General features: G+C 36.7%; 46 protein-coding genes and 1 riboswitch (1 of these 47 only partly in view). Of the genes, 11 read left to right on the top strand and 35 right to left on the bottom strand.

Annotated elements, in window-relative coordinates; genetic code table 11:
• The 15 genes from ACVBAX_RS20030 to ACVBAX_RS20100 all read right to left on the bottom strand — a co-directional run.
• On the bottom strand, nucleotides 1-287 hold the 5' portion of the coding sequence (locus ACVBAX_RS20030; RefSeq protein ID WP_447118558.1) for a zinc-dependent dehydrogenase. It extends 793 nt beyond the left edge of the window; the window shows 287 of its 1,080 coding nt (coding positions 1-287); its start codon is at nucleotides 285-287; its stop codon lies off the left edge, out of view.
• Entirely contained in the window at nucleotides 256-714 is a 459-nt protein-coding gene (locus ACVBAX_RS20035; RefSeq protein ID WP_447118559.1) for a hypothetical protein, read from the bottom strand. Before ACVBAX_RS20035 ends, ACVBAX_RS20030 begins: the two co-directional genes overlap by 32 nt.
• 75 nt (nucleotides 715-789) lie before the next feature.
• Complete coding sequence (locus ACVBAX_RS20040) at nucleotides 790-1,068, bottom strand: PTS sugar transporter subunit IIB (protein ID WP_447118560.1); 279 nt, start codon at nucleotides 1,066-1,068, stop codon at nucleotides 790-792.
• A gap of 37 nt (nucleotides 1,069-1,105) precedes the next feature.
• Nucleotides 1,106-2,524 carry a PTS galactitol transporter subunit IIC gene (locus ACVBAX_RS20045; RefSeq protein WP_447118561.1) on the bottom strand — a complete coding sequence of 473 codons (1,419 nt, stop codon included), beginning with the start codon at nucleotides 2,522-2,524 and terminating at the stop codon, nucleotides 1,106-1,108.
• A gap of 53 nt (nucleotides 2,525-2,577) precedes the next feature.
• Nucleotides 2,578-3,054 carry a PTS sugar transporter subunit IIA gene (locus ACVBAX_RS20050; RefSeq protein WP_447118562.1) on the bottom strand — a complete coding sequence of 159 codons (477 nt, stop codon included), beginning with the start codon at nucleotides 3,052-3,054 and terminating at the stop codon, nucleotides 2,578-2,580.
• 211 nt (nucleotides 3,055-3,265) lie between these two features.
• Nucleotides 3,266-4,675, bottom strand: coding sequence for a dihydrolipoyl dehydrogenase (lpdA, locus tag ACVBAX_RS20055; RefSeq protein ID WP_447118563.1), 1,410 nt, complete (start codon nucleotides 4,673-4,675; stop codon nucleotides 3,266-3,268).
• A 14-nt stretch (nucleotides 4,676-4,689) separates the two neighbouring features.
• Entirely contained in the window at nucleotides 4,690-6,039 is a 1,350-nt protein-coding gene (locus ACVBAX_RS20060; RefSeq protein WP_430776489.1) for a 2-oxo acid dehydrogenase subunit E2, read from the bottom strand.
• Between the two features lie 14 nt (nucleotides 6,040-6,053).
• Complete coding sequence (locus ACVBAX_RS20065; RefSeq protein WP_119709613.1) at nucleotides 6,054-7,043, bottom strand: alpha-ketoacid dehydrogenase subunit beta; 990 nt, start codon at nucleotides 7,041-7,043, stop codon at nucleotides 6,054-6,056.
• Nucleotides 7,044-7,060: 17 nt separating this feature from the next.
• Nucleotides 7,061-8,044 carry a pyruvate dehydrogenase (acetyl-transferring) E1 component subunit alpha gene (gene pdhA, locus ACVBAX_RS20070; RefSeq protein WP_447118595.1) on the bottom strand — a complete coding sequence of 328 codons (984 nt, stop codon included), beginning with the start codon at nucleotides 8,042-8,044 and terminating at the stop codon, nucleotides 7,061-7,063.
• A 224-nt stretch (nucleotides 8,045-8,268) separates the two neighbouring features.
• Nucleotides 8,269-8,625, bottom strand: a complete 357-nt coding sequence (locus tag ACVBAX_RS20075; protein WP_119709614.1) for a PTS glucitol/sorbitol transporter subunit IIA — start codon at nucleotides 8,623-8,625, stop codon at nucleotides 8,269-8,271.
• A gap of 30 nt (nucleotides 8,626-8,655) precedes the next feature.
• Nucleotides 8,656-9,933, bottom strand: coding sequence for an NAD(P)H-dependent oxidoreductase (locus tag ACVBAX_RS20080; RefSeq protein ID WP_447118564.1), 1,278 nt, complete (start codon nucleotides 9,931-9,933; stop codon nucleotides 8,656-8,658).
• A gap of 309 nt (nucleotides 9,934-10,242) precedes the next feature.
• Nucleotides 10,243-11,181, bottom strand: a complete 939-nt coding sequence (locus ACVBAX_RS20085; RefSeq protein WP_430776487.1) for a sugar-binding transcriptional regulator — start codon at nucleotides 11,179-11,181, stop codon at nucleotides 10,243-10,245.
• A gap of 49 nt (nucleotides 11,182-11,230) precedes the next feature.
• Nucleotides 11,231-12,250, bottom strand: coding sequence for a PTS glucitol/sorbitol transporter subunit IIB (srlE, locus tag ACVBAX_RS20090; protein WP_430776486.1), 1,020 nt, complete (start codon nucleotides 12,248-12,250; stop codon nucleotides 11,231-11,233).
• 16 nt (nucleotides 12,251-12,266) lie between these two features.
• Complete coding sequence (srlA, locus tag ACVBAX_RS20095) at nucleotides 12,267-12,797, bottom strand: PTS glucitol/sorbitol transporter subunit IIC (protein WP_430776485.1); 531 nt, start codon at nucleotides 12,795-12,797, stop codon at nucleotides 12,267-12,269.
• Nucleotides 12,798-12,813: 16 nt separating this feature from the next.
• Nucleotides 12,814-13,239 (bottom strand): transcriptional regulator GutM, encoded by a 426-nt coding sequence (locus ACVBAX_RS20100; RefSeq protein WP_430776484.1) that lies wholly within the window; start codon nucleotides 13,237-13,239, stop codon nucleotides 12,814-12,816.
• 363 nt (nucleotides 13,240-13,602) lie between these two features.
• On the opposite strand from ACVBAX_RS20100, the gene ACVBAX_RS20105 reads away from it, so the two are divergent.
• Nucleotides 13,603-14,283, top strand: coding sequence for a winged helix-turn-helix domain-containing protein (locus ACVBAX_RS20105; protein WP_430776483.1), 681 nt, complete (start codon nucleotides 13,603-13,605; stop codon nucleotides 14,281-14,283).
• A gap of 232 nt (nucleotides 14,284-14,515) precedes the next feature.
• Here ACVBAX_RS20105 and ACVBAX_RS20110 read toward each other — a convergent pair whose 3' ends face one another.
• A complete protein-coding gene (locus ACVBAX_RS20110) occupies nucleotides 14,516-15,091 on the bottom strand; it encodes a GNAT family N-acetyltransferase (protein ID WP_447118565.1) in 576 nt (191 codons plus the stop codon).
• Nucleotides 15,092-15,293: 202 nt separating this feature from the next.
• Between ACVBAX_RS20110 and ACVBAX_RS20115 the strand changes: the two genes are divergently transcribed.
• From ACVBAX_RS20115 to ACVBAX_RS20155, 9 genes are all read left to right on the top strand, one after another.
• A complete protein-coding gene (locus ACVBAX_RS20115) occupies nucleotides 15,294-16,514 on the top strand; it encodes an ATP-grasp domain-containing protein (RefSeq protein WP_447118566.1) in 1,221 nt (406 codons plus the stop codon).
• Between the two features lie 15 nt (nucleotides 16,515-16,529).
• Nucleotides 16,530-18,518, top strand: a complete 1,989-nt coding sequence (locus ACVBAX_RS20120) for a hypothetical protein (RefSeq protein WP_447118567.1) — start codon at nucleotides 16,530-16,532, stop codon at nucleotides 18,516-18,518.
• A 30-nt stretch (nucleotides 18,519-18,548) separates the two neighbouring features.
• Nucleotides 18,549-19,583 carry an N-acetyl-gamma-glutamyl-phosphate reductase gene (gene argC / locus ACVBAX_RS20125; protein WP_447118568.1) on the top strand — a complete coding sequence of 345 codons (1,035 nt, stop codon included), beginning with the start codon at nucleotides 18,549-18,551 and terminating at the stop codon, nucleotides 19,581-19,583.
• A 12-nt stretch (nucleotides 19,584-19,595) separates the two neighbouring features.
• Nucleotides 19,596-20,825, top strand: a complete 1,230-nt coding sequence (gene argJ / locus ACVBAX_RS20130) for a bifunctional glutamate N-acetyltransferase/amino-acid acetyltransferase ArgJ (RefSeq protein ID WP_447118569.1) — start codon at nucleotides 19,596-19,598, stop codon at nucleotides 20,823-20,825.
• A gap of 14 nt (nucleotides 20,826-20,839) precedes the next feature.
• Nucleotides 20,840-21,613 (top strand): acetylglutamate kinase, encoded by a 774-nt coding sequence (gene argB, locus ACVBAX_RS20135; protein WP_447118570.1) that lies wholly within the window; start codon nucleotides 20,840-20,842, stop codon nucleotides 21,611-21,613.
• 152 nt (nucleotides 21,614-21,765) lie between these two features.
• Nucleotides 21,766-21,837, top strand: a complete 72-nt coding sequence (locus ACVBAX_RS20140; RefSeq protein WP_447118596.1) for a hypothetical protein — start codon at nucleotides 21,766-21,768, stop codon at nucleotides 21,835-21,837.
• A gap of 86 nt (nucleotides 21,838-21,923) precedes the next feature.
• A complete protein-coding gene (locus ACVBAX_RS20145; protein WP_447118597.1) occupies nucleotides 21,924-22,133 on the top strand; it encodes an aminotransferase class III-fold pyridoxal phosphate-dependent enzyme in 210 nt (69 codons plus the stop codon).
• 162 nt (nucleotides 22,134-22,295) lie between these two features.
• Nucleotides 22,296-24,128: a hypothetical protein gene (locus ACVBAX_RS20150; RefSeq protein ID WP_447118571.1), complete on the top strand. Its 1,833-nt coding sequence runs from the start codon at nucleotides 22,296-22,298 to the stop codon at nucleotides 24,126-24,128.
• A gap of 24 nt (nucleotides 24,129-24,152) precedes the next feature.
• Nucleotides 24,153-25,757 (top strand): amidohydrolase, encoded by a 1,605-nt coding sequence (locus ACVBAX_RS20155; RefSeq protein WP_447118572.1) that lies wholly within the window; start codon nucleotides 24,153-24,155, stop codon nucleotides 25,755-25,757.
• 163 nt (nucleotides 25,758-25,920) lie between these two features.
• Here the strand turns inward: ACVBAX_RS20155 and ACVBAX_RS20160 are convergent, their stop codons facing one another.
• From ACVBAX_RS20160 to ACVBAX_RS20210, 11 genes are all read right to left on the bottom strand, one after another.
• A complete protein-coding gene (locus tag ACVBAX_RS20160; RefSeq protein ID WP_447118598.1) occupies nucleotides 25,921-27,633 on the bottom strand; it encodes a SulP family inorganic anion transporter in 1,713 nt (570 codons plus the stop codon).
• 361 nt (nucleotides 27,634-27,994) lie between these two features.
• Nucleotides 27,995-28,738 (bottom strand): DeoR/GlpR family DNA-binding transcription regulator, encoded by a 744-nt coding sequence (locus ACVBAX_RS20165; protein WP_447118573.1) that lies wholly within the window; start codon nucleotides 28,736-28,738, stop codon nucleotides 27,995-27,997.
• Between the two features lie 77 nt (nucleotides 28,739-28,815).
• On the bottom strand, nucleotides 28,816-29,727 hold the full coding sequence (locus ACVBAX_RS20170) for a ribokinase (protein WP_447118574.1): 912 nt from the start codon (nucleotides 29,725-29,727) through the stop codon (nucleotides 28,816-28,818).
• Nucleotides 29,728-29,729: 2 nt separating this feature from the next.
• Nucleotides 29,730-30,716, bottom strand: coding sequence for an ABC transporter permease (locus ACVBAX_RS20175; RefSeq protein ID WP_447118575.1), 987 nt, complete (start codon nucleotides 30,714-30,716; stop codon nucleotides 29,730-29,732).
• Nucleotides 30,703-32,220: a sugar ABC transporter ATP-binding protein gene (locus ACVBAX_RS20180; RefSeq protein WP_447118576.1), complete on the bottom strand. Its 1,518-nt coding sequence runs from the start codon at nucleotides 32,218-32,220 to the stop codon at nucleotides 30,703-30,705. Before ACVBAX_RS20180 ends, ACVBAX_RS20175 begins: the two co-directional genes overlap by 14 nt.
• A 70-nt stretch (nucleotides 32,221-32,290) precedes the next feature.
• A complete protein-coding gene (locus ACVBAX_RS20185; protein WP_447118577.1) occupies nucleotides 32,291-33,382 on the bottom strand; it encodes a sugar ABC transporter substrate-binding protein in 1,092 nt (363 codons plus the stop codon).
• Between the two features lie 76 nt (nucleotides 33,383-33,458).
• Nucleotides 33,459-34,373 (bottom strand): sugar phosphate isomerase/epimerase family protein, encoded by a 915-nt coding sequence (locus tag ACVBAX_RS20190; protein WP_447118578.1) that lies wholly within the window; start codon nucleotides 34,371-34,373, stop codon nucleotides 33,459-33,461.
• A gap of 268 nt (nucleotides 34,374-34,641) precedes the next feature.
• Entirely contained in the window at nucleotides 34,642-34,992 is a 351-nt protein-coding gene (locus tag ACVBAX_RS20195) for a hypothetical protein (protein ID WP_447118579.1), read from the bottom strand.
• Between the two features lie 547 nt (nucleotides 34,993-35,539).
• Complete coding sequence (locus ACVBAX_RS20200) at nucleotides 35,540-36,016, bottom strand: hypothetical protein (protein WP_447118580.1); 477 nt, start codon at nucleotides 36,014-36,016, stop codon at nucleotides 35,540-35,542.
• 206 nt (nucleotides 36,017-36,222) lie between these two features.
• Nucleotides 36,223-37,074, bottom strand: a complete 852-nt coding sequence (locus ACVBAX_RS20205) for an AraC family transcriptional regulator (protein WP_447118581.1) — start codon at nucleotides 37,072-37,074, stop codon at nucleotides 36,223-36,225.
• 439 nt (nucleotides 37,075-37,513) lie between these two features.
• Nucleotides 37,514-38,377 (bottom strand): SDR family oxidoreductase, encoded by an 864-nt coding sequence (locus tag ACVBAX_RS20210; RefSeq protein WP_447118582.1) that lies wholly within the window; start codon nucleotides 38,375-38,377, stop codon nucleotides 37,514-37,516.
• A gap of 174 nt (nucleotides 38,378-38,551) precedes the next feature.
• Here ACVBAX_RS20210 and ACVBAX_RS20215 point away from each other — a divergent pair, with 174 nt between their 5' ends.
• Entirely contained in the window at nucleotides 38,552-38,986 is a 435-nt protein-coding gene (locus ACVBAX_RS20215; RefSeq protein ID WP_447118583.1) for an Rrf2 family transcriptional regulator, read from the top strand.
• Between the two features lie 66 nt (nucleotides 38,987-39,052).
• Here ACVBAX_RS20215 and ACVBAX_RS20220 read toward each other — a convergent pair whose 3' ends face one another.
• The 8 genes from ACVBAX_RS20220 to ACVBAX_RS20255 all read right to left on the bottom strand — a co-directional run bounded on the left by ACVBAX_RS20220 (nucleotide 39,053) and on the right by ACVBAX_RS20255 (nucleotide 46,751).
• Nucleotides 39,053-41,083, bottom strand: a complete 2,031-nt coding sequence (locus tag ACVBAX_RS20220; protein WP_447118584.1) for an HD domain-containing phosphohydrolase — start codon at nucleotides 41,081-41,083, stop codon at nucleotides 39,053-39,055.
• Entirely contained in the window at nucleotides 41,070-41,606 is a 537-nt protein-coding gene (locus ACVBAX_RS20225) for a DUF5317 family protein (RefSeq protein ID WP_447118585.1), read from the bottom strand. The genes ACVBAX_RS20220 and ACVBAX_RS20225 overlap by 14 nt, the downstream gene beginning before the upstream one ends.
• Nucleotides 41,607-41,830: 224 nt before the next feature.
• Nucleotides 41,831-42,142 carry an STAS domain-containing protein gene (locus ACVBAX_RS20230; RefSeq protein WP_447118586.1) on the bottom strand — a complete coding sequence of 104 codons (312 nt, stop codon included), beginning with the start codon at nucleotides 42,140-42,142 and terminating at the stop codon, nucleotides 41,831-41,833.
• A gap of 21 nt (nucleotides 42,143-42,163) precedes the next feature.
• Nucleotides 42,164-44,212, bottom strand: a complete 2,049-nt coding sequence (locus ACVBAX_RS20235) for a flagellar assembly protein A (RefSeq protein ID WP_447118587.1) — start codon at nucleotides 44,210-44,212, stop codon at nucleotides 42,164-42,166.
• Nucleotides 44,213-44,225: 13 nt separating this feature from the next.
• Nucleotides 44,226-45,074, bottom strand: coding sequence for a PP2C family protein-serine/threonine phosphatase (locus ACVBAX_RS20240; RefSeq protein ID WP_447118588.1), 849 nt, complete (start codon nucleotides 45,072-45,074; stop codon nucleotides 44,226-44,228).
• Nucleotides 45,074-45,391, bottom strand: coding sequence for an STAS domain-containing protein (locus tag ACVBAX_RS20245; protein WP_447118589.1), 318 nt, complete (start codon nucleotides 45,389-45,391; stop codon nucleotides 45,074-45,076). Before ACVBAX_RS20245 ends, ACVBAX_RS20240 begins: the two co-directional genes overlap by 1 nt.
• A 150-nt stretch (nucleotides 45,392-45,541) precedes the next feature.
• A riboswitch (cyclic di-GMP riboswitch) is annotated at nucleotides 45,542-45,628 on the bottom strand.
• Nucleotides 45,629-45,687: 59 nt separating this feature from the next.
• Complete coding sequence (locus tag ACVBAX_RS20250; protein ID WP_447118590.1) at nucleotides 45,688-46,527, bottom strand: putative bifunctional diguanylate cyclase/phosphodiesterase; 840 nt, start codon at nucleotides 46,525-46,527, stop codon at nucleotides 45,688-45,690.
• A 20-nt stretch (nucleotides 46,528-46,547) separates the two neighbouring features.
• Entirely contained in the window at nucleotides 46,548-46,751 is a 204-nt protein-coding gene (locus ACVBAX_RS20255; RefSeq protein WP_447118591.1) for a Spo0E family sporulation regulatory protein-aspartic acid phosphatase, read from the bottom strand.
• Between the last annotated feature and the right edge of the window lie 561 nt (nucleotides 46,752-47,312).

Raw genomic sequence — 47,312 nt, forward strand, 5'->3', positions numbered from 1 at the left:
CTGTCACCCATTTGGTAATCTTTTACCTCTGCTCCTACTTTTACTATTTCTCCTGAGACCTCATGACCGAGTACCGTTTGTGGGGGAACCTTTTGATCAAGTACTTTATGAATATCTGTACCGCAAAGTCCACAAGCATGCATTTTTATTAATACTTCATCCTCCCCAATGCTAGGAATTGGACGGTCTTCACACTTTATGTTTTCTTTGTCATAAAAGGCCGCTACTTTCATTCGTAATTCTTTGTCCTTAGACTCATTTTGACTGTACTGAGTCACAACGTTCACGAATACCACATCCTTCTAATTTACTTTCAATAACTTCTAATAATTCCTTATATCCTTCGAGATTACTAGATACCCAGTATCTACCGCCTAATAGACGATATTTCCCAATCCTTATAAAAGCCTTTCCTACATAACCGTAGTCTTTAAGTGTCAGTTCCTCAACGTCTTGCCATTTATATTCATGCTTTCTCCAAAACCCTTCAAAAACAATGGATTCAGGTGTTAGCGTAATACTGGATGGATTATTTAAACCTATTAGAGAAGATATTAATAATAGAGGCATTGCAAATAAGATTAGTTGATATATACCCAATGGGCCATTCATTATTACTCCATGTACTGCCCATATAAACAAACCAATCATTAATACCACCGGAAAAATAATAGAAAGCCAAAGTACATGGGTACTGTATCGATAGTGCTTCATAATCCTTCCCCCATTTGTAGAAAAAGCAAAAAAACACTAAATTAGTTTTTTTGCTTTTTCTTTTCTTTTTATTATTTATTCAATATAGCTAATAATTTTTTGAATATCAGCATCAATTCCAACTCCTGTTAGGAAAGAAATCGTTTGAATAACTGGTGTGTCTCCAGTACCACTAACCGGCGTAGTCGTAACAATTAAATCTGCGCCTGTGGCCTTTGAAGGTACCTCAGATGCTTTACATTGTTCAACAATAACATTTATGCCTTTATTCTTTAGAGTTTCCTCTATCTTTTTCGCTACTACAGTTGATGTTGCAACCGCTGTTCCACAAGATACTAAGATTTTCTTTGCCATATTAAATTCCCCCTATGTTTATTTTATTAGTTATTGTTTAAGCCTTGAATGAATTTCCATTTTCCCCTGTTGTAATAACAGGCTTTAAAGTCTTTGGATCTAATCCCATTTCATTTGCATATTGTTTTTTAATGTCATTTCGTACCCAGTACCAAAGTAAAGCATAGGCAGCCGCTGCAACAATCGCTCCAATAAAGTATGGGTTACTTGGATCTAATAAGCGAACAATAATCCATGGAATAACGTGGGATCCTAAATCAATTCCAGAGATTTGGGTTGCTCCCTCAGGGAAATCAAAACCGACTGCTCTTCCCATGGTTGTTGCTAAATCTGCAAGATTAGTAGCAATAAAGAATACAATCATTAAAGTTACGATACTATTAATAATCCCTCGAATAATATTTCCTCTTGCTGCTGCAACTGCCCAAACCACAGTGAATGGAAGAACCGCAAAATCTGCAAAAGGTAACATTCCGTTATACGGAAGAATTACAGCTAACAATAGAGTGATAGGAACCATGATTAACGCAACAGCCATATTAGATGCGGTTCCAATTACGATTGCTGTATCAAGGCCAATATAAACATTTTTCCCTGGGAACTTTTTGTTAATTAGGTCTCGAGCTCCTTCAGAAATAGGAATAAGTCCTTCCATCAAAAGCGCTACCATTCTTGGCATTAGGATTAATACTGCCGACATTTGTATACCCAATGTTAGAATCCCTTTTGCATCGTACCCCCCTAGAAATCCGATAAGAAGACCTAGTACTAACCCCATTACAAGTGGTTCACCGAATATACCAAATTTCTTTTTTAACGTTTCAGGGTCTGCCTCAATTTTATTAATTCCTGGTATCTTGTCTAAGATTCTGTTACTTGCGTAGGTGATAGGAGCAAAGTTAACTGTCTCGGAATGAGCCATTGAAACTCCCTTCAGACCAAAGTGGTGTTCAACCGCTGGAGCAGTCCAGTCTGCCAACTTTAGTGTAATAGCTGAAACAATTAATCCCACCGCAATCGCTAGAATCATATTGTCATAAGCATAATAAGTTACAGAAGCAGCAAAGATTAGATGCCAAAAGTTCCAAATATCTACGTTAAGCGTCTTAGTTAAATTCGTTGATAGCATGATTACGTTTAAAACTAAGACTAACGGAATCATTAATGGGGCAACTGGTGTTCCAAATGAAATGGCCGCTCCTATTGGCCAACCAACATCGAGAATATCAAGGTTTAGTCCTAATTTTTCTACCATCGCTTGTGCTGCAGGTCCAATTGCTCCGGATAAAAGGCCAATAACAAGATTTACCCCTATAAATCCAATCCCGATAGTAATACCAGCAGTAAATGACCTTTTGAAGCCTTGCTTTAGAAACAAACCAAAAACCGTCATAATGATTGGAAGCATGATCGAAGGACCTAAATCTAATACAAAATCAACAGCTTGCTTAATCATCGAAAGACCCCCTAATTTTTAGTTAGCGCTTACATTTCAGTTGAAATAACATGTTAAACACTAATTTGGTTTAACTCTCTGTCTAAAACAGCAACAACTTCTTTAGCAGATTGGGCACCCCTTAATTGGGACATCACTGTTTCATTTTGAAAAACATCCATTAATCTCTCTAGCATAACCAATTGCTTTGAGGGTTCTGTAATGGCTAACATTAGTACAATTTCAACGCTTACTGGTGTTTCAGCACTACCCATCACTTTAAATTCTACAGGATCTTCTAATATGGCAATCGAAATCATAGGGCTAACCACATGCTCTGGATCTGTATGAGGAATTGCCACTCCCATATTCGCTAGTGGTAATCCAGTTGGAAAAACCTTTTCCCTTTCTAATATAGACGGTAGAAAGGAGTCTTTTACATAATTCAGTTTTTTCAATTCTTCAAACAGTACAGTAATGACCTCATTACTATTTTTTGCTTTTAGATTCAACCGAACTACCTTTTCATCAAGATTTATTAATTTTCCCATAAAGTTACCCTCCTTCTTTATGTAATGCTGGAACAAACCTTTACTTTTGTTCACCTTTGTTACATTTGTAATTATCATAAAATATCTAAACCGAACAGTCAAGTTGTTTTTAGATAATTCTAACTATTAACTTTTTCGACATTTATATAATAGAATGCAGTATTACACGAAAAAGCCTACTACAAGTAAGCTTTTTACGTGCAAAAATCTACTATACCGCTGATTGGACTGCTTTTTGTTGTTTTCTTAGCTTATTAACCGCATTCACTGCGGCTTCGTAGAAAGTCTCCGATAATGACGGATGCGGATGAATCATTTTGGCAGCCTCATCTATCGTCCCTTCTAAATACATGAAAGCGGAAGCTTCTGAGATCATTTCCGTTACATGTGACCCAGCCATAACCACACCGATGATTTCACCGTATTTTGCCTCATAGATAATCTTTGTAAATCCTTCCGGTTCTCCAGCACTCAGTGCTTTCCCACTACCAGCAAAGTCAAATTTTTCTACACAAATATCAATCCCTTGTTTTTTCGCTTCCTCCTCCGACAGACCAACGGAGGCGATTTCAGGGAGCGTATAAATACAACGGGGCATGACTTTATAGTCGATAACATCCATCTCTCCAGCAGCATTATTCGCGGCAACAATTCCTTCTGCACTTGCCGCGTGTGCGAGCTGCCAACCGCCGATCACATCCCCAACTGCATAAACATGATTGTGAGTTGTTTCCATCTTTTTATTAACTTTAATGAATGGGCCGTTCTGTTCTAGATTAAGTTCTGTGACTGCGGATAAATTTGGGCGGCGTCCAGTGCTTACGAGTAATGTATCTGCTTGCAATGAAAGCTCTTTTCCCTTTGAATCCTGGCAAATGACCTTTTTCAAACCCTCTGTTTCTTGAACTCTTTGCACTTTTGCACCTGTATGGATGTTGATTCCCTTTTTCTTTAACATCTTTGTTAAAAATTTTGAAGCTTCCACATCTTCTGTGGGGATGATCCGGTCAGCAGCCTCGACAATACTTACTTGTGCTTTAAGAGATGCAAAAATAGTCGCAAATTCAACTCCAATCACTCCGCCACCAATAATAATTACTGATTTAGGAATCTCTGGAATATCAAAGATCGTATCACTTGTATCAAAATGAACGGTATCCAGCCCAGCAATTGGCGGCACAGCAGGGGTCGACCCCGTTGCGACAATCACTTTTGCAGCCTTAACAGTCTCTTCCCCATCAGATGTTTTTACCTTTACTTCTCCGCCGGGTAGAACCGATCCATATCCGTTATAAACATCAATCTTCCCCTGTTTTAGTAGAAAGGCGATGCCTCCACGTAGACGCTGAATCACATCATCTTTTCGCCTTTTCATTTTGCTAAAAGAAAAGCTAAGGTCACCAGTTTCAATGCCCCAATCCTTCGCCTTTTCAATTTGCTCAATGACTTCAGAATGTTTCAAATAGGTCTTTGATGGGATACAGCCGCGGTTTAGACATGTTCCACCGAGGAAGTCTGCCTCGATGAGAGCAGTTTTTTTACCAAGCTCCGCAGCATGCAAGGCAGCTACATAGCCTCCGGGTCCTCCTCCAACCACAACTATATCGTAGGATTCCACCATGTATTATTCACCCCCTATACCAATAACTCGTATGGACTTTCCAGTATTTGCTTTAACTCTGTTAAGAACGCAGCAGCCGGTGCTCCATCCATCGCTCGGTGGTCGAAGGATAGACTAAGCGTCATCATAGGACGTATTTCAAGAGCACCATTTATAGCCACAGGCTTATCTTGAATTCGACCAACACCAAGAATGGCACTTTCAGGCTGATTAATAATTGGAGTAAATGCATCAACTGCATACATACCCAGGTTACTAATGGTAAATGTAGATCCCTTCATTTGATCTGGAAGTAATTTATTTTCGCGAGCACGTTTACCAATTTCTTTTGCGTCACTTGTTAACTCTGCAAGTCCCTTACTCAAAACATCTTTAATTACTGGAACCATTAATCCATCCTGGACAGCAACAGCTAGTCCGATATGAACCTGGCTATGCTGAATAATTTCGTCCCCGTCAATTGATACATTTACCTGTGGGTGACGAGCCAGTGCTACACCTACAGCTTTTACGAGGATATCAGTAAACGACAACCGGAAGCCTGTTTGCTTTTCAATTACAGGTAGAAGTGTTTGACGAAGTTCCTTTACCTTCAACATTTCCACTTCTGTCGTTAATGTTACATGTGGTGCTGTGTAAGCACTTTGTGCCATTCTGTCAGCAATTACTTTTCTCATACCCGTCATTTTTCTTCGCTGTGCAGCTGGTATAGAAGCGGCTGCTGGTGGTGCTGGCTTAGAAGAGTTTGCGGTTACCACATCAGCTTTAACGATTTTCCCGTTCGCACCGCTACCAGTTACGGCAGATAAGTCTACTTGTTCGGCTAAGGCAATTTTCCTTGCAAGAGGAGTAGCTTTTGATGCTGATGCAGTAGCTTCTAGATGACTAAGCACATCTTTTTTATGCACACGACCATTTGGGCCGCTGCCTTTAATGAATACCAATTCAAGTTTATTCGAGCGTGCCATTTGGCGTGCTGCCGGGGTTGCACGTGGTTTCTCACCTTTTTGAATATTACTTACTAGTACAGGTTCCTCTTGACGTTCGGAAATCACCTCTTCTATTTGTTCCTCTGCTGTTGGTTCTTCCCCAGCAATCCCTGGTGAACTGTCAGGTACTTTTTCTCCTACTTCGCCAATGTAACCAATAATTTGGTTGACCGGAACTTCAGCGTCGACATCAAAGTATTTTTTTAATAATACACCTTCATCGTAAGCCTCTACTTCAATATTGATTTTGTCTGTCATTATTTCAAAAAGTGGTTCACCTATTTCAACGGTTTCCCCTTCTTCTTTAAGCCACTGAAGGAGGGTACCCACTGCCATCGTGCTGCTTAGCTTCGGCATAAATATTTCTTTTGCCATATTGCCCCTCCTCCTTACTTATTCTTAACAGTTTCTTTAACAGCTTCGATAATATCTGGAACTTGCGGAATGGCCGCTCTTTCTAATTTAGGATTATAAGGAATCGGAACCTCTTTACCGCCGAGTCGCTTGATTGGAGCATCTAAATAGTCAAATGCTTCGCTTTCAGCAACCACACTAACGATTTCTCCACCGAATCCTCCCCGTTGCACAGCTTCATGAACAACAATTAAACGTCCTGTCTTCTTTACAGAATTAATAATCGTTTCTTTATCGAGTGGAACAATGGTACGAGGATCCACTACTTCTACACTGATTCCTTCTTTTTCAAGTTCCACTGCTGCTTCCATCGCTTTATGAACCATGATAGCAGTAGCAACAATTGTGACATCTGTTCCTTCACGCTTGATATCTGCTTTACCTAATTCAATTTTGTAGGATTCCTCAGGAACATCACCCGTCGTTTTATACAATAGTTTGTGTTCGTAGAAAATAACTGGGTTATCATCGTCAATGGCTGCTTTTAACAAACCTTTTACATCATAAGCTGTGGACGGCTGAACAACTTTTAATCCTGGAATATGAGCCATCCATGCTTCAAGACTTTGTGAATGTTGGGCAGCAGCACCGGTTCCCGAACCAGCTGGTGTCCGTAATACCATTGGTACTTTTCCCTTGCCTCCAAACATATAACGGGTCTTCGCAGCTTGGTTCACCATTTGATCCATAGCGATCGTAATAAAATCAGAAAATTGGAGTTCTAATATAGGACGCATTCCTGTTAATGCCGATCCTATTGCCGCACCAGCAATCGCCGCTTCTGAGATGGGTGTATTACGGACACGTTCAGGTCCAAACTCTTCAATCATTCCACGTGTTACACCAAAAGCTCCTCCATAAACACCGATATCTTCACCAAGAATAAATACATCATTGTTTTCCCGCATTTCTAAGCTCATTGCTTCCCTTACTGCTTCTAAATAGGTTATTTGTCTAGTAGCCATAATTTCTACTCCTCTCTTTACGCGTAAACGTCCTCTAGTAAACTATCAAGGGATGGTTCCGGGCTGCTTTCAGCAAATTTCACAGCATTCTCGACTTCCTGGTTTGCCGCCTCCTGAAGTTGTTTTGCGGTTTCTTCTGTTAATACACCAGCATCGATTAACGTTTCTTTAAAACGCTTGATTCCGTCTTTTTCTCTCCATTCTTTTTCTTCCTCACGGGTACGATATTTTTTCGCATCGCTCTTGGAATGTCCTTTCCAGCGATACGTTTTCATTTCGATTAATGTTGGGCCGTTGCCACCACGTGCATGTTCAACTGCTTCATGAACGGTATTCATGATTTCTATCATGTCAAGACCGTCAACCACATGACCAGGGATTCCGTAACCACTAGCCCGATCAGCAATATTTTCCACACGAGTCATTTCCTTAACTGGACCTGACATCCCGTATTGATTGTTTTCACATATAAAGACAACGGGAAGGTCCCAGATGGCTGCTAGATTCACAGATTCATGGAAACTTCCTTCATTAGAAGCACCATCACCGAAGAAACAAAGAACCACATAATCTTCTTTTTTCATTTTCGACGTTAGAGCTGCTCCTACAGCAAGAGGAAGACCTCCACCGACAATTCCATTTGCCCCTAAATTCCCTTTTTCTACATCGGCAATATGCATGGATCCGCCTTTTCCTTTACAATACCCTGTTTCTCTGCCGAAGAGTTCTGCCATCATCTTGTTAACATCGCCTTCTTTTGAAATACAGTGTCCATGTCCTCGGTGTGTGCTTATGATCTTATCTTTTCTGCCAATCACCGCTATAGAACCTGCCGCAGATGCCTCTTGGCCAACACATAAATGTGTTGTACCGTGGATTAACCCCTTCGCAAAGAACTGGTCAACCTTCTCATCAAAATATCGGATTAACCACATTTCTTTATATAAATCTTTTAATTTCTGCTCAGTAATCATCTCAGGAAGCTTTAATGTTTTAACCATCATTATCTGTTCCTCCTTTTACATTTGTTCTATACTGTTACCTTTGTAAACATCATATAATCTATCCACATTTTAGTCAAGAAAAAAACGTTATTTTTTCGATACTTTTTATTGGACAAATATTGATATACCAACGATGGTAACGGTTCCAAAAATGCCATGGATTTAAAAAAGGGAAAAAGAGATCAAGTTTCATTAAACTAGATCCACCTTTCCCCTTTTGTTTATTTTACTGAAATTACTGTTCCTTCATTAATAGTATTTGGGAAGGAATATGGTGATGCAAACACCGCTCCAGGCAGAACTTCTTCCATTGGCTCCTGGAAGTAAATGGATACATGCCCTAATTCCTTAAAATTCTTGTTTGCAAGGTCACCTAATGCGGTAATGGTGAAACTCTCTTCACCGAACTGAATCGTTCCTCCCTGCTTTAATGGCTCCTCTTCTAGATTCTCAAATTCATGAATAACAGCCATTTCTCTTAATTCCTTCGGTGCTTGTGGACCAAATAAAATTAATATTTTATCTTCTTTAAACGTTGGTACTAATACTCCAATTTCTTTTACCACTGATTTTGTCATGTTGATCCTCCCATTTGTTCGCTTGTCTCTTTATAGTGTCACAAGTGGACGTTGTTCTGTGCTTGTTGGAAAAAGCTGATCTTGAAGTGATCGTAACTTCCATACAGTTGTATTTGTATCTAATTCCACATCATCTTGAGTTAGGAATTGACCTGTCTTGATATCCTTTTTAGCAACTACTTTTCCACTGATTAAACCAATTGGTATATGTCCGTTTACCTTCATGTCCCGGTGCGTTTCAAGGACACCACGCACACTATAGCCACCAATTCCATCTAATGTTTCACCTGCTTTAATGTCCCGTTTTGCCACAGCAACGGTTTCAGAAATCGGTGCTCCAAGTGGATGAATAGAAGAATCATGTTCTAATACTGCTTTTGCGATTGTAATTGGAGTTTCTAAACTGGCTAAGTGGTATGGACGATAAAACACATAGTGTGGTCCATTACCCACTTTTAAGTAGCGAAGTTCTTCGTCAACTGGTTCAAGATCACTTTTTACAATGACGAATACTCCCGGTGCTAAACCGTTTACATATTCTACAACGCCGAAGTTATCTAGTACTCCTCCATTTTCCTTTAGGTCTAATTTATCAGCAACATCTTGAACAGTTGCAGATACACCGTGCATTCCGACTTTATCTGGTACTAAGCCAATCGCGTTACTTAAAAGATTCATTTCCGCCATTGTTTTTGTTCCATCTTGGAATGCAGCTAGCATATGTGCACTCATATGTTTTGCCTTGGCTTCAGCTGCAGCTACGTCTGGGTTTGATAGCGGGTTGAATGGATTATTTTTGCCTTTCCCAGCAACCAACACTTCTAAGCCCATTGTTTTAGCAAATTCATATAATTCTAGAGTGGCAGCTGGCTCATCCCCTGCAGAGCCTGTGTATACCAACCCAGCATTCGTAAACATTTGGTACATAATTGAACCGATTGTGATATCAACCTCTACGTTAAGAAGGACAATGTGTTTTTTCGAACGCAAAGCCTCCAGTGACACGTTTGCTCCCACTTCTGGAACACCCGTTGCATCAACAATCACTTCTACATGATTTGACTGGATAACATCTCGATAGTCGTTCGATACAACCATTGGATCTTTTCTTGTAGATTGTGAGGAATAATAATCAGCTGCTTTTTGTGCCGCCTGAACATTTACATCACAAACACCTGTTACGATCATACCAGGGATTTTTGAGATTTGTGCAATCATTCCAAAACCCATTTGCCCTGCACCGATAACCCCTACTTTAATTGGTGCATTTTCACGTTCTCGTTGTAAAAGCTTAGTGTAAATTGACATAATAATTCCTCCCAAAGGTTAATTAATACGCTTACAATTTTCTTTGTAGAATAGTATTCTTTTAATTGGTTTTTTAGATTAATACAAATGTTATTAATTGTAACAATCGATCCTTTTATATAACATTTGTTACAATACATATCATTTGTTCCATATCCTTAGTGTAAGTCCTTATGTAAGCCCTGTCAAGTCGTAATATTCGAATATATCTGATAAAAAGGAGATTTTAGTAGAGTGAAGATTGAAAAGATTGTTAATGGATCAAAGCCAAACAAGAAAAAGCTGCACAATAGAAGTGCAGCTCGACTATTATCCTTCAACCAGCGCAGTTCCTGTTGCTTCATCCGTAATCAATACATGTATCAAGCCACCTTCTAATGCCGCTTTGATGGACTGAACTTTTTCTAAACCAGAAGCAACCCCAATGACTAAAGGAATTGCTTTCAATTTTTCCAGTTCAATAGCTATCACTCTTTCATTCCATGAATTGTCTACAGGCTTCCCAAACTTATTAATGAAGTTGTAGCAGATATCACCTACAATTTCGTGATCATTAGTAATCTGTTGATGGTCCGGACCCATGTAGGATTTTACCATGGTAGAGTCTTCAGGACGGCCACCAATACCGACCACTGCAATATTGGATTGTTCTGCTAGATTTAAAGTACAGCGGATAGAAGGCTGGCGAATCAATACTTCCTTCGCTTCCTTTGTATCAACCATTACCGGGACATGTAGGAATTCATACTTGGATTGAAGGGCACTTCCTACTTTGGAAACAATACTATTAGAGTGAATGTCCACCCGCTCGTTACCCATTCCACCTACTAATGGTACTACCGTTGCAGAAGGAAATGCCTGTACTGAGTTCATTGCCTTAGCAACTTCGTTTAAAGTCGTGCCTGAAGACATACCGATGATTTGACCATCTTTAATGACTCGCTGCAAATAATCACTAGTTGCTTCGCCTAATTGCTTTTTCGAAGACTCGCGTCCCACACTCTCAATACAAACTACTTCTCGTAAATTATACAAACGCTCCAATTTCCGTTCTAGATTTCTAAACTGATGAATTTTATCATCATGAATGATGATTTCAACAATCCCTTCCTCTCTTGCCTTTGTTAACACCTTTGAAACAAGAGAGCGGCTGATTCCTATCTTTTCTGCTATTTCCGACTGTGTTGCTCCTTCGTCATAATACATTTGTGCGACTTTAACTAGAATTCTTCTATCTTGAATGACCACAGTGATCCTCTTCTTTCATATCTTACTGCCCTTACAAAAACCTTAAATTTTAGTACATTCCAAAACTAGCAAAATAGGCAATTACAACGGATACAATACCTGTAACTAAGCGGCTGTATAATACGGCTGGGACTCCGTAACGGACTGTTTCCGGTTTCGCTTCTCCAAGGGATAAACCTACAGGAATGAAATCACAACCTACTTGACCGTTGATGGCAAAGAGTGCAGGTAATGCGTATTGCGGTGGAATATTCCCTAAGGCAATTTGTGTACCAATTAAGACCCCAATCACCTGCGCAATAACGGCCCCTGGTCCTAACACTGGAGATAAGAATGGCAGAGTACAGACGATAACGATTACTAGAAGTCCCCACAGAGAACCAGCGAGTGGCGTTAGTGCCTGGGCAATCCAATCACCGACACCAGTGTAGTTGATAATCCCCATTAACATACTAACGAAAGCCATGAACGGAAGAATATTTTTAATAAGGATATCCATTGTGTCACGGCCAGCCTGATAGAAAGTTCCGGTTACATTACCGATTCCTTTCGAAAAACGCAGCAAGAGATTATCTTTTTGCTGGCTAGCTACTTCTTTTTTCAACTCTGTATAACTTTCTTTAAACTTCTCTTTATCTTTTGTATCGAATTTTGGCTCATCCGTTACTTCTTGTGCACCTGCGGATTGACTATAGCCTTCAGCAACCGCAACCTCCTTTGGAGTAACACCTGATACAAAGATATCATCCGTAATATATTTTGAAAGGGGACCTGAAGGAGAAGATGGAAGAACATCAACTGTCAAGATACGTTTCATTGGATAAACACCAATCCGAGCTGTCCCACCACAGTCAATAACCACACATACCATTTCGTCTTCTGGATAAGAGCCCTTAAATCCATCAACAGCCTCAGCACCAGTTAATTCTGCAATTCTAGCTGCAACTGGATGAATTCCGCCTCCTGTAATTGATACAACCTTATTCTTTTTGGAATTGGGTTCAATATAAAGACCCACACCCCATCCGCCTGATCCTTTTGATACGAACACTCCACGATAAGTCGTCATTTACAGTCTCCCCTTTCTACGCTAAATCCGCGCCCTCTTTTTTCGCTAGATATTTTGTAATTAATTCTGTCACGATACCACGAATTAATATAACCACCACACCGACGATAAAGTAACGAACAGCTAAGTCAGCTACTGGTAGCCCTAATTCCTGAATACCGTTTGCTATACCTAAGTATACGAATAGTTCACCTGCGTTAGCGTAAGGAAACAACCCTGTTACCGGATGAACGAAAGATACCGCTGAATCATAAAAAGCTGGTTTTTGCTTTTCAGGTAAGAAACGACCGAAAGTATAGGCCATCGGGTTGGTTAACATGAGAACTGAAAGGACTGGCATTAGTGTATATCGAAGGATTGTATATTTTGCAGCAAACTGAATGATTCTTGTTACTCTGTCTTCCCCGACGAACTTCATCATTGCATAAGTAAATGTTAATAGGACAACCAGCGTTGGAACAATTCCCGTTACTAATCCCATAAACGTTTCGCCACCAGCCTGAAACATCCCGATAAAATGTTCCCCTAACCATTTAATCCATTCCATTTGTTTGACCCCCTTTTTATACTCCCATTGAAACTTTGTTCTTAGATATAGTTAACAATGCATTTTCACTCGCTTGTAATAATGCCTTACGATAAGCAGGAAGTTTATTTTTCCCTTTTTCAGGAATCATATCATTCACATCACTAACAATTTCGCCCACATGTTTGCCCTTATAGTTATCTAACGGCTTGAACTTAGTTAGAACGGACATCCCCTTTAACATGTGACACTCATGTATGATGTAGTTGCTATCAACAACCAAAATGGCAATTGCTCCCGGCTTAAACTTTCCTCGTTCCATCCCTGAGAACATAAAATAACCGTCATCACCCTTGTAAACGCTAACAATTTTATCGATATTTTTCTTGTATTGCTTAATTTGAAAGAACGATAAAAGATACTGTACAATGAGAATCGTACAAAGTATGAAAGCAAGTTGCATAAAACCTCTCCTTTCCCCATTTCATAGATTAGAAGATTCCTAGTCCCCCTCTCTTTTAACAGCGCTTTCATTTTATTTTAATTCATGAACCAGGAACAAATGCTACAACTTATAACTTCAGAAGAATAAATTTTACATTTGTTACACTAGTTAACATTTGTTATATACTAAGAATATAAAAAGGCCTTATATTTGTCAATAATCTATTGGAAAAATTCTAATAATTCAGTGAGTTAGTTATATTAGTTTTTTGATTATATCGATTGGTAACTTCTATGTTTAAAAATAACCCCTTATTGTGATTAAAAGGAAGATGGTTGGAAATAAATACACTAAGACATTTTTTACCAAGGGGTAAATTGGATGAATAAAACTATTTTGATCTTAGATAATTACTACGAAGAGTACTTTATCCTAATAAAAAGACTGGAACAACTCAGGTTTAGAGTTCATACTAAAGACTTTCAAGAAGGACTTACGAATCTTGTTCAGATAAAACCTGATCTAATTTTTAGTAATTTTTCATTATTTCTACAGTATGAAAAAGATTTTAAACAATTAAGACTTAAACTCAATCTCCCTATAATCTTTGTTAACTCCCTTTCCAGTGAGGAAGCCATACTCCATGCCTTTGAAAAGGGGGCTACTGACTACATTACAGTTCCCTTTAGCCCAAGAGAAGTTGAAGCGAGAGTAAAAGCAATCTTTAGAAGAATTGAAATGACAAAATCAAAACTAACTCATGAAATTATTATAGGAGGCTTAGTTATAAAACCTGAACAATTTGAAATTGTTTTAAAGACAAATAAAGTTTATTTATCTAGAAGAGAGTTTCAAGTACTTATGCTGTTGATCGAAAGAAGAGTTATATCAAGAGAAGAAATGATAAGATATATTTGGGGATTTGATTATTATGGTGGTTTTAGAATCGTTGATATAAACATTAGTAATCTAAGGAAAAAAATTGAGAAAGATCCAAAAAAACCTCAATACATCACAACCATAAAAGGGTATGGATACCGTTTTAATGACTGTGTAATGTAAGTTCGATAGATAACAATCCAAATTAAGCCTCACACACATTTGTGAGAGGCTTAAAAAAACTGTATTTTCCATTTTTCCATTGACCTTTAGAGAACCAACTTCTGGCTTTTGTGTTATTGCCTTGTAATTGCAACCACTGATGGTCTTGGAATATCACCAAAAATCCTCATCCTGGTGTTTTTACATATTTAGTCACTAAAAAAGCGAGTCCTTTCCCCCTCTTAAATAACTCTTAATTATTAAAACTTTCATTAGCTAAAGTCAATTCTCTCAATCTCAGAACGTCTGTGACAAGCTGAGGTTGACGGTTATATAGTTCCTTTGCTTTAAAAGCATGTACCTCATTAAATACTGTTTTCATTTGGTCGTATACCCATTGCTCTGTTCTATGTATTGGGGACCAACAGAGAATGTCCATTTTATTTAACTCATCTGTTACCATATGAATTCTCTCGTAACTTATGGATTCCATTTTTCGAAACCCATTTTTCTCATAAAATCGTACTCTTTTTTTAGAGTCAGGGTCTATTTGAGTTACAGGTTCAACCTCTAGAATAATAGCCTTTCCTTTATGTTTTAGCTCTTCAAGGATCTTGCTACCTTTTCCATTTCCACGTTTATTCTGAGTCACCAGAATATAATCTATGAAAATATATTCATCTTTTTCAAGATAAACTATTACATGGCTTGGGCTTTCTTCTACTTGATAGATACCTCGCTTTTCGTGAAAAAGTATTTCAAAATGCTTTTTTGATTTCATTTCTTTTTCTGGAAAATAATCAGTCAATCTACTATACCAATCACTCATTGCCATACCCCTTTGCCCGAAATTTTGTATTAAAAACTGTCTCTGATTCCTCCCCTATTTTAGTTAATCAATGTAAATTTTTTAATTAGTTACTTTTAATTGTTTGTACTATTTGTGTAAATCCGAATTTTCAAATTATTATTTTTGCTAAAATGATACCGTTGTGATCTTGTCCATAATCAAAATAGGGAGAGTTATGCAGATGAAAGAGAACAAGGGTAGAGTAACAGCATTACTAGGATGGAGCCTTCATGCCATCGAAGCAATTGACAAAATGAATCGGCCATTTGTGGTGGTCGGTCCACCTGAATTTCAAAGCTTTGCTGATAGTCATGGTATCCAATTAGTACCATGGGTATTCGACCAGCTAGAAGAACGGTCGGATGAACTATATGAGATTTTAAAAGGTCTCCATACAAAAGTAGCTGTACCTATTTATGAGGAAACGGTTGAATGGGCAGGTGCCTTGAATGCAAAGTTCAGAAATAACCCGCGTATTTTCCAAAAGTCCCTACTATTGAGAGATAAAGGATTGATGAAGCGAAAAGCACAAATGGCTGGAATCCGTGTAGGAGTATTTGCGGAAGCAGAAAACAAACATGACATCTACCGATTCATCGATAGAGTAAACGAAGCATTAATTAAACTCGATGGTGATCCTAACGACCCTATTCATGTAAAACCATTTAATAAAGCGGGAACAGTTGGGCATCGAATGATCCGGGACCGTAAAGAGATTGAAGAAATTTGTGATTCAGAATTCCCCCTTCTTATGGAAAGCCATCTCGATGGTCAGGAATTCTCGTGTGAGGCCTTTATCCATAACGGCAAGGTTAGATTCTTAAATATTACAGAATATGTCAAGCTTGGTCACTCCAACTTTGTACCGGCTTCCCCATCACTTGAAGAATGGCGGCCACAGATAAAAGAACAAATTGAAAAACTTGTTGAAGCTTTTGAAGTCGACTATGGTCTCATTCATCCTGAATATTTCATTGCACCAGATGGAACCTTAAATTTCGGTGAAGTGGCAGCACGTGTTCCCGGAGGTCATATTTTTGAATTGATTGAAAAGGCATATGGCTTCAGTGCGTTTCAAGCGCAGATTCTATGCAGTGACCCAGATACAACCGAAAAAGAACTAGAGGCCTTTTTCCCTGAGGAAGTCACTTCTTCAAAGAGTTATGCAGGCAGCTTAATGGTTTATCCAAATGTAAAACGTATTGAAAAACTCAATATTCCTGAGGAACTCAAAAACCATCCTTATTTTGAAAGGCATGATATGTTCATTCCTGTAACCTCGAAAGTGGCTGATAGAGTGGGCTTTGGAAATCATTATGGAACCATTTTCTTTTCAGGGGATGACAGTGAGGTCATGAGGACGCTCATGAAAAAATATGAAAAATATGATTTTTATCTTTAGGAGGGCCTTGCAAGGATGACGAACCTAACGAAGAGAAAAAGATTAAATAAGCTAACAACTGTCTTAAAAAACAGATTCGAATCGGCCCTTAAGAGACTTGAGGAAGCAAAGCCTTTCGCGAAAAGCATGTACCAAACAGACGTCTTTCAATTGGCGGTTGAACTAGCCCGCTCAGATGACGGTATGTCCGTCCTCTATGCAAATGCGTCTCAGTTTGACCAAGCGGGTGTTTTTTATGGCGGTCCATGGGAGGACCCAGGGAAAATGCAGCCCTCCCTCGTTGGTGGTTCTCTTAAGCTTAAAGGCGTCCAATCGATTATCGAATTGTTAAGTGAGATGAGGATGCTTTCCATCGCGAAGGGCGAATACATACACGAGGCCATTTCAGCGGAAGAAGCAGAAATATTCTTAAATGAAATTCTCGCACTTAATCTGGACCTTTTATTCCCGCCGGAAACGGAAGAAAACCGAATTCACTTAGATGAGCATACGGTCCGAGCACAACATTTATTTCAATTCCTTGGTAAAGAACTGTCGTTTAAGGCAATCGCTGATAAAATCGCCCAAGAAATCGATCGTCTCACCGTTCAGCGACCTATTTTGACCGGGCGGGTTTTAAAGATGATCTCGATGTTTGAACCAATCATTGAAAGTATAAAAGAAGAACATACGGCTGAAGCTCTACGAAAGTTCTCACGTGCTGCCAATGCACCAACACCTCTTAGCAAAGAAGCGGAAAATCAACGTGAGTACAGATTAAGATTAGCAGAAGCGTATACGGATGAACTGGAAGCTGAGGCTAAGATTTTTGCCGGATCAATGAAAGATACAGGCCTTGTGTCGCCTTATCATGCGGTACTGTTACGATTCCTTAACCGAAAACATCCTGAATTCATTCCAGGTGCGCTTGATTTATCAGAAACAGGGACAGCTAGCTTTAACTCCAATAGAACTCTTATTTACGATATCATTCAGCTTTCTATTTTTCCTGAAACGCGGCAAGCCATATATGGATTAGCGAGTGTGCTTGATCGCGGGGTCCTTTCACAGGATCATGTACCACCTGCCATTCGACGCCTTTTTGAGCTCCCGATTCATTCTCAGGTGAAACAAATCCTTTCAAAGCCTGAATATGAACAAGGTGGCATTAGCATAAATGGTGTGCTTATTGCTGGAGTAATTAGTGTACTCGGTCAACCCCTCGGTGTTGGTCAGGGTCTTAATCCAACTTGCCAGTCAGCAAGAGCGATCTCTCTCTGGTCTCAGCATGGAATCGGACAGCTCTTGGAATATATTGCTCGTGCGGCACGTGATCATGACATTGACATGACCTTCGAAGGTGAGGCAATCCACTCAAGCCTACTGACAGGCGGAGTCGCAGAAGAAATTCATCAGGATTTAGATCCAGTATCCATTGTTCTTGTACCGCACCTGGATAAAATTTATAACGAAATGATGAAACGGACACTCCTTCGTGGAGAGGATGGTCACAAATGGGTCAATCCTGAATTTTACGGAGAATGGATCCCGAAAGGATTTATTAATGTCATTGATCCAATCTCTCTAAGAGTCACTAACTATTCCACCTTCATCAGACTGTTTTATGCGACCCATCATCCGGACTATAACGAGGGCTACGAGCTCATCTATCCAAATCCAGTTGGAATTTTTATAACGAATGTCCATGGTACCCTATTAGGATTGCACGCAGTCTCCATTCAAAGGATCAAGAAAGACCAGAATGGTGAATACAGAATATATTTCTACAATCCGAACAATGATAGCGGACAAAATTGGGGGCAAGGCATTGAACCAAGTGTATCAGGTTTCGGTGAATGGGAAGGTGAATCCTCCCTGCTCTTCCATCAGTTTTTATCAAGAATGTACGCATTTCATTATAACCCCTATGAACAGGGGGATATCTTCATGGTGGAAGACAGCTTAGTTGAAGAAGTAGAAACCTTGGCAAGTCACAGTTGGGGTAAAAGTTATTCGTGGGAATAAAAATAAATGGTCATCTCGGGGAGAATTGTTATGAATGTATCAATCATAGGAACGACTGGCTATGGCGGCGGTGAGCTTTTTCGTATATTACATCATCATCCTGTATTCAGGATACAATCCGTGCATACGACAAGGGAAGAAATTCTATTATATGAAGAGTTTCCACATTTATATGGAATGACAAGCTTAAGACTTACACATATCGACCCCGAAGAAATAGCTAAACATTCAGATATTGTATTTATAGCTGCTCCATCAGGAGTATCTAGTAAACTTGTTCCATCTTTCTTAAAGACAGGTGTTCAAATTATCGACTTATCTGGTGACCTACGTCTTAGAGATGCTTCTTTGTATAAGAAATGGTATAAGCACGAGCCAGTTGAAAGTGATATTTTAGAAACCTCGATATATGGGTTAAGTGAGTGGAATAAAGAAAAAATAATTGATTCTAGATTAATCGCTAATCCTGGTTGTTACCCCACAGCAACTCTATTGGGTCTTGCACCAGTAATTAAAGAAAAACTTATTGACCCGAATTTTATTATTATTGATGCAAAATCAGGTGTTTCCGGAGCAGGAAGATCTGTATCTAAAAACCTTCTATTCTCAGAGATTAATGAAAATTTCAAAATATATAAAGTAAACGAACATCAGCATATTCCTGAAATTCAACAGCAGCTGAACCTTTGGGATAAAGATATAACACCTATTACTTTTAATACACATTTGCTTCCAATCACAAGAGGAATTTTGGCAACCATCTACGTCAAACTCAAAGCATCTATGAGTATTGAACAACTTATTCATTTATATAAAGATCAGTATTCACACAATCCGTTTGTCCGGATTAGACCACAAGGATCTTTCCCTGCTGTTAAGGAAGTATCCGGCTCAAATTATTGTGATATCGGGTTACATCTTGATGAGCGAACTGGAAGGTTAACGATTGTTTCTGTCATTGATAACCTTATGAAGGGTGCAGCTGGTCAAGCCGTTCAAAATGCCAATGTAATGAATGGATTAAATGAGAAAACGGGATTAGAATTTATTCCCATGTACCCTTAAGGAGGATTTGGAATGCAGGTAAAGTTTATGGATAAAATTGTTGAAATTGAAAATGGGAATATATTATCACCACAAGGATTTCGAACAACTGGAGTTCATGCTGGCCTCCGCCATTCAAAAAAGGACTTAGGGGTCATTCTTAGTGATATTCCAGCTTCATCTGCAGCCGTTTATACCACAAACCAATTCCAAGCAGCACCTTTAAAAGTGACTCAACAAAGCATTTTGTGTGAGGGGCTTTTACAGGCGGTAGTGGTTAACAGTGCGTGTGCCAATGCATGCACGGGAGAAAGAGGATACAAGGATGCACTAGAAATGCGTTCCTTAACATCTAGGAAATTCAACGTAAAGGACAATTATGTCGCCGTCGCCTCGACTGGAGTGATCGGTGAATATTTAAATATGGATAAAATTTCATCTGGTATTGAGTTATTATCACCTGGAAATTCAGACAGTGATGCGGTTGATTTTCAAACGGCAATTTTGACCACTGATATTGTGATGAAGAGCTGTGGTTTTTCAGCTATCATCAATGACAAAATCATCACGATTGGTGGAGCAGCAAAAGGCTCAGGAATGATTCATCCAAACATGGCTACCATGCTAGGCTTCTTAACAACGGATGCAGTCATCTCTTCTGAGAATCTGTCCGTTGCATTAAGAAGTGTAACTAACCATACATTTAATCAAATTACCGTTGATGGTGACACCTCAACGAACGATATGGTACTTGTGATGGCCAATGGCTTGGCAGGTAATCGTCCTTTATCTCCTCTGCATCCGGAATGGGAGACATTTATTGAACTTTTAACAAAGGCTTGTGAAAAGTTAGCAAAGCAAATTGCAATGGATGGAGAGGGAGCTACCAAACTAGTTGAAGTTGAGGTATTAGGAGCAATTAAAGATGAGGAAGCAAGATTTATTGCAAAGCAAATTATCGGTTCAAATTTAGTAAAAACCGCCATCTTTGGTGCAGATGCTAACTGGGGACGAATCATCGGGGCGGTCGGCCAAACAAATGCTGCCATCAATCCTGATACAGTTGATATTTCTATAGGCACTATTAAAATGCTTGAAAAAAGTGTACCTTGTACATTCTCCGAGGATGAGGCACGTAATTATTTAAATCAGCCATCTATTAAGATTTCAGTTGATCTCCATGTAGGTAATGGAGTAGGGAAAGCATGGGGCTGTGACCTATCTTATGAGTATGTCAAAATTAATGCCAGTTATCGTTCGTAAGGTTGGTGAAAAAGATGAAATATATTGTGATCAAATGTGGTGGCAGCGTATTAGACGAGTTATCAACCTCTTTTTTTACCAGTCTATCTGAATTGAAAAAGCAAGGCTACAAACTAGTTTTTGTACATGGTGGCGGACCCGATATTAATGACATGCTTGAATTATGTAATATTACACCCCAATTTGTGAATGGACTTCGTAAAACGGATGAGCAATCCCTACTGATTACTGAAATGATACTATCAGGGCAAACAAACAGAAAACTAGTAGCGCTGCTTCAAGAACACCATTTTTCTGCCATCGGTATTAATGGAAGTGATGCATATTGCTTACAAGCCGATTACTTAAACCGTGAAGAGCTCGGTTTTGTTGGAGAAATAAAAAAGGTAAATTTAGAATACGTAGAGCTTGTCGTTAACGGAAATTACATTCCGGTTATTACACCAATAGGGATTACTCAAAACGGTGAAAAACTGAATATAAATGCTGATTATGTATCAGCAGAGATAGCTAAAGCTCTTTCTGCTGAGCAGTGCTTATTTGTTACAAATGTTGATGGAGTATTCATTAATGGCTCCCTTACTAGTAAGCTATCTAAGCAAGAGATTGACTCCTTCATTGCAAATGGTGAAATTAATGGCGGAATGATTCCGAAAGTTACCTCAGCACTAAATGCTTTGGAAAGAGGCGTTAAAAGTGTCATGATTGTTTCCGGTAAAAAGCCATTTTTTGAAAGTGGAAAATGGAACGGTACGAGAATTTATCATAAGGAGCCGATCACAAATTGAGCCACTTATTTCAAACCTATGCACGCTGGGACATTGAACCTGTAACACCCTCAGGAAGTACGATTACATTCCAATAGCGGTGCAGAAGCCAACGAAGCTGCGATAAAGTTAGCACGTAAAGCAACGCAATTGACAATGATGTTGCTGCTGTTATGATTGAAACCGTCCAAGGGGAAGGTGGAATACATTTAGGTAGTAAGGACTTCTTACAAGGTATTCAGTAACTTTGTAAACAGCATGATATACTTTTCAGCAACTAAATATTCTAAAACAGTATAAGGTTGTCCAAGATATAAGAGGGATAGGATTGATGGCCGGAATCGAATGTAAGATTCCAGTATCCTCACTGATACCTCAACTACAAAATATAGGACTTATTGTATTACCAGCAGGAGAACGAGTCATAAGACTATTGCCTCCACTAACCGTCTCATTTGAAGAATTAAAAATCGGAGTAAATATAATAAAAGAGATGCTAGAAAAAACATGTATGGCCACGGGAATGCAAGAGATTGGTTAGGAATTTTTAACCAAAAAAATCAAAGGACCAACTATTTTTTTGTGGTCCTTTTTTTCACTATCTTAAAAAACTTCTTAGCAATAGTTTTTTTGAATAGGTAACTATACGATAGTTTTCCAATAACATATGGTAAAGGCAATATGCAGGAAAGGGATTGGATAAATGGGACTTTTTCTATTTACATCTGAGGATTCATTTCAAAAGGCCTTGAACCAATTAATTAAAACGCCATTTTTAATAAAGAATTTATTTCAAGAGGCTTTTTTTGAAGAAGCAGCATTACTTCTGAAAGAACCTAATGGATTGGCAAAGATTTATAAATATGCCCATCTCTTTGACCAGGCAGGGGTTTTTCAGGGGAAGCCATGGGAGAATGTCCGAAAACTCAATCCTGTACTTGTTAGAGGCACTTTACATGCGGGTGGCAATATGGCAGCAGCAGAGACATTGAGTAACCTTCGAATTCTCGCTATTTCTAAAGGCCATTACATTCACCCAGCCATGTCGGCATTGGAAGCAACTGAGTTTTTGACGAAGGTTTTAGCTTTGAATTTGGATTTGTTATTAATGAAAGAAACGGAAGAAAATCGTGTCACTCATTTATACAAAGACAAACAAGCATCGGAGATTTTATTGTTTATTTCGGACCTCTGTTTTTCACCATTTGTTTTTCAAAGCGTGTATCAGGAAATCCATAATCTAGCTGTACAGAGACCGATTGTAACCAACAAAATCCTTAAATTAATTTCCACTGCCAAAAAGTTAGTTAGTAGTATGGATGAGAAAGATTCAAACTTGATGCGTTACGTGAATGCGGTGTATTCCCCATCTGATATCGCCTCTAAAGCAACCGTTGAAAATTATGAAAATAAACTGCATGAAAGTAATGATTTATTACTCATTCGGGAAGCACTTCAGCTAAATGCATCCGTAAGATCTACCGGACTTGTTTCACCATTCCATGCAATTTTTTTACAGTATATCAATAAAGATAAGCCCAAACTAATTACTAATTTACTTGTAGTGAACGATGCAGCTGGCAAGAACTTAAGGTTGAATCTTCCTTTTGTTTCTTCCCTAATTGAATTTGCCATCACGATCAAAACCAGAAGAAGTATATATGGTTTCATACGTCTGTTGGAGCGCGATATTTTTTCAAAAGAATTCGTTGAAGAGTTTAAACAGCTTTTAGTCGTTCCCCTACATCAACACATTAAAGACAGACTTTCAAGCGTTTATCACATGAGTGATGAAGCAGGACTTCGAGCTCTACTAGTCTCAGAAATGGTGAACGTTTTAGGGCAGCCACTTGGGATAGGTCAAGGCTTTAACCCTACTTGTCAATCAACTAGAGCTCTCTCCTATTGGTCACAGAAGGAACCTGTCCTCCTTCTTAAAATGTTTAATGATTTTGTTGAAAATGGGAAAATCACTATTGATTTTGAGGGAAGTTCTCTTTCTTCTGACCTCCTTCCGCATGTGTTACTAGAGGATGAGGACAATATAGATACGATATCATTACTCTTAATTCCTCACCTCAATTCAATATATGGGGAAATGTTAGAGACTGCCAAAGGACGTGGGCTAGATCCGCATAAATGGATCAATCCCTCTTTTCATTTGAAAGGAATTTGGACCGAATTTTCAGATGCATTCAGTGATTTTGAATTTAAAGCGAAGTTCCATAGATATTATCACCCTTCTTTAAATATAAATATTAATAAAGGGCTCCCACAGCCAGCTGGTATTACGATATACAACCATTCTGGTCAAGCGCTTGGGGCCCATGCTGTTCTTATTCAGAGAGTAGCCCCTGACCCACTTGGCTGTATGAGAGTTTATTTTTACAACCCAAATAACGACAGCCTGCAAGAATGGGGAAATTCCATTCGAACGAGTGTGTGGGGTAACGGTGAGCAGGAGGGCGAGTCGTCCCTTCCTTTTGACGATTTCCTATACTGCTTATATGCGTTCCATTTTCCAAAACAGGATTGATATCTTTATTCAGAGGTGAAACCAATGAATATTCACAAGCAATCAACTCAAACTTTTATGAACGGGAAAATTTTCACCTCTAATCCGGAACAGCCAGATGCAAACACCATGATTGTACAGAATGGGAGAATTGTTTGGATCGGTGAACAATCTAATTTAGAAATTATTGAAGGAGAATGTATAGACCTTAAAGGTCAGAGGGTACTACCTGGCATTATTGATGCCCATTTACACCCATTATGGCTTGCTACCGCAACAACCCAAATTGCTTGCACCCCACCGCTTATTCACTCAATAAGCTTTTTAATTGAACAAATTAAGAAAATAAGTCGCACCATTGAAAAAGGAAAATGGATTGAAGGCTGGGGTTATGATGAAGCAAAATTCGCTGAAGGAAGGGAGCCTTCACGCTGGGATTTAGATAAAGCTACAAGTGAGATTCCTATTTTCATCACGCGAACCTGTACCCATATTGCTGTAGTAAATAGTAAAGCGTTAGAATTAGCAGGAATCACGAAAGACACACCAGATCCTCCAGACGGAAAGATTGATCGAGATTCGAATGGTGAACCAACAGGAATATTACGTGAAAATGCGAAGGATCTGGTCCAATCATTGATTCCGTCAAAATCCCTTGAGGAAAACGCAGACTTATTAGCAGGGTTAAGTACAAAATTACTTGCACATGGTATTACTGCGATTACAGATCTTATGAGCCGAACAAAACCGATAGATTATTTTAAAATGTATGATGAAGCTAGAAAAAAAGGACTGAAACAGCGGACAGTTCTATACTATCTGTGGGAAGATTTGAAGGAAAAACCCATTATACCGTTAGAAAAAATGAATAAAGAAGATCAGATTCATATCGGCGGAATCAAATTATTCTCTGACGGAAGTATTTCTGGAAAAACAGCTTGGGTTAATCCCGCCTTTTTAGGTGAGGAAGGTAATTATGGTATTCAAATGACTACTAAGGAAGAGTTATTAGCAGCAGCACAAGCAGCCGAAAAAAATCAGATTCAATTAGTTGTTCATGCGATGGGTGAACAAGCAATCGACTTAATTATTGATACATTTTATCGAAAAAATGGATGGCTAACTACCGGCCCTTCCATTAGGATTGAGCATGCAGCTATGCCTACCCAGCGAGCGATTCAACGTGCTGCGGATGCCGGTATTGCCGTTGTTACCCAACTCATTTTTGTGTTTGCAGAAATCGAGAGCTATCATAATAACCTCGGTCCAGAGAGGACAAAGCAAACCTATCCTATTCAATCCATGCTGCAATCTGGGATACAAGTTGCTATCTCTTCTGACGCACCGGCAACTGCCTGGGCTGATCCAGTTAATCCATTTGTTGGAATCATGTCCGCTGTTACACGTCTTGCACACAATGGTTTGGATACTGGACAATCACAAAGAATCGATTTAAGAACTGCTATTATGCTTTACACAAAAGCCGCGCAAGAAATTACACAGATACCGCATATCGGACAGCTTACTGTCGGGAATCACGCAGACTTTATTATTCTTGAAGAAGATATATTTGAAATGCGTATGGAAAAGATTCATACCGTTAAAGTGAACCAAACTTATATGGGTGGGAAATTAGTTTTTCAAGGATAATGTAGGTTTTTTCTAAAAGTTTTTAAAAAACTGTAGACGGACTTGTATTTCTTCGAGTATGTCTACAGCCTGAACCCTTGCGACAGCAAGAAAGCATAACATACCTTGTTTGCATAAGAAACCCTTCAATCCAAGGGTTTCTTTACACTACAAGCATGACATTTTAAATCATATAGATAAAAGGTGTTTCTGTTCCATTAGAAGAGAATGTTATCTTCTTCTCTTCAAGTAATTTTTCTATTGATACATAACCTATTTCCTTTTTATATTTTGTATCCCAGCCAGCTCTATAGGCAGTGTCTCTTACTGAGCCTTTCATTGCAACAAAATATAATTCTATATTGCTTTGTTGTTTTAGTTGGTCTTTGAACTCCTCAAGGGATTTACATGCAGATGTATCCATATCATTAACACCTGAAAAATCTAATATTACCAAATTCACCTTTGACCTTTGGAATAGTAAATGTCCTATTTTCTCTTCAAGGTAAAATACATTCGCAAAATGTAGGGAAGAATCTATTCTTAAAAAAATTACATCGTCAAGTGTCTTAGCCTGAGGAAATCTTTTTAAATCCCGAAACGTTTTTTCCCTTTCAAGATATCCAATTTCTATAATACTTGATTTAAACATTCTACTTAATAATTGGTAGAAACTAAAAGTAGCACCAATTAAGATTCCCCATTGAATCCCTACAAGAAGCGTAGCTAGAAATGTAACTAACCAACTCCAACCATCGACGGGTTTAATTTTAATTAATTTTTTAAATTGTTTTAAATCAATTAGCTTATAAACCGCAACCATAATGATTGCAGCTAATACTGCGTTAGGTAGGTAATAAAAAAAAGATGTAAAAAATAGCAGTGTAATCAGGATCAGCATTCCTGTAAAAATGGAAACCATTTGAGTAGCCCCGCCACTTTGGTGGTTGACAGCACTTCTAGAAAAGCTTCCATTTATCGGTAATATTTGAAAAAAAGAACCAAAGATATTTGCTAGCCCTAAAGCTTTTAATTCCCGGTTAGGATTTATTTTATACTTTTCTTTATCAGCAATAGATTTACCTATTGCAAGAGATTCCATAAATCCAAGTAACGAGATAGTTAGTGCAGGTAGAATAATTTGTTTAACAGCTGCTAATGTAATAGTAGGAAAAAGAAGTGACGGAAAACCACTTGGAACCATTCCAACAATCTTTACCCCTTCTTTATATAAACCCAAAGAATAAACAATAACTATAGAAAGAAGTATCAGTAATAACGCTGCCGGAACTCGTGGACTTACTTTTTTTAGTAAGACTAAAAAAGCAATGCTAGTTACCCCAATTAATAAAGTAACCCCATGTATACCGCCTATTTTATTTATGACATCGTAAATTAATAGATGAACTTGAAAAAAATTCCCTAATTCAATACCTAGCAAATGCTTTAATTGACTCAATGCAATGATAATGGCAGCTGCGGACGTGTAACCTCCTAGTACAGAGGGGGAAATAAATCTAACAATAAAGCCTAATTTTAAAACACCAAACAAAAATTGAAAAATACCTACCATTAATGCTAATAAAATAACTAATGTAACATATTCAGTTGTTCCTGGTTGCCCAACCGCAGAGATACCAGAAAACACTAATAACGATGTGATGGCGGTTGGGCCAACTGAAAGATGTCGGGAAGAGGCAAAAAGCGCATATATGAGTAATGGAAGTGTCGAGGCATATAGCCCCATAACAGGTGGGAGACCTGCCAGCATGGCATAGGCCATACCTTGAGGAACAAGCATGACAAAAAGTGTAAACCCAGCCAAAAGGTCGTTCATCATTAAATTACGATTGTAAGGTTCCTGCAAATTTATTGGGTTAAATTTTTTAAATACCATTTCCACCTTTCCTTCTTGTATCATTTTTTTGAAAACAAAAAATTAAAGAAAAGAATTCCCTTCCAATGAAGAGTGGGTTTATTTATATTTCAATCTTATACATACACTTGATTTAATACTAAATCAGTTCTCTATATGACTCAATAGCTTTTATATACCAGCCAACGTTCTACTTCTTTGAACATCATTCAAAAGAATAAATTAACTTTTATTGTTCAACAAATTCCCTCTGGTAAATAGAGGTCAGGATTTCGAGCGTACTACCACCAAATACGAAAAGAAAACCCTTGCGAAATAAAAAGCAAGGGTTTTTCCTATTTTCTTCTGAGTTGTATTTTAGCCAAATTTAATTTGGTAGATGTTATTCAACAACATAATATTCAGTAGTTCCATCAAGTTCAGGAATCTGCTTATTTGTTATGAGCAAACAATCTTGAATATCAAACGCCTTACATAATGTGTTTTTATTAAACTTTGAACTGTCCGCTAGTACATAGCATTTATTTGAGTTCATTTTGACAATACTTTTCTTACTAGCTTCTCGAAAGTCTGGAGTATTTATACCCACATTTAAACCAAAACCACTAGCACCAAGAAAAGATTTATCAAAGTTTAAATTTCTTAAAGAAGAGTCTGTTAGAGGTCCTGAAATAGAATCCAAATTTCTATTAACCTCTCCTCCTACAATTGTAATGTTTTCTATATGAGTTCCATTTATCTCACTCAACACCTGGATATTGGAAGTAACTACTCTAATCCCTTTTGATACAATGTATTTTACAATCGCTGAGCATGTTGTTCCTGAATCAATGTATATCACATCATCGTCTTCTACTAAAGAAGCAGCAAATTTTGCAATTCTTTCTTTACTTTCTTTATTTAGTAATTTCTTTGTGCCTACAGGAATTTCATGAGAATCCAGCTTTAATTTAACTGCTCCACCTCGTAAAAGGACAATAAAATTTTCATCCTCCAGAATTTTCAAATCCCTACGAATGGTAGATTCAGAGACCCCATCAAAAATTTTCAACAGATCTTCAATATAAAGGATTTGTTTATTTTCTAATTCATCCATTATTTTTTCTCTTCTGACATAAGGGATCATGATTTAATACCTCGATACATATTTAGTAAATTTCGTTAAGTTTCATAGGTGAACTAAAGATTGTACTTTATAATTCATCACACATATTCGTTTAACTCTAATAGTGTTGGCATTGCATCTTGAGCGCCAATTTTGGTAACCGTTCTTGAACTAACTATTGAAGCAAATTCCCCTATTTTTTCAATTGGCCACTCATTCGTAAGTCCGTAAGCTAATGCCCCAGTATAAGAATCTCCTGCTCCTGTTGTTTCGACTACATCTACTGTTCTGCAAGGAATGTGAATGGTCTTCTTTCCATCATATAAAATACTTCCTTTTTCACCAAGAGTGATAATTAACAGATTATTAGTATATTGATAAAGCTTTTCACAAACCTTTTCAGCCTCTCTTATCGATGAAACTCTCTCTCCAGCATAAAAACTAGCTTCCGTTTCGTTAACCACTAGACAATCCACCAGTTTTAAACAATCAACATCTATTTCACTTGCAGGAGCAGAATTTAATATCACATAGCAATTATACTCTTTCACCTTTTTAATGGTATATTCCACTACTTCTTTAGGAATTTCTAATTGCAATATAACGATTTTGCTTTTCTTAAATAAGCCTTCCGCCTGATCGATATCTTCAATCGTCAGACTGTAATTAGCACCTTTTGCTATGGTAGCAACCACACTTCCATCTGAAATTGCGTTCACAATACCAAGTCCAGTGTTTGTATCAGCCTTTGAAACATAGTCCGTATTCAAGCCATACTTTTTCATAGATGCAATTAATTCAGAGCCAAATTGATCATTGCCAACCTTACCTACCATATAACTTTCCAGTCCTAGCTTGGCACACTGTACTGCTTGATTGGCTCCTTTCCCACCTCCACAGAAAGTGACACTATCTGCTGTAAAAGTCTCACCAATTTCCGGAAGTCGTTTTTGCTTAAGGATAATGTCATAATTGATACTACCGACTATTGTAACCGCATTCTTCCCCATGGCTATTTACCTACCTCGATAGTTTTGGTATTACTTCTACCAACTCTCATACCTTTTAGTTTCCCTTGAATTACTTCAAAATAAGCTGCTACTACAATTATAGCTCCGGTTGCAATATATTGCCAAAAACTATCTACACCTACAACAACTAATCCAACTTTTAGAGTTGATAATAAAATGGCTCCAAGTAATGTACCGATCATATTCCCTCTTCCACCAGCTAGGCTAGCTCCACCAATCGCAGCTGCAGCAATGGCATTTAATTCATAAGTTTGACCTGCTGCTGGCTCTCCTGATCCTAAGCGTGCTAACAATACCATACCAGCTAAAGCAGCACCAGCTCCAGAAATGGCATAAGCAAGCATTTTGCTTTTGTTAACATTTACTCCTGATAAGAGAGTAGCTTCTTCATTACCTCCAATTGCATATATATAAGTCCCTAGTTTGGTATATTTTAAGATGATATGTCCAACAACAGCAAATGCAAGAAGTACCAGAATTGACACAGGAAATGCTCCAAAAATATCTGAGTTAAAGATTGATCTGAAATTTTCAGGTATATCTAGAACTGGCCAGCCTCCAGTTATAACATAAGCAATCCCTCTGTATGCACTCATTGTTCCTAAAGTAGCAATGAATGGCTGAAGATGTAATTTTGTAATTAATAGACCATTAAATACACCCAAAACAAAACCTATTCCCACTCCACATATAATAGCTAAGACAGGATTTAAACCACTTACAAGTAAATCACCTACAACTACAATTACAATTGCAAAGATGGATCCTACAGAAAGGTCGATTCCACCTGTGATGATTGCATAAGTGATACCTAAAGCTAATAATCCATTAATAACACTTTGGTCCATAATATCAAGTAAATTACTTCCACTTAAGTAGACTGGTTCAATAATGGAAAATACAATAACCATAATAAAGATCGCTGCTACTAGACTAAGTTCTCTACTATATTCCTTAGTTTTTAACATCTTTGTTTACCCCCATAGCATATTGAAGGATATCTTCCTCAGTTAGATTTTGATTTTCAAATTCTTTCACTTTTTTTCCCTCACGCATGACAATGATCCGATCACTTAGACCTAACACTTCAGGTAGCTCGGAGGAAACAACAATTATAGATTTTCCCTTTTCAAGTAATTCTTCTAGGACTCTATAAATCTCTGCTTTCGCTCCAACGTCGACTCCTTTTGTCGGCTCATCTAAAATTAAAATTTCTGCATCGGAGGATAGCCACTTAGAAATCACTACTTTTTGCTGATTTCCTCCGCTCAAATTAGTCGTCATATAATGAGGATTACTAGGTTTTAAGTTGATTTCATCGATATAATAATTACAGTTCTCCGTTTTCTTTCTATGATTCACGAAGCCGTACTTAGAGAATTTCTCCATCTTAGTAAGACCTACATTGTTTGCATTATTAAAAAATTTGATAAACCCTTGAGTTTTTCTATTTTCTGGAATAAGCCCGATCCCCTTTTGAACACCTTGACGAGGATTTTTAATATTCACAGTGACTCCTTTTATTTTAATACTGCCACCTGATTTTTCCTCTGCACCAAAAATGGTTCTAACTACATCCGTCCTTTTAGAGCCAACTAAACCTGCAAAGCCTAAAATTTCACCTTTATGGAGGTGGAAATTAATATTTTCAAATACTCCATTCACACATAGGTTTTCTACTTCCAATACCTTTTCATCAGTCTTTGGAGACGGTTTGGTTCTTACCGCATAAGCTGAAACATCCCTACCTACCATTTTCTTTATTAATTGCTCTCTTGTAACATCCTTTAATTGAAACGTATCTATATGTCTGCCATCACGAAGGACTGTCGCGCTATCACAAATCTCGAAGACTTCATCTAGTCGGTGACTAACGTATAAAATCGTTATTCCATTTTCTCTTAGGTCGTTAATAATAGAAAAAAGTGTTTGTACTTCTTGATTTGTTAGAGAAGCTGATGGCTCATCAAATGATATAAGTTTCGCGTTATGATACAATCCTTTGGCGATGGCTACCATTTGCATTTCTCCAGTACTTAGCGTACTCGCTAAATCTTCGCTTTTAAAGTTACACTTCATTTTAGTGAGGATCTTATTCGCATCATGATGAAGTTTTTTGTAATCAATAAACATTCCTTTTCTTGGTTCATGACCTAAAGTAATATTTTGACCTACAGTTAAATCAGGAATTAGACTAACTTCTTGATGAATTTTTACAATTCCATCCTGAATGGCTTCATTAGCATTTTTATACGAGACTGTTCTTCCTTGAATTTCTACCGTTCCTACATATTCATTGTTGACTCCATGAAGTGTATTCAACAATGTTGATTTTCCTGCTCCATTCTCTCCTAAAAGAGCATGTATCTCTCCTTTTTTAATATCAAAACTCACCCCATCCAGGGCCTTTACTCCAGGAAAAACTTTTGAAATATTCTGAAATCTAACCATACTCTCTGTTTGCTTTTCCATTTTGATTCCCCTTTTTCATACCTATAGTCGAACCCAATTCATTCGACTATAGGTATAAACTAGTATATTATTACTCTGCTATTGTTGGGTCTTCCCAATTAATAATCTCTTCAGCAAGTGTGTCTACATTCGTTTCATCAATTAATGCCTGTGGAGTCCAAATAACTCTAGGAACTTCCTGTCCACCCATTTGACGAATGATCATTTCAACTGCTATTTGCCCTTTATATTTTGGGAAAGAATCGATAGTTGCATCCAACTCACCTTTACGAATAGAGTCATAGGCTTCACCAATTCCATCTACTCCGACTACTAATATATCTTTTCCTGATTCATTTACCGCCTCTTGCGCACCTAAAGCCATTGTGTCATTATTTGCAAAAATAGCAGCTAGATCTCCATGCTTTTTAATCCATGTTGCAGCAATATCCTTTGCCTTTGCGCGATCCCAATCCGCATTTTGTTTTTCAGCGATATCAATGTTTGGAGCATTGTCCTTCATCCAATTCTCAAATCCTAACGTCCGTTGTCTAGCAGCGAATGCTTTTGGCATTCCTACTATAATCGCAACCTTTCCTTCTCCATTTAATTTTTCTGAGATCCATTCTGCAGCTGATTCCCCGTTTAAATCTGCTTTTGGTCCGACAAAATTAGGAGCCTCCTTGATAATTCCATCATTAACGTTTATTACTGGGATATCCTTTTCGAGGGCACTTTCAACCCCAGGAACAAGATTGCTATCTGAAATCGGAGAAAGTAACAAAGCACTATACTTTTTGTTGATCATATCTTTTACAATGGCCAGCTGTCCTTCTTCATCCGCTTCACCTTGTGGGGATTTAACATCAATGGTAAGGTTCATCCCTTTATCACTAAACTTTTGAGCCCCTGTTTCCATTCCTTCTTTCAATGTTCTCCAATATTCATTTTCAAACGCTTTTGCTACAGCACCTAATTTTATGTCTTCAGTTAATTTAGGTACTTCTCCTAAGCTTGATCTTACCTCTTCATAAGTTTGACCATCAGCATTATCTGGGTTAAAAGCCCCTGTTTCTTTATCGGGAGATGCACTTCCACTACTGCTATTGCTACTACATGCTGTCAATCCTAAAGAAATTGCTAAAACACCCGTTACGAATAAATTTTTCTTTGACCTTTTCATTTTTTTAGCCCCCTAGAATTTGTTAGTAATCGCTTTCAATTCTTATGAAAAAAAATTGTGTTTAGTAGGTTAGTAATTATTTATTTACTTTTATTTCAAACATTGAAAAGAACATGTTATTTACTGAGATTGCATCATTTTTCTCAATTGTTTTTTCAATTTCTTCTAATCCAAGCTGATCTATTAAGTTACTAATAATATGAATCGCTTTTACATTTTGTCTAATTTCTGCAAGTGGTTCCTCTCTAATCGGAAATGTATCAAAATAGATAGCTCCATCATAGTTATATTTTTTCAAATAATACATGAATTCTAGTGTCTGCATTAATGATACGGTCCCAACCATTAGACCATCATCGTGAGTTCCGTATCCATCATTAATATGAACACCGAATAATTTCCCTTTATCTGCTGCAAGACTTAATCCATATGCAGGATTTTCTCGTTTCATAAGCATATGACAGTAATCGACTGTAACTCCAACATTTTCACGATTAATTTCACTTACCATTAGCAACGTTAGTCCAATACTATCAATTAATGCATATGATCTTTCTTGGTATGGTTTATATTCAATACTAATTTGTAAGTCTGGTGCATAGTCAGCAAGTGCTGTTACATATTCCCTAACTTGACTCCAGGCTTTTTGATAATCAACTTGAAATGGATAGTCAAATCCGTCAAAGCCTAACCATAAAGTTAAAACTTTTCCACCTAATACTCTACAGGTATCTGCAGCCTCCTTACACAAAGTAAACGCGTCTTCAGCAATCAGCTTATTGTTGTTTCCAAATTCACCATTTATAAAATGATTTCTAAACCTTAAAGCTAATCCATTTGTACTCATGTTTAAATCTTTTAGCGTTTTATTGATTTCATCTACAGAGTAATTTGAAAAATGTTCTGGATAATTTAAATCAACACATGTAATTCCATCAATCTCTGAAACTTTTTCTAATGCTTTGATAATATCTCCATCGACCTTAGGCATAATTGAATTTATCCTCGTAGCTAATTTCATTGTGAGCCTCCAATTTTTTGTTGAATCTTCTTGTAACTGATTTCTTGAATTAAATTTAACACCATAATAAAGCGATTTCAATAACTTTTTTCATATTTTTTCATATTTTTTAACTTTATTTCATGTTTTTTAATATTTTTTCACATCTGATATACACAGTTTTTACCTATCAACACATAGAATACATATAATTCCCCTCTGCTTTTAACAGAAAAAACAACTAAAAAGAGGTCTTAGCTTAAACAGCCAAGACAGCAAAATAGCATAAAAAAGGAGAGACTAGGTTGGTTCTTATCTTTTTCATTATAGTCGCAATCTCTCTTTTCATTTTAATTATAAAAAGTGGTGTGCATCCTGTTGAAATTGCACTATGTTGGATGATTAATGCAATGATCAATGAATTATTTATTCTAGTAACCGTTGCTAACCTAAAAGTAATTAATATATCAGAAAAGCTTACATCTGCCTTAACAATTATAGTAGGGATGACATTTTTAATTCCCATGTTAACTCTTTTCTCCGTAATATATTTTCTAAAGATTCGATCCATTTTAGGGAAAACAGTTATTTTTATTCTTTCGCTTTTCACTCACAGTACTATTCCCTATGTGTTTGAAAGGTTCAGATTAGTAAATATCAGCCATCTGTCATTGAGTTTTACATATAGTTACTGGGGAGCGGCTTTGATTGTAAATATAATCTTACTCATGGGATATAGAAAAGTATTAACGAGAGCAGGAGTAATGTATGAAAGTTTTACCTCTTCCAAAAAACTTTGATGAGAGAATAAGTAACCGTATAGGGAATAAACAATTGTATATGTAATCTCATCAAACAACTCATGTTTATTGTTTTATTTTTATCATAAATTTCACAAGATTCCCTCTTGGGTAGTTGTTATTCTCTTTGCCTTATTTAGCACTGTATCCGAACGGATTTCGACCTTTTTTAATGTGTTTCAATATAATCATTGGAATTTACTTTTCTCATTCCTAGTTTATCTTTTTGTATTTATCCTCCATGTTCTGTTTTTTTATTGGACAACGAAACAATTGAAATATACATCTGAACGAGTTAACACTTAGTTTAAAAGCAAAAAGAAGCATCCCTTCTTATGGAATGCCCCTGCTAGTTCATTACCTTGATTTAACTAATGGCTTTGTTAATAAATTAAAATACCAAGGAAAAAAGAATTTAAAAATGATAAAGTATACCGGTATTCCATACCATGTGTTCCAACCGTTATTTTTCATGTATCCAAACTGAACTAATCCTAACTCTAAGACAAAGCATAGCAATGTAAATGATAATACAAAAACCCATTCCTTTTGAGGCTTATAAAAATTAACATAGATGGTCGCTATGCTCGCAGGGACAATGCCAATTAATAACGCATCACTTAGCTCAATGGATATTTTTTTAGCTAGATCAAATAAGTTAAATGTGGACATTGATATCGTATCAAAAGTCCAGGTCAAACCTGCTGAAAAAACAAAAGTAATAAAAATGCCTACCCATGTTAAATTTTTTTTAGGCATGATTAATACAAATATTATCGATATGATCACTAAGGTCCAGACATACCATTCACCTTCATACTTCATTAACTCCATTTAAATCACCTTATCAGTAGTATTCTAAACAAAATAATCTTATGAAAGTCTTCTTAGTTTATCTTAACTTATTTAATAGGAAAATATACCAAGCCTATTCAATGAAAAAGCTTGTAGGTATTTAACTACCTGCAAGCCTTAGCCTATAAGTTTATACAGTTCCTGGTAATCTTCTTCCTCAGTAAATTCATACCCTCTAATCTCACTTAATTCAACAGGACGGATCGATGTGTTATTTTGTATTTGTTTTTTCGGTATTGGTGAGGTGTTGTGTGAAACGTGTCTTTAAAAAGTTTATGAAAGGAATTTAAATTTGGAAAGCCACATTCTAACGCGATTTGAATGATGGGTTGATCGGTTTCTAGCAAAAATCGAACCGCATGTTCTAATCGTATCCCATTTATATATTTAATAAATGACTGTCCCATATGATGTTGGAAATACCTTGATAGATAGGGAGCCGTAAGTTCTTCTGTATCAGCCAACTCTTGAAGTGTTATAGGATTCATATAGTGCTGCTGTATGTAATTGGTTAACCGGTTCATCCGTTCAATATCTTTTTCTGTGTTGATTATGATATTCTTCTTTTCCACCTTAAAATGCGTAACCAGTTGATACACCACATCTAATAATAGAGAGTGCACCTTAATTTCATAATTGTCTTCTTTCCTTTTTACAGCTAACATTAGTTCAGCAATCAGAGACCTAATTTTGTTATAGGATTGCTGGTCAATACTCTGAAAGGACTGACATTGGAAGGATTCGTTTTCGATATTACTGTAAAATCTTTTAATAAATCTTATTGGAATTTGAATAAGTAATAGTTTATTCTCTTGATCTGATTCAACACCATGTACTTCATTACTGTTAATGAGCAAAAGGTCATTTTCCTCAAGCACATACTCTTCTCTTCCCACATACACATGGATTTTCCCTTTTAACACTAATAATAATTCAATTCTGTCATGCCAATGCATGGCCACATACTTTACACTCGTCATTAATGCGAAAACAGGAACCTCTTCTTTAATTACAGCGCTTTCATATGGATATTTCATAAAAGGCAAGGCCTCCTACTTTTCTTGATATCTATTTATATACTAAGTTTTTCGGAGAAATCCTTTAATAATTAATTATCTTTTGCCTAAACAATATACTAACGCTTATCTGCTATGGAATTGTTTTGATGAATTACTTTCGAAATTCGCTCAACTGTTCCTTTAATTCTTTCGTTTGTTGGTACGAGTAACCAGCAAAAGAAATTAGCGGAGAATTTCCGGGTAGATGCAGAATGGAGCTCATATCGGGGTAAATAAGGGAAGGTTTTCCGCTTATGCAAAGCAAAATCTCTCATTTTCGAATTTTTCGAGCCAATAGGCGGAATTTCTCCGCCTAATTAAGCTTTTTTTCATAAAAATTACTAATTAAGCGGAATTTCTCCGTCTATCTATCAGCTCGGGTGCTTAACCAAATGCCTCAACCAAAAAATAATGGGTACTAAGAGATACTTTTAACAATTAGATCTAATCCCTCAGTAATCGGTGTAGCTGGACGCCCAAGCAGTTTTTCGAAATCACTGTTCTCGACTTCTAGTGTTCCTTCGCGAATATCTTTTTGGATGTTCACTAGGAAAGGGATAAGGAAATCTGGTACCCCAGCACCCTTCATGATATCCGCATAAGTAGCATCATCCACTTGTTGTACAGGTACTTCCTTGTTTAATACTGTACCAAGAGCAGATGCCATTTCTTCTTGAGTTAATAGTTTACCGGATAATTCGTATGTTGTGTTTTCGTGACCATTGCCAGATAATACGGTTGCTGCTGCCTCTGCATAGTCTTGTTGCAATGCCCAGCCTACTCTTCCCTGTCCTGCTGAAGTTACCCAAGGAGCGCCTGCAAGTACACCTTGAATACTTGAGCTTTCGTTCTCTAAATACCAATTATTACGTAAGAAAGAATATGGAATTCCCGTTTTAATAATTGCTTCTTCTGTTGCCTTATGCGTTGGAGCTAGGAAGTTTTGACTTTCCATTGCGTTCGCTATGCTAGTGTAAGCGATAAATTTCACCCCAGCACGCTCAGCAGCAGCAACCGCATTCGAATGCTGTCTAATTCTTGTGTCATTATCTCCATCAGCAGAGATGAGTAAAAGTCTATCAATACCTGCAAAAGCAGAATCTAATGTCTCCGGACGATCAAAATCTCCCTGGCGAACTTCCACTCCACGAGATTGAAACCCTTCCGCTTTCTCGGGGTTACGAACACTAACAGCCAGTTGATTGGCTGGTACAGTTTTTAATAAAGTTTCTACCACTTTTGTTCCTAATTTACCTGTTGCACCTGTTACTAATATTTTCATTTTCCTATTCCTCCACTCTTATTTTCTCTAAACCTGTATTCATCTTGATTACATGTATTCATAATAGATACTTCTAACTGTTTTGTCAACAAAACCTTTTTTATTTTTTACGAATGATAAGGTATAATACGTTGTATTCAAATTAAATACATGATAATGAAGTAGGTGCATAAAATGTCCATTAGTAGCCGCTTTACTGTTGGGGTTCATATATTAACTCTTATTGAATTAAATAAAGACGGAATTAGCTCATCAGAATTCATAGCTGGGAGCGTCAACACAAACCCGTCTTTGATCAGAAAAATTATGGGGATGCTCAAAAAAGCTGGACTAATAGAAGTACAACCAGGAATTGCTGGGGCAAAACTAGCGAAGGAACCAACTACGATAACGTTACTTGACGTTTATAAGGCAGTTGATGTGGTTAAGGAAAAAGAACTATTCAGTTTACATGATAATCCACACCCAGATTGTCCTGTAGGTAGAAATATTCAAGATTCGATTACTCCTATATTATCATCGGCTCAATTTGCTTTAGAAAAGGTATTAGGCAATGTGACTATTGAAGAGGTTGTTAGTGATATTATTGAGAAAGAGAAATATATTTGAATAGGTTAATAAAAGACATTCTTACAGTGAATGTCTTTTATTGTTAGTCTTATGCTTTTAAAACACCTAGATGTCATACCCTATTAGGATTTGGGTTCCGTGAGAAGAAGTATGAACTTGTACCACATCACAAAATTTTGCAATCATTTTAAATCCTTGACCTAGAGATCTTTTACTTGAATAACCCGAAACTAGAATTGTTTTTGGAATTTCATGTAGTGGGATACCTGACCCTTTATCGGATACAAAAAATTGCAATTGATTTTCTTTGAGATAAATACATAATCCACCATCAGTTGCATGCTTCAGTACATTTGTCACAGCCTCTGTTACTGCAACTTGTACTTTCATAGAATCCAAATGTGGCGCATATTTTTCAAGAACTCTTTTTATTAATTCTCTACTTTTTGGTACATCAGAGTTTTTTGATACTTGAATATCGTCTACAAATTCACCGAGTTGATTCATGAGCTCTTCCGACGAGGTATGCAGATTTATTTTACCTTCCGACAATATATTAACTAAAACTACATAAGACTCTAAAATGCTTTTCTCTAACTGCTTTCTATACCCTAAGTATGGGGTAATATCGTGCGCAAATATTGTTACATCACCATTACCGAGAGAATGTGCATGTATATCCCAAGTTCTTTTTTGATCTGAAAAGGTATCATGTACAATTTCCTGCCGTTCTATTGCGATTTCAGCGAGTTTTTGGTAAAAAGTACTTGGAATTATATGATTTGTAGAATGAACTTTTCCATCTCTCATCTGAGTGAAAATGGATTCTCCATTACCAATACTAATATATGAACTCCCCATCATATTTTGATTTTCAGACAATTCAACTGAAATAGAAACGTCTTCGTGACTCGATGGGTCACATATAGTTTCAACCAACATTTCAATATGATCTATATCTAACTTTGCTACTAAATGCGGATCCAACATTTTACCCGATCTTTCATGTAGTAATTTGAATATGGTTTCCGGATCCTTATGACGGGATAAAATATGATCCAACTCATTTGCTAAAGCAATAATTCTTGACTCTAAAGGGATATCCTCTCCTTTTAAACCAGTAGGAAACCCCTTACCATCCCAACGTTCATGATGATGCAATATCCATTTAGCAAAAGACTCATCGGGATATATATTTTTTATTATTTCAACTGCCTTTTCAGTATGGCTTTTGTATTCACGCTCTTCTGATAAAGTTAAATCCCCACGTTTTCTAAAAACAAAGGTTGGAATTAATGCTTTACCTATATCATGGATCGCAGCAATTTGTACCAGGCTGTTGCGTTTTCTCTTCGGATATCCTAAATCCTCAAGAAGAATATCACAAATTTTACCCACTCGGTTTCCATGACCTTTTAAACTAGGATTTATTCTATCCTCTAATATTTGCATGAAGGCATTGGAAGTTGATTTTCGGAGCATAAATTGTTTAGTGAATTCATGTGAAAAGAAGATAACAATTAATAGGAAGAAAAGAGTATAGAGTATGGAAAGAATTAATTGTGTCTCTGTTTTAATTATAATAAGTCGAGAAATGACAAGAATACTCACTATAATAGGTATAATTAACTCGATTAACTTTTCCCTGAGGTTAGAAAACATCTTTTTTCGAAATACAGTTGCTTCAATTCCTTCCATTACAACAAAATTCACCAGCTCAAAAATGATTGCAACCAAACTAACTCCTAAAAATACATTTATTTGATATGAGAATTCCCATGAAATATACGCTGCCAAAATAGAAATTACATACATTCCAATCGTAACTAATAATCGTATGATTGGAATTTCCTTTTTTCTTAAACTAATAAAATAGTAGGTACCTGTTGAAATAAATATGGCAAGAACTGCATAAGAAAAACCAATGTATATTAATAAAAATAGAAATCCAATACTTCCTGCGGCATATTTATACCCACTAGGTAATTTAACAGGGAAAATTTCCAACATAATAACTATAAATGTCATTATGGAAAAGATTTTCATTCCAGACCATTCTACTTGAGTGAGAGAAAAGATAAATGATATACATCCGACTAAGACTAAGCTAATTGTATACCAATTAATTACTTTCATTTTTTCTCACCTTTAACTTTATCTTTGAGGAATTTTTATAAATAAGTAATATGATCCCTATTGCAACAAAGAGATCTCCAGGACTTAGTACGTATTTTATTACAGGTATCCAGTCGCCTAAAATCCAAAATTTTGTAGTCTTAGTCATTAATTGATGACGCGAATCTGTTTCGAATGATGTTACCTCTTGACCTGTTTGTTTAAGTGCATTTTCATCTACAGGCATTAATCCTTCATTTAATAGGAGTGCTAATAAATTTAAAATAGCCCCCGCTACGATCCAGATTACACCTGGGATTTTATAATTTATTATTAGTCCCACAATAATCCCAATAAATGTATATATAAGAATAGATTCAAATTTCTCCTTTGATTCTATTGCAATAATAGCTAAAGCAATTTGGACACCAAAACTAATTAAAATGACTAGAGGCCATTGAAATTTAACATTATTTATAAAAGTCAGGGGATTTCTCCCTTTTAAAAGTGTCAGTAAAATTGCTAATAAAAGAATGTATTTCACTCCAACAACCTCCTTATAGTCAATTTAATTATTGGAAAGACTTAGAAGATTTAAATATACCCTCTAAGTCTCCAATGTTTTACCACCAAGGTCTACCGATTACCGCACCAAATGTAGCAGCGATTACAGCAGCAATTGTTAAAAATCTCGTTAATTTTGCTTTCATAGTTTTATTCACCTCCTTTCAAGGATTTAATATCTCAAGCATTATTAGGAGTTGAAAACTAAACAAAAACCTTTTCCCCTAGAATTTCAGGTAATTGAAGAATTTCAAAAACCTCCATAACATCTTTTCTTACATTTGAAATACTTACTTCTATTCCTTGTTCTTGTAATGTTTGTACTATAGTTAAGAGGAGCCCCATACCCGAGGAATCTACAAAAGGGACATCCGTAAAAACTAGGTTAATATTTTTATACTTTTCCAAAATAGGAATTAATTCTTCTTCAACAAATTCTGTACTATCTATGTCTAAATCCCCAATGATATCTACTGTAAGTTTTTCCCCATCTGGACTTAGCTTAACTTCTATCATTCTATTCACCCCCCATTTTCCTTACTTAAAGACTATTCTTCCTTCATGATCCAGAGAGGCCTGAATGTTATACCGAGTTTCCTTAAATACAAATTTAGCGGAACCGATTTTTATTATTGTTCCTTCCATCGCTTTATTAATTTGGATTTTTTGATCGCTAGGAACCGATATAAGTGTTGATGAGGCACTTTCTGCACCTGATTCATTCACTTCAACACCCATTCTTCCATATACTTCTCCACCACGGATAATACCGGATATTTTCAACATGCCTCCAGAATGTATTTTTGTATTAACACACCCTTGTCCAAAGACATGTATATTTCCACTACAATAAAGTTTGCTATTTAGAGTATTAGGAATGTTTATATATGAATCTGGCTCCACCGGTGTATCAGAAAGTTCAATTAATCTCTTTATTTTTTTAGCTAGTAAATTTAAATCATCAAGAGAGGTGGCTTCATTCGTAATTGATAAAAAATACCGAGATAAGGATACACCTATCAATCTCCAATCTTCATCTTCTAAATATTTTTCTCCTATTCTTACTGCTTCAACATATTTTTTTACTACGGGAGGAAAGCTTTTAAATTTCTTCTCTAATAGGATACGGATTAGAGGGTGTAACCCTCCTCTTTGTAGATCACTGGATTTAAATGCCGCATTTTGATTTAATTGCTTAATAATCGTAATAATACTTTCCACGTTCCTGTTAATAATACCCAGCAGATGACCTAATTCTGTTATAAGTAAATTATTTTTCCCTGCTGATACTTCCGATCCGATAATGGTACCATTGGCTTGAATAGCTCCTGAGGAAATAAGGGTTGCATTCGTGACTGTCTTTTGAACATATAAATCTCCTTCAGCCTCAACAACCATGTTATTTTCAACTTCACCAAATATCTCAACATCTCCTGAAAATCGGATATTACCACTTGATAAGTCAATATTTCCTTTGTGTGTAAGTTTTTGAAAAATTTTCACACGGAGTAACTGACCTCTTCTTTCTATAAAAGGACGTCCCGATTGCGTTGCAACGATTTTGTTGGCCACTTTCACTACACCTGTTCCGGCAATGAATATCGTTGGATAAACACGTTTCGGGGGAATCGGTTCATCTGTTACTGTATATCCCTGTTCTCCCGGAATATGTTCATGTATAATTCCAATGACCTGTCCTCTCTCAACATTTGGAATTGTAAAGGTTTCACGAAAATCCACCTTACCATCTTCTCTTTCCTTCGGCCCCTTCTGCATCTCTACTTCTACTTTTAGTTCAACCCAACCATCTGTTCCTTCTTTAGGAGCAAGCCCCGAAGCAATCTCAAATGTAGATGGAACCAAGGCATCAATTGCTTTTTGAATCTGGCTTTCGTTTATCCCCTGTTTAACACCCATTTCTTCAAGTTTTTGCATAACTTCTGGAAAAGTTAGTGTATTATTTACTTCTTTTTTCTCAATAGCTGATACATCTAAATGATTTTTTGCTTCCATATCTGGGATTGTCCGAATAATACGATAACCTGGTTCAATAGATAACTGAGCTACTAACTTTTGATTATCCATTATTACTTTCCATTTGGTTTCGAACTCAATATTTTCCCCTTCGATGTCGTATAGATCCAAGTCAGAAATGACCGCCGTTTTTTCATTAACAAGTAAATTATTTCTATACAATTTAATTCCCGGTTGAATAGTAATTGTAGGAAAGTGATTTGCTGATGCTTTGAATTTTATTCTTCCATTCGATATCCAAACCTTTCCTTCAAGTGGATCTACTTCAACCTGTTTCGTATTGTCTTCATATAAGATGTTTTTTAAATTTTCTTCTTCTTCAAAACTTTCTCCTTTAATCATTTCATTTAAAAGATCCTCCATTTCAGGTTTGGAAGAAGTGGATACCTTTGTTAACTTGACGACTGATTTTTTTGATCCAATGCCCAATATTCCTTTTGTACCCTGCTCAATAATCTCAATATTTACTTTATCCCTCGTTGTATCTAGTATCTCAAGACCCACAATTATCGCTTCGTTTATGCTACTTCCTTTAGATAATATACTTTGCATGAAAGAATCCCTCCTAACCAAAAACAGGAGAATTAAGACTGGTAATGTCAGCCTTTTGTTGGCTTATTTTTAATAAAACCATTGTGATATCATCTTTTTGAGGAACACCCTCTGTAAATTTCTCAATTGAGTTCATGACACATTTCTCTAGTTCTCCTACCCCTAGATCTTTGTTTTGTACCAATGTTTGAATTAATCTTTCCAATTTATATCTTTCACCCGCATCATTTTGGGCTTCAATAATTCCATCTGTATAAAAAAAGATTGTATCTAGTTCTTCAAGATATACATTATTTTCTTTATAGACTTGATTAGGTAGTCCCCCAACCATAATTCCTTTTACATTTGGTAGTTCCTCAATATTATTACTTTTCCCCTTAATAAAAAGAGGGAGATTATGACCCGCATTGGCGTAAGTTAAGATTCCAGATTTAGGATTCCAATCCGCACAAAAAAGAGTGACAAATGACTTTAACGTTCTTAAGTCTTGATAAAGTGCTTGGTTCATGGCTGTTAAGGTCTCGCCTGGACCTTTGGTACTTTCAGCTGCACTCCTAAAAGCTCCTCTTGTTAATATCATTAACATCGCTGCAGGTATCCCTTTTCCCATTACATCACCAATGACAATCCGAATGTTCCCATTTACTAAAAGATAAAAATCATAATAATCACCACCGATTAGCCGAGCAGGAAGGGATGAACCTGATACCTCCCCACCTTCAAAGGTAGGAGTTTTCCCATTAAGAAGTTGAGACTGAATATTTCTTGCTAAATTTATTTCCCTTTGTAAAGATTTATCAAAGACATTTTGTTTGTCTTCTGTTTTAGTAGGATAATTGTATGTGAGGCTGTCAAAATACATTAAACAACCTCCCTTTGTATCGTATCTAAAATACGATATACTCCTACAGTTTCAAATATTTGGTGAGTAAGTTCGTTCATTCCTGAAAGTTTTAGTTGAAAATTATTTTCCTGTGACAAATAAATAGAGTTTATTATTGAACCTATACCAGTAGAATCAATAAAATCTAATTCACTAAAGTCAAAAACAAGGGTATGGATGCCATGAGTTTCTTCCAGTAATGGATCAATCACATTTGCAGTTGATATATCCAAAATCCCTTTAAATTTAAAAATAGTGGTTTTCCTCAGTTCTTCTTTTTCTATTACTAAACCCATTTTTTCTACCTCCTTGAATTATTTAATCTCTATCAGAGATAGACCCAAAGCGTATTGTTTTTAATTAATAGGTGTAAAAAAGCTCACCAAAAAGATTGGTGAGCTAAATAGAATAGGGTAGACTGTCCCTATCCATATTATTCCAACCCTTTCGGAAACCCGGCGATCATTGCTGAACCTAGCTTTAGACCCGTAGCTTTGCGTCCTTATTTTTCAATAAGTTTGCCATTATCGATGGTTTATTTAATAAATATATCGTCGTTTTTTTGAATCATTTTAGTGGAAAATTCAGTTAACTATTTAGTAGAAAGGGATAATCCTGTTTCCTTTGAAATAACATATTCAAACTGTTTTTCTTCCAGTGGCTTACTAAATAAATACCCTTGAATAAAATGACAGTTCATGTTCCTCAAAAGTTCCCACTGTTCAATGGTTTCAACCCCTTCTGCAACAACCCTTAGATTAAAGCCTTTGGCCAGAAAATGAATGCATTCTACGATAATGGAGTCTTCTGGGTTTTCCAACATAGTATTAATAAAAGAACGATCAATTTTAATAAATTGAACCTTAAGCTTTTTCAAATGAGTAATGGAAGTAAATCCTGTACCAAAGTCGTCTATCGAAATGGATATTCCTAGGTCCTTGAGCATTTCAATATTGGAGAAAACAGCTTCATCCATTTCAAGCATGGAATTCTCTGTAATCTCAATTTCTAATAAACTTGGACTCACTCGATATTCTTTTAAATGTTTTATAACAGTTGGAATAAAATCTGCTCTCTTTAATGTTTTTGCAGAAAGATTAATGAAAATAGGAACGCAATTAACCCCTACTTTTTCCCACTTTGTAAGCAATCTGCAAACCTTTTGGAGAATCCATACACTCATTTCATCTATTAATCCTCTTTCTTCTGCCATTGGGATGAATTCTATTGGAGAAATCATTCCCCATTTAGGATGATTCCAGCGGATAAGTGCTTCAGCTCCCTTTATTTCCCCCGTATATGTATCGACTCTTGGTTGATAGTGTAGAATGAATTCTTCTCTTTCCATAGCTATTCTTAAATCATTTTCCATTTCGTATAACTTATAATCTTCCGAGATCCGATCAAATAATATTGGAATTGATTCAAACATACTCCCTACACTTCCCTCATTTATATGATTTGGTCTGTATGATAGATGGATGGTGAATGATCTATACTATAAAATAAATTTATTAACACATCTAACTCTTGGCTACAGGTAACCACTTTTTCATTCGTTAATTCTAGATCAGCAGTCAATTCTAAAAGCAATTTCTTTTTCAATTCAATTTCTGCTAGCAACCCTATTTTTTTCCGACCTCTTATTGACAACATTCTCTTGGCTCCTTTCTATCATTTTCACGTTGTTCTTATTACCTATATTATTACTAAAAGGGACAGAAAAATTAATCCCCGACCCTTCCTAATTGACAAAATCATCAAATTTAAGGACTATATTCCTAAATATTGTCAGCCATTTGAACTATAGAGTAGAAATCCTATGGTTAATAGATCAAAACGTTAGAATTGTAATAGATGTTAGGAAGACCTTCCTAAGAAGTAAAAAAAAAGCCCCTTGATAAAGGGGCCAACTGCAGATTACCTTATTTTTTTATATATTTTTTGTCCCTTACAAATGGTTTCATAACAGCTTTCCATATTAGTATAGGTAATGGTCTCTTTATCACCTAATCCAAGGTATCCGAACATAGCCAAACTATCATAAAAAAGACTATGCACCTTCTGTTGAAGCTCTTTATTAAAATAAATCTGTTTATGGCAGAATAAAAATGTAGGGTTCGGCAGTTAATTTATGTAGTTCTTACGGAGCTAGATAAATAAAAAAGTCACTTGTCAACAACTTCTCATACTAGTAAACTCTCTGTGATTGGGCTA

This window comes from Robertmurraya sp. GLU-23 (assembly GCF_052983275.1).

Excerpts from the sequence above, each read along its gene's own strand:
- ACVBAX_RS20050 (WP_447118562.1), bottom strand. The coding sequence starts at position 3,054 with ATGGGAAAATTAATAAATCTTGATGAAAAGGTAGTTCGGTTGAATCTA.
- ACVBAX_RS20205 (WP_447118581.1), bottom strand. The coding sequence starts at position 37,074 with ATGAAATATCCATATGAAAGCGCTGTAATTAAAGAAGAGGTTCCTGTT.
- ACVBAX_RS20175 (WP_447118575.1), bottom strand. The coding sequence starts at position 30,716 with ATGTTAAAAACTAAGGAATATAGTAGAGAACTTAGTCTAGTAGCAGCG.
- lpdA (WP_447118563.1), bottom strand. The coding sequence starts at position 4,675 with ATGGTGGAATCCTACGATATAGTTGTGGTTGGAGGAGGACCCGGAGGC.
- ACVBAX_RS20075 (WP_119709614.1), bottom strand. The coding sequence starts at position 8,625 with ATGACAAAATCAGTGGTAAAAGAAATTGGAGTATTAGTACCAACGTTT.
- ACVBAX_RS20105 (WP_430776483.1), top strand. The coding sequence starts at position 13,603 with ATGAATAAAACTATTTTGATCTTAGATAATTACTACGAAGAGTACTTT.
- ACVBAX_RS20160 (WP_447118598.1), bottom strand. The coding sequence starts at position 27,633 with ATGGTATTTAAAAAATTTAACCCAATAAATTTGCAGGAACCTTACAAT.
- ACVBAX_RS20150 (WP_447118571.1), top strand. The coding sequence starts at position 22,296 with ATGGGACTTTTTCTATTTACATCTGAGGATTCATTTCAAAAGGCCTTG.
- ACVBAX_RS20060 (WP_430776489.1), bottom strand. The coding sequence starts at position 6,039 with ATGGCAAAAGAAATATTTATGCCGAAGCTAAGCAGCACGATGGCAGTG.
- ACVBAX_RS20240 (WP_447118588.1), bottom strand. The coding sequence starts at position 45,074 with ATGTATTTTGACAGCCTCACATACAATTATCCTACTAAAACAGAAGAC.
- ACVBAX_RS20180 (WP_447118576.1), bottom strand. The coding sequence starts at position 32,220 with ATGGAAAAGCAAACAGAGAGTATGGTTAGATTTCAGAATATTTCAAAA.
- ACVBAX_RS20190 (WP_447118578.1), bottom strand. The coding sequence starts at position 34,373 with ATGCCTAAGGTCGATGGAGATATTATCAAAGCATTAGAAAAAGTTTCA.
- ACVBAX_RS20120 (WP_447118567.1), top strand. The coding sequence starts at position 16,530 with ATGACGAACCTAACGAAGAGAAAAAGATTAAATAAGCTAACAACTGTC.
- srlA (WP_430776485.1), bottom strand. The coding sequence starts at position 12,797 with ATGGAATGGATTAAATGGTTAGGGGAACATTTTATCGGGATGTTTCAG.
- ACVBAX_RS20250 (WP_447118590.1), bottom strand. The coding sequence starts at position 46,527 with ATGTTTGAATCAATTCCAATATTATTTGATCGGATCTCGGAAGATTAT.
- argC (WP_447118568.1), top strand. The coding sequence starts at position 18,549 with ATGAATGTATCAATCATAGGAACGACTGGCTATGGCGGCGGTGAGCTT.
- ACVBAX_RS20165 (WP_447118573.1), bottom strand. The coding sequence starts at position 28,738 with ATGATCCCTTATGTCAGAAGAGAAAAAATAATGGATGAATTAGAAAAT.
- ACVBAX_RS20210 (WP_447118582.1), bottom strand. The coding sequence starts at position 38,377 with ATGAAAATATTAGTAACAGGTGCAACAGGTAAATTAGGAACAAAAGTG.
- ACVBAX_RS20235 (WP_447118587.1), bottom strand. The coding sequence starts at position 44,212 with ATGCAAAGTATATTATCTAAAGGAAGTAGCATAAACGAAGCGATAATT.
- ACVBAX_RS20045 (WP_447118561.1), bottom strand. The coding sequence starts at position 2,524 with ATGATTAAGCAAGCTGTTGATTTTGTATTAGATTTAGGTCCTTCGATC.
- ACVBAX_RS20255 (WP_447118591.1), bottom strand. The coding sequence starts at position 46,751 with ATGTTGTCAATAAGAGGTCGGAAAAAAATAGGGTTGCTAGCAGAAATT.
- srlE (WP_430776486.1), bottom strand. The coding sequence starts at position 12,250 with ATGACGACTTATCGTGGAGTGTTCGTATCAAAAGGATCAGGCGGATGG.
- ACVBAX_RS20080 (WP_447118564.1), bottom strand. The coding sequence starts at position 9,933 with ATGTCAATTTACACTAAGCTTTTACAACGAGAACGTGAAAATGCACCA.
- ACVBAX_RS20040 (WP_447118560.1), bottom strand. The coding sequence starts at position 1,068 with ATGGCAAAGAAAATCTTAGTATCTTGTGGAACAGCGGTTGCAACATCA.
- ACVBAX_RS20170 (WP_447118574.1), bottom strand. The coding sequence starts at position 29,727 with ATGGGGAAGAATGCGGTTACAATAGTCGGTAGTATCAATTATGACATT.
- ACVBAX_RS20115 (WP_447118566.1), top strand. The coding sequence starts at position 15,294 with ATGAAAGAGAACAAGGGTAGAGTAACAGCATTACTAGGATGGAGCCTT.
- ACVBAX_RS20100 (WP_430776484.1), bottom strand. The coding sequence starts at position 13,239 with ATGCAACTTGCTTTCATACTTTGTACGATTCTCATTGTACAGTATCTT.
- ACVBAX_RS20145 (WP_447118597.1), top strand. The coding sequence starts at position 21,924 with ATGGCCGGAATCGAATGTAAGATTCCAGTATCCTCACTGATACCTCAA.
- pdhA (WP_447118595.1), bottom strand. The coding sequence starts at position 8,044 with ATGGTTAAAACATTAAAGCTTCCTGAGATGATTACTGAGCAGAAATTA.
- ACVBAX_RS20245 (WP_447118589.1), bottom strand. The coding sequence starts at position 45,391 with ATGGGTTTAGTAATAGAAAAAGAAGAACTGAGGAAAACCACTATTTTT.
- ACVBAX_RS20035 (WP_447118559.1), bottom strand. The coding sequence starts at position 714 with ATGAAGCACTATCGATACAGTACCCATGTACTTTGGCTTTCTATTATT.
- ACVBAX_RS20200 (WP_447118580.1), bottom strand. The coding sequence starts at position 36,016 with ATGGAGTTAATGAAGTATGAAGGTGAATGGTATGTCTGGACCTTAGTG.
- argB (WP_447118570.1), top strand. The coding sequence starts at position 20,840 with ATGAAATATATTGTGATCAAATGTGGTGGCAGCGTATTAGACGAGTTA.
- argJ (WP_447118569.1), top strand. The coding sequence starts at position 19,596 with ATGCAGGTAAAGTTTATGGATAAAATTGTTGAAATTGAAAATGGGAAT.
- ACVBAX_RS20230 (WP_447118586.1), bottom strand. The coding sequence starts at position 42,142 with ATGATAGAAGTTAAGCTAAGTCCAGATGGGGAAAAACTTACAGTAGAT.
- ACVBAX_RS20220 (WP_447118584.1), bottom strand. The coding sequence starts at position 41,083 with ATGAAAGTAATTAATTGGTATACAATTAGCTTAGTCTTAGTCGGATGT.
- ACVBAX_RS20110 (WP_447118565.1), bottom strand. The coding sequence starts at position 15,091 with ATGAGTGATTGGTATAGTAGATTGACTGATTATTTTCCAGAAAAAGAA.
- ACVBAX_RS20215 (WP_447118583.1), top strand. The coding sequence starts at position 38,552 with ATGTCCATTAGTAGCCGCTTTACTGTTGGGGTTCATATATTAACTCTT.
- ACVBAX_RS20185 (WP_447118577.1), bottom strand. The coding sequence starts at position 33,382 with ATGAAAAGGTCAAAGAAAAATTTATTCGTAACGGGTGTTTTAGCAATT.
- ACVBAX_RS20065 (WP_119709613.1), bottom strand. The coding sequence starts at position 7,043 with ATGGCTACTAGACAAATAACCTATTTAGAAGCAGTAAGGGAAGCAATG.
- ACVBAX_RS20155 (WP_447118572.1), top strand. The coding sequence starts at position 24,153 with ATGAATATTCACAAGCAATCAACTCAAACTTTTATGAACGGGAAAATT.